The 57,671-nt window shown below is 40.9% G+C and carries 60 protein-coding genes, 1 tRNA gene, 1 pseudogene, 1 riboswitch and 1 other annotated feature (2 of these 64 cut by a window edge); of the genes and pseudogenes, 48 read left to right on the forward strand and 14 right to left on the reverse strand.

The window, feature by feature from the left end:
* A protein-coding gene (locus B5F08_RS01785) for an ABC transporter ATP-binding protein (RefSeq protein WP_087376106.1) crosses the window boundary here: on the reverse strand, positions 1-975 show its 5' portion. 525 nt of this gene lie to the left of the window's left edge; 975 of the gene's 1,500 nt are visible here — the first part of the coding sequence; it begins with the start codon at positions 973-975; the stop codon falls past the left edge of the window.
* Between the two features lie 16 nt (positions 976-991).
* Positions 992-1,699, reverse strand: coding sequence for an energy-coupling factor transporter transmembrane component T family protein (locus tag B5F08_RS01790; RefSeq protein WP_087376107.1), 708 nt, complete (start codon positions 1,697-1,699; stop codon positions 992-994).
* A 182-nt stretch (positions 1,700-1,881) separates the two neighbouring features.
* On the opposite strand from B5F08_RS01790, the gene B5F08_RS01795 reads away from it, so the two are divergent.
* Positions 1,882-2,850 (forward strand): helix-turn-helix domain-containing protein, encoded by a 969-nt coding sequence (locus tag B5F08_RS01795; protein WP_087376108.1) that lies wholly within the window; start codon positions 1,882-1,884, stop codon positions 2,848-2,850.
* A gap of 78 nt (positions 2,851-2,928) precedes the next feature.
* Here the strand turns inward: B5F08_RS01795 and B5F08_RS01800 are convergent, their stop codons facing one another.
* Positions 2,929-3,159, reverse strand: coding sequence for a helix-turn-helix domain-containing protein (locus B5F08_RS01800; RefSeq protein ID WP_087376109.1), 231 nt, complete (start codon positions 3,157-3,159; stop codon positions 2,929-2,931).
* A 627-nt stretch (positions 3,160-3,786) separates the two neighbouring features.
* On the opposite strand from B5F08_RS01800, the gene B5F08_RS01805 reads away from it, so the two are divergent.
* The 11 genes and pseudogenes from B5F08_RS01805 to B5F08_RS01850 all read left to right on the forward strand — a co-directional run bounded on the left by B5F08_RS01805 (position 3,787) and on the right by B5F08_RS01850 (position 12,644).
* Positions 3,787-4,296, forward strand: a complete 510-nt coding sequence (locus B5F08_RS01805; RefSeq protein WP_158096178.1) for a sigma-70 family RNA polymerase sigma factor — start codon at positions 3,787-3,789, stop codon at positions 4,294-4,296.
* A gap of 530 nt (positions 4,297-4,826) precedes the next feature.
* A complete protein-coding gene (locus B5F08_RS01810) occupies positions 4,827-5,261 on the forward strand; it encodes a hypothetical protein (RefSeq protein WP_087376111.1) in 435 nt (144 codons plus the stop codon).
* Positions 5,262-5,263: 2 nt separating this feature from the next.
* The gene (locus B5F08_RS01815; protein WP_242968177.1) at positions 5,264-5,656 is read left to right on the forward strand and encodes a type II toxin-antitoxin system PemK/MazF family toxin; all 393 of its coding nucleotides are present in this window, start codon (positions 5,264-5,266) and stop codon (positions 5,654-5,656) included.
* Positions 5,657-5,711: 55 nt separating this feature from the next.
* Complete coding sequence (locus B5F08_RS13200; protein ID WP_158096179.1) at positions 5,712-5,873, forward strand: hypothetical protein; 162 nt, start codon at positions 5,712-5,714, stop codon at positions 5,871-5,873.
* A gap of 124 nt (positions 5,874-5,997) precedes the next feature.
* Positions 5,998-7,116: a tyrosine-type recombinase/integrase gene (locus B5F08_RS01820; RefSeq protein WP_087376113.1), complete on the forward strand. Its 1,119-nt coding sequence runs from the start codon at positions 5,998-6,000 to the stop codon at positions 7,114-7,116.
* A 15-nt stretch (positions 7,117-7,131) separates the two neighbouring features.
* Positions 7,132-8,889 carry a tyrosine-type recombinase/integrase gene (locus B5F08_RS01825; RefSeq protein WP_087376114.1) on the forward strand — a complete coding sequence of 586 codons (1,758 nt, stop codon included), beginning with the start codon at positions 7,132-7,134 and terminating at the stop codon, positions 8,887-8,889.
* On the forward strand, positions 8,879-10,387 hold the full coding sequence (locus B5F08_RS01830) for a tyrosine-type recombinase/integrase (RefSeq protein ID WP_087376115.1): 1,509 nt from the start codon (positions 8,879-8,881) through the stop codon (positions 10,385-10,387). The genes B5F08_RS01825 and B5F08_RS01830 overlap by 11 nt, the downstream gene beginning before the upstream one ends.
* Positions 10,362-10,745 (forward strand): DUF6262 family protein, encoded by a 384-nt coding sequence (locus B5F08_RS01835; RefSeq protein WP_087376116.1) that lies wholly within the window; start codon positions 10,362-10,364, stop codon positions 10,743-10,745. The genes B5F08_RS01830 and B5F08_RS01835 overlap by 26 nt, the downstream gene beginning before the upstream one ends.
* Positions 10,746-10,993: 248 nt before the next feature.
* Positions 10,994-11,209, forward strand: a pseudogene (locus tag B5F08_RS01840) (flavodoxin); the annotation flags it as partial.
* Positions 11,210-11,221: 12 nt separating this feature from the next.
* A complete protein-coding gene (locus B5F08_RS01845; RefSeq protein WP_087376118.1) occupies positions 11,222-11,629 on the forward strand; it encodes a cupin domain-containing protein in 408 nt (135 codons plus the stop codon).
* A 25-nt stretch (positions 11,630-11,654) separates the two neighbouring features.
* A complete protein-coding gene (locus tag B5F08_RS01850; protein ID WP_087376119.1) occupies positions 11,655-12,644 on the forward strand; it encodes an alpha/beta hydrolase in 990 nt (329 codons plus the stop codon).
* A gap of 61 nt (positions 12,645-12,705) precedes the next feature.
* Here B5F08_RS01850 and B5F08_RS01855 read toward each other — a convergent pair whose 3' ends face one another.
* Positions 12,706-13,203 (reverse strand): prolyl-tRNA synthetase associated domain-containing protein, encoded by a 498-nt coding sequence (locus B5F08_RS01855; protein WP_087376120.1) that lies wholly within the window; start codon positions 13,201-13,203, stop codon positions 12,706-12,708.
* A gap of 69 nt (positions 13,204-13,272) precedes the next feature.
* Positions 13,273-14,667 carry an NAD(P)/FAD-dependent oxidoreductase gene (locus tag B5F08_RS01860; protein ID WP_087376121.1) on the reverse strand — a complete coding sequence of 465 codons (1,395 nt, stop codon included), beginning with the start codon at positions 14,665-14,667 and terminating at the stop codon, positions 13,273-13,275.
* Between the two features lie 64 nt (positions 14,668-14,731).
* Positions 14,732-14,828, reverse strand: a riboswitch (purine riboswitch).
* A gap of 225 nt (positions 14,829-15,053) precedes the next feature.
* Between B5F08_RS01860 and yfmF the strand changes: the two genes are divergently transcribed.
* From yfmF to B5F08_RS01920, 12 genes are all read left to right on the forward strand, one after another.
* A complete protein-coding gene (yfmF, locus tag B5F08_RS01865) occupies positions 15,054-16,331 on the forward strand; it encodes an EF-P 5-aminopentanol modification-associated protein YfmF (protein ID WP_087376122.1) in 1,278 nt (425 codons plus the stop codon).
* 2 nt (positions 16,332-16,333) lie between these two features.
* Positions 16,334-17,608 carry an EF-P 5-aminopentanol modification-associated protein YfmH gene (yfmH, locus tag B5F08_RS01870; RefSeq protein ID WP_087376123.1) on the forward strand — a complete coding sequence of 425 codons (1,275 nt, stop codon included), beginning with the start codon at positions 16,334-16,336 and terminating at the stop codon, positions 17,606-17,608.
* Between the two features lie 38 nt (positions 17,609-17,646).
* Positions 17,647-18,483 (forward strand): prolipoprotein diacylglyceryl transferase, encoded by an 837-nt coding sequence (gene lgt / locus B5F08_RS01875; protein WP_158096180.1) that lies wholly within the window; start codon positions 17,647-17,649, stop codon positions 18,481-18,483.
* Positions 18,471-19,328, forward strand: a complete 858-nt coding sequence (gene folD / locus B5F08_RS01880; RefSeq protein ID WP_087376125.1) for a bifunctional methylenetetrahydrofolate dehydrogenase/methenyltetrahydrofolate cyclohydrolase FolD — start codon at positions 18,471-18,473, stop codon at positions 19,326-19,328. Before lgt ends, folD begins: the two co-directional genes overlap by 13 nt.
* 26 nt (positions 19,329-19,354) lie before the next feature.
* Entirely contained in the window at positions 19,355-21,589 is a 2,235-nt protein-coding gene (locus B5F08_RS01885; protein WP_087376126.1) for a ComEC/Rec2 family competence protein, read from the forward strand.
* Positions 21,590-21,609: 20 nt separating this feature from the next.
* Positions 21,610-21,683 (forward strand) — a sequence feature (ribosomal protein L21 leader region).
* Positions 21,684-21,697: 14 nt separating this feature from the next.
* Positions 21,698-22,006 (forward strand): 50S ribosomal protein L21, encoded by a 309-nt coding sequence (rplU, locus tag B5F08_RS01890; protein WP_087376127.1) that lies wholly within the window; start codon positions 21,698-21,700, stop codon positions 22,004-22,006.
* A gap of 2 nt (positions 22,007-22,008) precedes the next feature.
* A complete protein-coding gene (locus tag B5F08_RS01895; protein WP_087376128.1) occupies positions 22,009-22,329 on the forward strand; it encodes a ribosomal-processing cysteine protease Prp in 321 nt (106 codons plus the stop codon).
* Between the two features lie 4 nt (positions 22,330-22,333).
* Positions 22,334-22,618, forward strand: a complete 285-nt coding sequence (rpmA, locus tag B5F08_RS01900) for a 50S ribosomal protein L27 (RefSeq protein WP_087376129.1) — start codon at positions 22,334-22,336, stop codon at positions 22,616-22,618.
* An 82-nt stretch (positions 22,619-22,700) separates the two neighbouring features.
* Complete coding sequence (locus B5F08_RS01905) at positions 22,701-23,006, forward strand: hypothetical protein (protein ID WP_087376130.1); 306 nt, start codon at positions 22,701-22,703, stop codon at positions 23,004-23,006.
* A gap of 79 nt (positions 23,007-23,085) precedes the next feature.
* Positions 23,086-24,357, forward strand: a complete 1,272-nt coding sequence (obgE, locus tag B5F08_RS01910) for a GTPase ObgE (RefSeq protein WP_087376131.1) — start codon at positions 23,086-23,088, stop codon at positions 24,355-24,357.
* Between the two features lie 29 nt (positions 24,358-24,386).
* The gene (locus tag B5F08_RS01915) at positions 24,387-24,794 is read left to right on the forward strand and encodes a Mini-ribonuclease 3 (RefSeq protein ID WP_087376132.1); all 408 of its coding nucleotides are present in this window, start codon (positions 24,387-24,389) and stop codon (positions 24,792-24,794) included.
* A 15-nt stretch (positions 24,795-24,809) separates the two neighbouring features.
* Positions 24,810-25,670, forward strand: coding sequence for a YitT family protein (locus B5F08_RS01920; protein WP_087376133.1), 861 nt, complete (start codon positions 24,810-24,812; stop codon positions 25,668-25,670).
* Positions 25,671-25,787: 117 nt separating this feature from the next.
* On the opposite strand, the gene B5F08_RS01925 is transcribed toward B5F08_RS01920, so the two are convergent.
* From B5F08_RS01925 to B5F08_RS01935, 3 genes are all read right to left on the reverse strand, one after another.
* Entirely contained in the window at positions 25,788-26,168 is a 381-nt protein-coding gene (locus tag B5F08_RS01925; protein WP_087376134.1) for a BlaI/MecI/CopY family transcriptional regulator, read from the reverse strand.
* A gap of 212 nt (positions 26,169-26,380) precedes the next feature.
* On the reverse strand, positions 26,381-27,781 hold the full coding sequence (locus B5F08_RS01930) for an alanine/glycine:cation symporter family protein (protein ID WP_087376135.1): 1,401 nt from the start codon (positions 27,779-27,781) through the stop codon (positions 26,381-26,383).
* Positions 27,782-27,803: 22 nt separating this feature from the next.
* The gene (locus B5F08_RS01935; protein ID WP_087376136.1) at positions 27,804-28,445 is read right to left on the reverse strand and encodes an HAD family hydrolase; all 642 of its coding nucleotides are present in this window, start codon (positions 28,443-28,445) and stop codon (positions 27,804-27,806) included.
* Positions 28,446-28,678: 233 nt separating this feature from the next.
* On the opposite strand from B5F08_RS01935, the gene B5F08_RS01940 reads away from it, so the two are divergent.
* The 4 genes from B5F08_RS01940 (at position 28,679) to B5F08_RS01955 (ending at position 32,763) form a co-directional block, all read left to right on the forward strand.
* The gene (locus B5F08_RS01940; protein WP_087376137.1) at positions 28,679-29,620 is read left to right on the forward strand and encodes a GDSL-type esterase/lipase family protein; all 942 of its coding nucleotides are present in this window, start codon (positions 28,679-28,681) and stop codon (positions 29,618-29,620) included.
* 32 nt (positions 29,621-29,652) lie between these two features.
* Positions 29,653-30,522, forward strand: coding sequence for a GDSL-type esterase/lipase family protein (locus B5F08_RS01945; RefSeq protein ID WP_087376138.1), 870 nt, complete (start codon positions 29,653-29,655; stop codon positions 30,520-30,522).
* Positions 30,523-30,589: 67 nt separating this feature from the next.
* The gene (locus tag B5F08_RS01950) at positions 30,590-31,060 is read left to right on the forward strand and encodes a DUF4358 domain-containing protein (protein ID WP_087376139.1); all 471 of its coding nucleotides are present in this window, start codon (positions 30,590-30,592) and stop codon (positions 31,058-31,060) included.
* Positions 31,061-31,263: 203 nt separating this feature from the next.
* Positions 31,264-32,763 (forward strand): DUF1846 domain-containing protein, encoded by a 1,500-nt coding sequence (locus B5F08_RS01955; protein WP_242968179.1) that lies wholly within the window; start codon positions 31,264-31,266, stop codon positions 32,761-32,763.
* Between the two features lie 67 nt (positions 32,764-32,830).
* On the opposite strand, the gene B5F08_RS01960 is transcribed toward B5F08_RS01955, so the two are convergent.
* Positions 32,831-34,126: a Na+/H+ antiporter NhaC family protein gene (locus B5F08_RS01960; RefSeq protein ID WP_087376140.1), complete on the reverse strand. Its 1,296-nt coding sequence runs from the start codon at positions 34,124-34,126 to the stop codon at positions 32,831-32,833.
* A gap of 181 nt (positions 34,127-34,307) precedes the next feature.
* On the opposite strand from B5F08_RS01960, the gene B5F08_RS01965 reads away from it, so the two are divergent.
* From B5F08_RS01965 to B5F08_RS01995, 7 genes are all read left to right on the forward strand, one after another.
* A complete protein-coding gene (locus B5F08_RS01965; protein ID WP_087376141.1) occupies positions 34,308-35,837 on the forward strand; it encodes a DUF3794 domain-containing protein in 1,530 nt (509 codons plus the stop codon).
* Between the two features lie 13 nt (positions 35,838-35,850).
* On the forward strand, positions 35,851-37,329 hold the full coding sequence (spoIVA, locus tag B5F08_RS01970; protein WP_087376142.1) for a stage IV sporulation protein A: 1,479 nt from the start codon (positions 35,851-35,853) through the stop codon (positions 37,327-37,329).
* Positions 37,330-37,554: 225 nt separating this feature from the next.
* A complete protein-coding gene (locus B5F08_RS01975; protein ID WP_087376143.1) occupies positions 37,555-37,941 on the forward strand; it encodes an OadG family transporter subunit in 387 nt (128 codons plus the stop codon).
* A gap of 42 nt (positions 37,942-37,983) precedes the next feature.
* A complete protein-coding gene (locus B5F08_RS01980) occupies positions 37,984-39,225 on the forward strand; it encodes a sodium ion-translocating decarboxylase subunit beta (RefSeq protein WP_087376144.1) in 1,242 nt (413 codons plus the stop codon).
* Between the two features lie 287 nt (positions 39,226-39,512).
* The gene (locus B5F08_RS01985) at positions 39,513-40,205 is read left to right on the forward strand and encodes a YveK family protein (protein WP_158096182.1); all 693 of its coding nucleotides are present in this window, start codon (positions 39,513-39,515) and stop codon (positions 40,203-40,205) included.
* Positions 40,202-40,900: a CpsD/CapB family tyrosine-protein kinase gene (locus B5F08_RS01990; RefSeq protein ID WP_087376146.1), complete on the forward strand. Its 699-nt coding sequence runs from the start codon at positions 40,202-40,204 to the stop codon at positions 40,898-40,900. The genes B5F08_RS01985 and B5F08_RS01990 overlap by 4 nt, the downstream gene beginning before the upstream one ends.
* 232 nt (positions 40,901-41,132) lie before the next feature.
* The gene (locus B5F08_RS01995) at positions 41,133-42,416 is read left to right on the forward strand and encodes an aminotransferase class I/II-fold pyridoxal phosphate-dependent enzyme (protein ID WP_087376147.1); all 1,284 of its coding nucleotides are present in this window, start codon (positions 41,133-41,135) and stop codon (positions 42,414-42,416) included.
* Positions 42,417-42,421: 5 nt separating this feature from the next.
* Here the strand turns inward: B5F08_RS01995 and B5F08_RS02000 are convergent, their stop codons facing one another.
* The gene (locus tag B5F08_RS02000; protein ID WP_143256346.1) at positions 42,422-42,694 is read right to left on the reverse strand and encodes a hypothetical protein; all 273 of its coding nucleotides are present in this window, start codon (positions 42,692-42,694) and stop codon (positions 42,422-42,424) included.
* On the opposite strand from B5F08_RS02000, the gene secD reads away from it, so the two are divergent.
* Positions 42,663-44,063 carry a protein translocase subunit SecD gene (gene secD, locus B5F08_RS02005; protein ID WP_087376149.1) on the forward strand — a complete coding sequence of 467 codons (1,401 nt, stop codon included), beginning with the start codon at positions 42,663-42,665 and terminating at the stop codon, positions 44,061-44,063. The two genes, B5F08_RS02000 and secD, sit on opposite strands and share 32 nt — an antisense overlap.
* Positions 44,053-45,003, forward strand: a complete 951-nt coding sequence (secF, locus tag B5F08_RS02010; protein ID WP_087376150.1) for a protein translocase subunit SecF — start codon at positions 44,053-44,055, stop codon at positions 45,001-45,003. Before secD ends, secF begins: the two co-directional genes overlap by 11 nt.
* A gap of 64 nt (positions 45,004-45,067) precedes the next feature.
* Here the strand turns inward: secF and B5F08_RS02015 are convergent, their stop codons facing one another.
* Positions 45,068-45,625: an HAD-IB family phosphatase gene (locus tag B5F08_RS02015; protein WP_087376151.1), complete on the reverse strand. Its 558-nt coding sequence runs from the start codon at positions 45,623-45,625 to the stop codon at positions 45,068-45,070.
* 165 nt (positions 45,626-45,790) lie between these two features.
* Here B5F08_RS02015 and B5F08_RS02020 point away from each other — a divergent pair, with 165 nt between their 5' ends.
* The 9 genes from B5F08_RS02020 (at position 45,791) to B5F08_RS02060 (ending at position 54,367) form a co-directional block, all read left to right on the forward strand.
* A complete protein-coding gene (locus B5F08_RS02020) occupies positions 45,791-46,669 on the forward strand; it encodes a DUF5685 family protein (RefSeq protein ID WP_087376152.1) in 879 nt (292 codons plus the stop codon).
* Positions 46,650-47,285: a DnaJ domain-containing protein gene (locus tag B5F08_RS02025; RefSeq protein WP_330395796.1), complete on the forward strand. Its 636-nt coding sequence runs from the start codon at positions 46,650-46,652 to the stop codon at positions 47,283-47,285. The genes B5F08_RS02020 and B5F08_RS02025 overlap by 20 nt, the downstream gene beginning before the upstream one ends.
* A gap of 50 nt (positions 47,286-47,335) precedes the next feature.
* Positions 47,336-47,872 (forward strand): hypothetical protein, encoded by a 537-nt coding sequence (locus B5F08_RS02030; RefSeq protein WP_087376154.1) that lies wholly within the window; start codon positions 47,336-47,338, stop codon positions 47,870-47,872.
* Positions 47,873-47,896: 24 nt separating this feature from the next.
* Entirely contained in the window at positions 47,897-50,362 is a 2,466-nt protein-coding gene (locus B5F08_RS02035) for an SH3 domain-containing protein (protein ID WP_087376155.1), read from the forward strand.
* A gap of 26 nt (positions 50,363-50,388) precedes the next feature.
* Positions 50,389-51,195 carry a pyrroline-5-carboxylate reductase gene (gene proC, locus B5F08_RS02040; RefSeq protein ID WP_087376156.1) on the forward strand — a complete coding sequence of 269 codons (807 nt, stop codon included), beginning with the start codon at positions 50,389-50,391 and terminating at the stop codon, positions 51,193-51,195.
* 95 nt (positions 51,196-51,290) lie between these two features.
* The gene (locus B5F08_RS02045) at positions 51,291-52,205 is read left to right on the forward strand and encodes a stage II sporulation protein M (protein WP_087376157.1); all 915 of its coding nucleotides are present in this window, start codon (positions 51,291-51,293) and stop codon (positions 52,203-52,205) included.
* A gap of 48 nt (positions 52,206-52,253) precedes the next feature.
* Complete coding sequence (locus tag B5F08_RS02050) at positions 52,254-53,243, forward strand: hypothetical protein (RefSeq protein WP_087376158.1); 990 nt, start codon at positions 52,254-52,256, stop codon at positions 53,241-53,243.
* A complete protein-coding gene (locus tag B5F08_RS02055) occupies positions 53,233-53,832 on the forward strand; it encodes a lipocalin family protein (RefSeq protein ID WP_087376159.1) in 600 nt (199 codons plus the stop codon). The genes B5F08_RS02050 and B5F08_RS02055 overlap by 11 nt, the downstream gene beginning before the upstream one ends.
* A gap of 121 nt (positions 53,833-53,953) precedes the next feature.
* Positions 53,954-54,367 carry a DUF1810 domain-containing protein gene (locus B5F08_RS02060; RefSeq protein ID WP_087376160.1) on the forward strand — a complete coding sequence of 138 codons (414 nt, stop codon included), beginning with the start codon at positions 53,954-53,956 and terminating at the stop codon, positions 54,365-54,367.
* Between the two features lie 46 nt (positions 54,368-54,413).
* On the opposite strand, the gene B5F08_RS02065 is transcribed toward B5F08_RS02060, so the two are convergent.
* Positions 54,414-54,497 (reverse strand) — tRNA-Leu (locus tag B5F08_RS02065).
* 250 nt (positions 54,498-54,747) lie between these two features.
* On the opposite strand from B5F08_RS02065, the gene B5F08_RS02070 reads away from it, so the two are divergent.
* Positions 54,748-55,170, forward strand: coding sequence for a flavodoxin (locus tag B5F08_RS02070; RefSeq protein ID WP_087376161.1), 423 nt, complete (start codon positions 54,748-54,750; stop codon positions 55,168-55,170).
* Positions 55,171-55,224: 54 nt separating this feature from the next.
* Positions 55,225-56,013, forward strand: a complete 789-nt coding sequence (locus B5F08_RS02075) for a ZIP family metal transporter (protein ID WP_087376162.1) — start codon at positions 55,225-55,227, stop codon at positions 56,011-56,013.
* Between the two features lie 75 nt (positions 56,014-56,088).
* Here the strand turns inward: B5F08_RS02075 and nifU are convergent, their stop codons facing one another.
* Both nifU and nifS read right to left on the reverse strand, forming a co-directional pair.
* The gene (gene nifU / locus B5F08_RS02080) at positions 56,089-56,526 is read right to left on the reverse strand and encodes a Fe-S cluster assembly scaffold protein NifU (RefSeq protein WP_087376163.1); all 438 of its coding nucleotides are present in this window, start codon (positions 56,524-56,526) and stop codon (positions 56,089-56,091) included.
* A 9-nt stretch (positions 56,527-56,535) separates the two neighbouring features.
* Positions 56,536-57,671 carry the 3' portion of a cysteine desulfurase NifS gene (gene nifS / locus B5F08_RS02085; RefSeq protein ID WP_087376164.1) on the reverse strand. 55 nt of this gene lie beyond the right edge of the window, so the window shows 1,136 of its 1,191 coding nt (coding positions 56-1,191); its start codon lies off the right edge, out of view; the stop codon is at positions 56,536-56,538.

Consider the following 57,671-nt stretch of genomic DNA (forward strand, 5'->3'; position numbering starts at 1 on the left):
GTTAGGTTTTTCAAGCCCCATTAGAACCCGGATCAAAGTGGATTTTCCCGTTCCATTTTCTCCAACGATGCCAATAATATCGCCACTTTCTGCGGAAAAGGAAACGTCTTTCCACAGAAACGATTCTCGTGGATATTTGAAATACAGATTTTCTGCCCGGATAGATACTGGTGTATGATCGGATTTCGGAATCACAACTGAAGTATGTGCTATCTGTTTCAAGTCAAGGTGTCGAAGGCCGTTAGAAACAAGCCAATCATTTGAGCAATGAATAATCTCGCTACTATCAAGCTCTTTCTGAATTTTTCCATTTTGAAGGATAATCATGCGATCTGCTAAATTCCGCAAATAATACAACTTGTGTTCAGATACAACAATCGTACACCCTTGTTCTTTTAGCTTCTTTAAAAGCTGTCTCAACTGTTCCGTGCCACCCCAGTCGAGATTTGCGGAAGGCTCATCAAGCACATATATATTTACCCCTGCGGTATAAACAGAAGCTACTGCCACTTTTTGCTTTTCTCCACTGGAAAGTTGAAAAATGCTCTTTTGTAAGAGACTTTCGATATGTAGCTCTTTTACTGTTCCATCCAGTCTCTTTTGAATTTGTTCCATTGGAATGCCGAGATTTTCGCTGGGGAATGGTAATTCTGTCTTTACATGGAGAGTAAAAAATTGAGAGCGGGGATCTTGAAAAACACTCCCTACATAAGCTGAATAGTCTCCAGTTTCATGTTCTGAAATATCCATGCCACATATCTGGCAGTTTCCACTTAATTTTCCTTCAAAAAAATCTGGTATTAAGCCATTCATACACCGGGTAAGCGTTGTTTTTCCACATCCGCTTGGCCCGGTTAATACAATAAATTCACCCTCCTGTATGGTAAGGTTGATGTCATGTACGCCGAAATTATCGCTTTCCTTGTAAGTAAAGCTAAACCCATCAAATGAGATTTTCTCTTTCGATTTTTCCATATCATAGCCACCTCCATCATAAAGTCAAATAATTTAGCACAAACAATAGGACAATAACAATTGCCATACCCAAAAGATATAGATAATCTTCTTTTGTAAAACGAACGTTGGTACAACATGTTCGCTTTCTCTCTATGCTAAGCCCTTTGCACAGAGAAGCGGCAGACAATTCTTCTGAAATCCTTTCACTTCGGAAAAGTAAAGGAACCAAATAATTTTCTAAAGTTTTAATCAAATGGCGTATATTAGATAATGAAAGGTTTAATCCTCGCATTTTTAGGTTTTCATTTATGTAATGTAGTTCTCGAATGATTGTAGGGACATATCGATATACAATCATCAACGGGATGGATAAGGACTTTGGAAAATGAATCCGATCCAGCGAATACAACAATTCATCCATTGGAGCTTTATCTACCAGCAGCTTGAGAAGCAGATAAATGGGATACACCTTAATCATCATCATCAAAAATGGCGGAAAAATCACAGATAGAATTGGGATGTTTGTTGTCGTAAATCCCCAAATTATGCCATACATTACTGCATAGGATAATAGGCGCTTTATGAAAACTTTTACCCCATACCAATAAAAAAGCAAAAAATCAATCACGAGAAAAAGTGAGATTACTGCAAATTCACTGTGAAAAGAAAAGCCTAAAATACTGGCAACTATAATCTGTAAAATTAATATACGTGAATCCGGTTTGACCGCCTTGAAAACCATCTTATTTTTCCTCCTTTCTTCCGCCATTGCATAAGGCGGTCAGTTGTGATACAATAGGTTAGAAATGGCTAACCAGCTTTTTTATTATAAGGCTAACCATCGTTAGACACAATCGGATTTGTTAATATAAGACTTTTAGCCGTATTCTTTCGACGAATAGGCGTATTTTGAGAGGCGATCGTATGAGCGGAGTAAAAAAACTCTATGAACAAATGTTGCCAGATGGCGGGTTTATTTTAGATAAGAAACAGTCCAATATTGAGGAAGGACAATACTGCTATACGTTGTTGCCGGATAAGGGAGAAGGCTACTTTTGGAACTATTTTTATGAAAATATGTTTGTAATCGAAAAGCAAGATTTCGTTTTTTATGAAGATTTCTTTTTAGAATCACCGGAGCCCGATTTTATTGCCGTCCAATACTTCTTTTCTGTTTCCGGCGAGGAATTTCATCCATATCGGCAATTATCCCCAAACAGTTTGAGAGTATATGTTGGGGGAAACGATAAAATCTTTCAGGCAGTTTACCACAAGAATATTCCAATTCGTTCCGTAAGTATCAGTATCATGCCGGATTTTTATAATAGCTACTTAAGAGAGAAATTAGGCGGAGAATATGTGGATCCTCGTAATGCTTGTAAAGGAATGATGCTTGGCGTAGACTTCCCTCAACTTGTAACCCTATTAAAACAGATTCGGTCTTATTCCGGCAATGGAATATCTGCAAAACTTTTTTATGAAGGTAAGGTTTTAGAAACGCTTGCTTTAATATTAGAGCAAGCGAAGCAAAACCAAAAACAAAGCAAGAAAATCCTCATCACGAAAAAAGATGAGGAAAACTTAAAAGCTGTCTCAGATTATATTGACCATCATTTTGGATTTTCCATTTCTGTAGAACAGTTATGCAAAATTGCTTATATGGGAAATACAACACTGAAAACAAAATTCAAAGAATACTTTGGATGTAATATTACTGACTATATCATTCAGAGACGTGTCGATCAGGCACAGCACTTGTTGATGGGAACTGAATTAAGTATTGCTGAAATCGCACAAGCAGTTGGATATGACCGGCCCGAAAGTTTTGCGAAACAGTTTCAGCGTATAACAGGTCTGTTACCAAGAGAATATAGGAAAATGATAAAACAATGAACCTATTCTCGTAGCAGATTTACCATAGCATCAAGTAAAAAGACTCGCAGGTTAGAGCATAACTCTTTCCTGCGAGTCTCATTTTGCTTTTTCTCCCGGTGGTACAAACTCCAACAAATCACCGATCTCACAATCCAATACCGTACATAGTCGAGCGAGAACATCTATATCCAATCGAGTGATCTGATTCCTGCAGTAGTTGTTAATCTGCGTCCGCTGCATCTCTGCCCGATGGCTTAACATATTTTTACTGAGGCCGGATTCCTTTAATAGTTCATCCAGCTTGATTCGAATGGTTCCATACTCCACTTGCCAACCCTCCTGCCCAATATTTTTGTTGACAAGTATAGTGTACCCTTGGTAGAATAGAAAAATAAGATGTAGAAAGTCTTGTCAGACTTATTGCACAGATAAAATCAACAAATCAAATATAGAAACAGGTGGATATAGTAAGCGAAATTACATAGTTTTCTTCATTTTGCAATTTCTTGTCAAAATTTGCGGCGGGCCTCGGCAAAAGCTAAGAGAAAGCTACTTAATTCCTAAAAATCCCCTTTTATAATACCCTCATCAAAAATGGATGAGGGGGAAACTATACCTTTCCTGTCAGTTATCCCCGTAAGGGGAGAACATGGCAAAGAGGTACATAGGAACCGGCGAACATCCGCCAGGAAATAAAAAATGTCTTTTACATACCGCAGTCCTCCAGGGGATTGCGGTATTTTTCTATTCGACATCTTTTGCCACATTTCTGCCTTTATTCCCATCTTGTAGTTATTTTTGTTGGCGTTATGCGCTCGTCTTTTGGCGGGCGCATTTTCTATTTGTCGGAAAATGGCGATGGCTGCCTCTTGACAGGCGGCGCCGCCCTTCCTGTAGGGGGCCTCCGTCCGTCTGGATTTTCCCGAAAATTCAGACGAAACGGAGGATCTACAGGTGAAATATGCACCCAAAAAGGTATTTATTATAAAAGCCGGAGGGTATCAGGAGCTTACATATGAAGCGTACTGTGCGCTCTGCGAAAGTGATTCATCCTATAAGGATAAGCGTTTTCTTCCTCTGCACGGGATGCTGATGGAAGTGACGGAGGATGATTTTAAGGAGTTCTACCGGAATCAGCGGCGGCAGAAGTATCTGGAGGAACGGTCAATCAACAATCAGGACATTTCCATTGATATGCTGCCAACGCAGGAGTTCCGTGACCGTGATGTTTTATTCGACTCGGATCAGGATGTGGCTGAGAAAGTTCTAAATAACATCTTTCTGGACAAGCTCAGAGAAGTCCTTCCTCTGCTGGATGCGGAAGACCAGAAGCTGCTCTGGCTTCGACATGGCCAGGAGCTTTCCGAGCAGAAACTCGGTGAGATTTATGGCGTTTCCCAGCAGGCGATCAGCAAGCGGCTCCGGAAACTCTATGACAAAATCAAAAAAATGATGGAAATTTAAAAATTTCCGGTTGTAGGCCCCCTCACTTTTCGGCATGTAAAGTGAGGGGGATTTTCTATCCACCCTCTGGCACCTTGAAAACCGCATATGCAGCATACCGATACTTCCCCTCTGTTGTCGGCAGGAGCTGGCAAGCCACATGATCGGAATCAGGGAAACTTCTTTACACCGCAGAAGAAAGAAGGAAGATTTCCCGGTTCATGGATCAGACGATGCGGGGCATCCGCACCGAAGGCGATGACCGGCAGAGGGTTATAATGGTACTTCCGTCCAGTCACAGGCCGAGCGTTGAAGCGGCTTTTTCTTGTTCTGCCGTGAGCCGTCGCAGCCAATGAGGGCGGCCCCGTGAGATCCACGGGGAGGTGAGATTCCTATGAGGCCAAAGCCATGGCCGTTTGGTGTGTTCCCGTGCCAGGGGAAATCGGGGATAAATACTGGCAAGCACAAAACGATTGATATCACAAGGCGGCAGCCTGCCCAAAACCAGGCTGCCGGTCTTTTACATAGTAAAACAGATTGGAGGGAGGATCATGACAATGGATGAGATCAATCAAGTAGAACGTGCTATGGACGGATTCTATGTGGGATATGCAACTGTCAGCTCTCTGAAAGGAATCCGTACACAGCAATATGTTTTTAATATGACTCCGGAGAACATCACCGGATTCCTCTATACATGGAAAGACCGTGCCGGACAGGTTCTGCTGACGGATATGCTGGATCGCCCACTTCTGAAAATGGAGAGCGGATGTATTACACAGTGCAAAACAAAGGAATTGAAAGATCAGGTGGTTTCTCTGCTGGATGCTATCCGCACAGGTCACATGCCGCCCGCAAAGTTTCCTATGGTGACCAGGGAATTGTTCCAGGCTTATATCGATATGGAAGAAGAAATGGTCGCCCGTGCGGAAGTGGACGCACTTGCAAGAGAGGAACAGAAGGCAGCCTTAGAAATGGGCCTCTGAAAATGTTTGGAGGTGGCATGGAATTGAAAGAAATTAAACGAGGGGATCTGTATTATGCGGATCTCCGGCCAATCATAGGAAGTGAACAGGGCGGCGTCCGGCCTGTTCTGATCATACAGAATGATGTGGGAAATCATTTCAGCCCTACCGTGATCGCGGCGTCCATTACCAGCAGACAAAGAAAACACCGGCTGCCTACCCATGTTTTTCTGCCAATCAGTACAGAGGGCCTGCGGCGTAACTCCATTGTTCTGCTGGAACAGGTACGCACCATTGACCGCAGCAGGCTTGGCGATTACATAGGCCGGTTGGATGAAAACGCAATGGAGGCGGTAAATGAAGCCCTTGCAATCAGCATCGGGATTGAACAGAACAGTGCTTCTGGATTAAGATAATACAGAATATCAGCACAGTTTCTTTGTTTTCAAAGAGAAAGCGGGAGGAAAAAATATGAATATAAAGGAAGAACTGAAACCAACAGATCAGAATCTGCCGATCACTTCTGAATTGTTATCGCAGATAGATCATGCGGTTGCTGTCAGTTTTGGTTTGGACGGGATGCTGAAACCAACAGAAAAAGAGGAAGATCCAGATGGCGCTGCCAGCGGGTAAACAGCCTGTTGGTAGTGCTTCGGTTTTCGGAGAAAAAATCCCGTTTTTGGTTGGATTTTGTGGTAGCTATTTGTGAAACAACACGGTATACTGTGTATTGCGTAGAGGAAAGGAGGCGAACGGTTTGAGACGGTACAAGGTAGAAACCCTTACAGAAGGGCGTACAAAATATTATTACATCCAGGACTGCCAGACGTATGACATTGTTCCGCTGCCATCCAAATATCTGAAATATAAAATTAAGGCCAATCGTTCGCCTAATACGGTGAAACGGTCGGCCTTTTCTATATGCTACTATCTGGAGTACCTGAATGAAATCCATATGGAAATCCCACAGGTTTATGAGCTGGATCTGGAAAGGCAGAATGAACACTTTGTAGATTTCCTGTACTGGCTGAAAGCCGGGAACCATACAGAAAAAAACAATTTAAAAGTAATACACAACGGAACCTGCAACGCATATCTGGAAGATGTGTTCAGGTTCTTTCTTTATATCGAGGGAATGTATGAACAGCTTGGGAGCCTGAAGGTACTGTCCTATAATTACCATTTCGCAGTCAATGCGGTAGGCGTAAAAAAGAGGCTCCGTTTTCAGGCGTTCAAAGGTTACCTGCAGGAAGAAGAACGGAACGTGCGGCCTGCGGAACACGATGAAATTATCACAGTCCTTCAGGCGTGTACCAACTGCCGGGATCAACTCCTCATCCTGCTGCTTGCGGAAACCGGATTCCGAATCGGGGAAATTCTTGGTGTAGACTATGTCCACGACATTGATTACCGGAATCGCATGATTGGCGTCTATTTCCGTGAAGATAACGAAAATGATGCCAGAGCTAAAAACGCAGAATATCGAAAAGCCAGGATCAGCGATGACTCCTTCGATTTCCTGATGTACTATCTGGCTGAGTACAGAAAACTATTGCAGCATCAGAATTATCTGTTCATCAATATCGCGGGAAAGACCGCCGGACAGCCTTTAAAAGTGGACAGCGTCTATGACATGCTGAAACGGATGGAGAAAAAGACAGGGATTGATCTGACTCCGCATATGCTTCGGCGGTACTTTGCCAATATACGCCGGAAAGACGGATGGCGGCTGGAACTGATCCAGCAGGCTTTGGGGCATAAGCATCTGAATACTACCATACGTTATCTGAACATCATGGATGATGAACTGATCGAAGCCAGCCAGGAGTTCTACGCCAAGCATTCCGCTCTGTATGGTGTGAAAGAACTTTTATAGGGGAGGTGATAGAAAATGCCTGCCTACGCAATACGGGAATGGCGACAGGAAGAAAAGCCAAAAGCGTTGCCGGAGCAGATCATTGAAACCATTGATTCCTGCGAAGATGTAGCCAAAACCGCCAAAAGCCGGCTGAAGAAGTTCCTGGCAGAAATGGGGATTCAGGATATTCTGGAGATGGACTATCCACTGCGGAAAGCATACCAGAACTATCTGTTCTCCGCCTGCCAGATCCAATCGGCTGACCGTTATCTCCTTGCGTATGACAGGACAAAACAGGCGGATATCCGCAGACGGATGAAAACCCTGGCGGGAAAGAATCAATGCCGGTGGCGGCTGGAAGAAACAATCCTGTTCCTTCCCTATCATCCGGATCAGGAACTGGCGATGGAACTGGATTCCGTCAGGAACCGGTCTAATATGGTCTGGGATTTCACAAAACCCTGTGCATGGCATGTAAAAGAACAGGTTTTTACGACATTGAATGAAATCCTTTCCATTACGAAAAATTCAATCCAACGGAGACAACGATTGACTGGACTACAGTATCTGTACGATTTCTGTACCGAGCAGGCGATTCAGGATATTGAGGATATGGACTTGGCACAGGAGCAGATGTTCGATGCCTACCTGACCGAACACGCTCCCAGCGAAACTTATAAACACCAGATGCTTGTGATCCTGAATTTATGCCGGAAAATAGTCTTCCTGCATAATGCACAGATTAACTGGCAGGCGAATATCTGGTACCTGGATGGATTGAGAATTGCGGAGCATCGGCTGAATCGGAGCAGTTCAGTGGCCAGTGTGTCCTTCACAGAGATCAGTCACAAGGAAAACCGCAGGTACGCCAAGGAATATATGAAATACCAGATCGGCGTTACCGGTCAGGCCATCAGCACGATAACGACAAGATACTGCCTGTTGGAGCGTTTCCTGGTACGTTTATCGGAACAAGGTCAGGATGCCGCAAGCTGTACGACAAAACAGATTGAAGATTACCTCGGTGAATTGCAGGAAAGCGGGATTTCCGCAAAATCCTTTAATGCATATATATCCGGGCTGAATCATTTCTTCCGGTTCCTCATCGCCCGAAATTATCGGGAAACGATGCCGTTCCAGCCAGAGCTTTATCAAAAAAAGATAATCGTCAAACATCATGACCGGAGCGTTTCACCGGAGGTCTGCGAAGAAGTGTTGGGTAAGCTGCATCTGCTCCCGGATCATCTTCGCTGCATGTATCTCCATCTCTGGTGTCTGGGCTTGCGGATCAGCGAGGTATGTACCCTGAAGGGAAATGCCTATTATCGCCAGAACCATGATACCTGGATTCAGGTGTATCAGGTAAAGATGAAGAATTATAAGCGGATTCCCATAGCAGAGGGCCTGTATAGGATCATGGAAGTTTATATCAAAACCCACCAGATCGGGCCGGATGACTACCTGTTTACGAACAAAAACGGCGGCCCTTACCGGAGCATGACTTTCCGTCATCAGATGAAAAAGTTCTGCGAAGACCATGAGATTGACGGCGGGGATTACCTGTTCCAGTCCCATGATTACCGCCACACAGTGGCGACGATGCTTTATGACAATGGCGTATCCATACAGGGAGTACGGGATTACCTGGGACATGATTATCTGGAAATGACAGAACAGTATATAGACTACATGCCCAAAAAGATTGCAAAAGAGAATATGGGATTTTTCCAAAAGCCGGAACATAATCTGGCGGCTGGTTTGAGAAAGAAAGGAGGCAGAGATGGAAAATAGATTGTACTATTGGGAGCTGGCATGCTATGAAACTTCCGGAAATCTGCCGCAAAGAGCCATCGGAAAAAGTAATTTTATTGACCTTTCCCTTCTTCCCAAAGAAACCATGCGGGAAGAATACAGACGCTACTTCCTGTACAGGGGCGGCCAGGTGTCGCTGAACACCATCTGCCATGAAAAAGCATATTACAAACAGGTGTGCCAAGCCCTTCAATTGCGAAAAAACATACCTGACAGCTTCCTCGGCTGGCAGCCATCCAAATGGATCGAACTGTTAAAGATATGGATGCTGCAGAATGGTATCCCATTTTATAAAGAGAAGGAAACTTTGTATGGAACTATATGCCGGACGGATGCACCTGTGCTTCAGCACCTGAAACGCTTCCTGCGTTTCATTCAGCCGGAGGATATGCGACCGGAGCGGGAAAAGGATATATGGGCTCTGAAAAAACTGGATATCCCTATTAAAGAAAATCCGATTTATAAAACGGAAACTCTGGACTTTACCGGAATCTTGCAGGAAGGTCTAAGGGAGGAAGTGAAACAGGCAATTTTCCTGCATATAAAATATGAAAAAATCGGAACCGTGAAACGGGAGCTGACTTCCATCCGGAAGTTTTCCGGATACCTTATGGAGAAAGGCGTAAAGATCAATTCCTGCGCCGATGTTGACCGGGATCTGCTGGAAGAATATCTTGTCTATATCAACACCAATGGTTCATCCGGCAGAGGAAACAGCGATGACATTCTGAAACTGAGGGCAGTATTGGAAAGTATCGGCAAACTATATGGATACAGACATCTGGAATCCTTATTCATCAACACAGATATCCCGCCGGAAGTGCAGCCGGTATTCCGAGCTTATTCCGATGAGGAACTGAAGCGGCTGAACGCTCATATTACAAAACTGGATATCCAGTTGGCACGATGTATGGTAATCCACCAAATGCTTGGTACAAGAATCTCTGATACGCTGACACTGCATACAGACTGCCTGTCAAAGAGAAATGGGCTGGATATTATCCGGATTGATCAGGTAAAAACACGAACATTCGAAAAGCCTATCAGTGCAGAATTGGCAGCTCTGATCCAGAAAGCTATCGATTGTACTTACAATCAGTATGGTAAAACCGAGTATATCTTCGTGGATGCCAAAGATCCCAGCCGCCCGCTTCAATATACAACCATAAAGCATAAGGTGCTGCGGTTGATAAAAAGTGAGGATCTGCGGGATGATGATGGGAAACTGTTTCAATTCAGTTCCCATATGTTCCGACGGTCTTACGGAGTTAAGTTGACAGAAATGCATCTGGATGACTGGACGATAGCAAAACTTCTGGGGCATAAAAACATAAGCGCAGTAAAGCATTACAGAAAAATGAGCAATCAACTTCTGGCTGAAGAAACCCGAAAAGCACGGGAACAACAGACCAGAATCCTGCTCGCAAATTTAGATGGATGGGGTGAAGAATATGAACAAATACGACAGGATGATTGAAATGAACCGGGAACGAAGTGATGAAAAGATATCCGCAGCGAAACGGGCGATCCGTAAACTGTTGGATCAGGGAGAGAGGGTATCGGTTCCGCAGCTCGTAAAAATGACAGGCGCTTCGAGAGGATTCTTCTATAAGAATCCCATCGTGAGGGCTGAGATTGACCGGGCTATGGAACAGCAGGCCGGAACCATCAATCCCCGCAGAGGCATTTTAGACAAAGCAATGGAAGGACGGATCGATCTCCTTCAAGAAGAAATTTTCCGACTCCGGCAGGAAAATCAGGCACTCCATGCTGAAAATCAGAGATTGCAGAAGATTATCAGCAAGAGAAGCCGGAGTGAATTTCGAAACCTGTAAAAAATAAAATATAGGAAAATACATAGAGACAGCGGATCAACCAACCGCTGTCTCTTATCATTCACAAAACGTATGGAAAAGCATTAAACATAGGTATTTGTATAAACGGGTAAACCAGAGTACAATAAATGGGAAAGGTCGGAGCAATATGCTACTAAAAAAGAACAGAAAACACACTTGTGTAAGCCGTTAAGCCCAGTGTTTTCAAGGGCTGGAGAGGACGGGCTACATTTTAGTATCCAAACTATTGGAGCACTATGCCCATGGCTGTATTTACTTTCCTTGAACATTTTGATTTCAGCGGAAAAACAATAAAGCCTTTCTGCACCCATGAGGGAAGCGGTTTAAGCGGAAGTGTAAAGGACATTAAAAAGCTTTGCCCGAAAGCAAAGGTGGAAGCAGGCCTTGCAATTAACGGGGGAAGAGTGAGCAGAGCAAGAAAAGACATAGAGAACTGGATTTAAGGAGGTTTTAACATGAGTGTTAATGAATTGAGTGTTTTTAAAATGGGAGATAAAAACGACGGCTATGCACAATATTTTATAGGACAGAGCTATCTGAATATGTTGTCTACAGAGCAGGTTCCTGTGGGGAATGTTACCTTTGAGCCTAAGTGCCGCAATAACTGGCATATACATCATGCGGATAAAAACGGCGGACAGATGCTTATTGTAACAGCAGGAGAGGGCTGGTATCAGGAGTGGGGAAAACCCGCATTGAAACTCAAGCCCGGCGACGTTGTAAATATTCCGGCAGGAGTTAAGCACTGGCACGGAGCGTCGGCAAATTCTTGGTTTCAGCATTTAGCGCTGGAAGTTCCGGGCGAAAACTGCAAAACAGAATGGTGCGAACCGGTTTCCGATGAGGAATATGATAAACTCTAATGAGAAAAAAGGAGGATAAACAAAAATGACACTTAATCTGGTAAATGAATGGGATAAAACATTTCCAAAAAGCGATAAAGTAAATCATAGAAAGGTGACCTTTAAAAACCGTTACGGAATTACATTGGCGGCTGACCTTTACGAGCCTAAGGATGCCGAGGGAAAGCTCAGTGCTATTGCAGTCTGCGGCCCGTTCGGAGCGATTAAGGAGCAGGCGTCAGGACTCTATGCCCAGACAATGGCAGAAAGAGGATTTTTAACAATAGCTTTTGACCCGTCCTTTACAGGTGAAAGCGGCGGCGAGCCAAGATACATGGCTTCACCTGATATAAATACAGAGGACTTTCAGGCGGCTGTGGATTTTCTCTCAGTACAGAAAAATGTTGACCCTGAGAAGATTGGAATTATAGGTATATGCGGATGGGGCGGTCTTGCATTGAACACAGCGGCTCTTGATACAAGGGTTAAAGCGACGGTTACATCCACAATGTACGATATGAGCCGTGTAAACTCTAAAGGTTACTTTGACAGTGAAGACAGCGAGCAATCTCGTTTTGAAAAAAGAAAAGCTTTAAATGCTCAGAGAACAGCAGATTTTAAATCAGGAAATTATGCGCTGGGCGGAGGGGTTGTAGACCCGTTGCCTGAGGATGCTCCTTTCTTTGTTAAGGATTATTATGACTATTATAAAACAAACCGTGGCTATCATAAGCGTTCCTTGAACTCCAACAATGGCTGGAATGTGATAGGCTGTATGTCATTTATGAATATGCCTATTTTGAGCTACAGCAATGAAATACGCAGTGCTGTGCTTATGATTCACGGAGAAAAAGCTCATTCCTGCTATTTCAGCAAGGACGCCTACGAAAATATGATGAAAAATAATCCTAATCCCGACAACAAAGAATTGATGATTATTCCCGACACAGTGCATACTGATTTGTACGACGGCGGCGGTAAAAATGCAATTCCTTTTGACAAGATAGAAAAGTTCTTCAAAGAAAATTTAATCTGATATAAAAAAGCCTTTCTACAGTGTTTATAAGCTGTAGAAAGGCTTTTATCTTTTTATGAAATTATCCTGCTTTGGGAATATCTATAAATTTAATTTTGTTTCCGTGGTCCTCGATAATTTTCACCATATCCATAGGGGAAAGCCAAACGCTTGCCTCGTTTGTGTTTGGATGAACGCCCACCTTTTCGTTGTTCATTATGTCGTTGTCGATTATAACCTCAACGCTTCTGTCCTCATCGTTTAAAATTCCAAGAGGAGTAACAGAACCCTTTATTAAATCGAGCTTAATGGCAAGGTCAACTTCTGATGCGAAGCTGAGTTTTCTGGAGCCTATAACGTCCTTGAGCTTTTTCAAATCCGCCGATTTGTCGTGGGTCATAACCACAAGGTAATAATGCTCTTTTTTGTCATCCCTTAAAAATAAATTCTTAGCCACATATTCCATGTATGGTAAATTGCAATTTTCCATTTCCTCAATGGTGAAAACCGCCGGATGGTCTACAGAAAAATAGTTGTAGCCGTTATGGTCAAGCATGTAATAAATCTGTTGTTTGTTCATTGTTTTCTCTTCCTTAAATAATACTTCTGCTACATTATAAGACATTATGGAAAAAAACTCAACAGAAAATTACTTTAATTTTCTTCCCATCAAAACACCCATAACGGAAGCCATCATAAGACCTCTTGTCCAGCCGCTGGAATCGCCCAGACAGTGAAGTCCCTCCACGTTTGTGTTAAAGTCATTGTCAAGCTTTACCTTGTTGCTGTAGAACTTCAGTTCCGGAGAATAGAGAAGTGTTTCGGTAGAAGCAAAGCCGGGAACAACATGGTCAACCGCCTGAATAAAGTTGATTATGTTTATCATAGCTCTGTAAGGCATAGCGGCTGTTATATCGCCTGCTACTGCGTCCGGAAGTGTAGGCTTGATATTTGAACGGGAAAGCTCTTTTTCCCATGTTCTTTTTCCGTCAAGGATATCTCCGAAACGCTGAACAAGTATTTTTCCGTCGCCTAACATGTTGGTAAGCTCGCCAACCTTTTGAGCGTAGGCTATAGGCTGATTGAAAGGCTCAGAGAAGTTGTGAGAACAGAGAATAGCAAGGTTTGTATTCTGGGATTTAAGCTCCTTGTAGGAATGTCCGTTTACAACTGCAAGGTCGTTGTCGTAATTTTCCTGACTTACAAAGCCGCCTGGGTTTTGGCAGAAGGTTCTTACCTTATTTTTGAAAGGAGCAGGGTAGCCGATAAGCTTTGACTCGTACAAAACATTGTTTACGGTTTCCATGATTTCGTTTCTCACTTCAACTCTTACGCCGATGTCAACTGTTCCCGGCTGATGAGCTATCTTGTGTTCATAGCAGATTTTTTCCAGCCAGTCTGCGCCACGTCTGCCCGTTGCCACAACGGTGTGAGGAGCCTTTATTTCCACCTTGCCCTCTTTGGTGTTAAGTCTTACACCGAGACATTTTCCGTCCTCTAAAATTATGTCCTCACATTCTGTGCCAAACATCATGTCAACGCCGTTTTTCAGGAGATGCTGCTCAATGGCGTAGTAGATTTCCTGAGCCTTTTCAGTGCCCAAATGGCGTATAGGACAGTCCACAAGTTTAAGTCCCGCCTGAATGGCTCTTTTTCTTATTCTCTTAACAGCGTCGTCGTTTCCGATACCCTCAATCTTTGTATCTGCTCCGAATTCAAGATAGATTTTATCTGTGTAGGCGATAGTTTCAGCGGCGAGATTTTCTCCGATAAGGTCGGGCAAATCTCCGCCTACTTCAGGACTAAGAGAAAGCTTTCCGTCGGAAAAAGCGCCGGCTCCTGAAAATCCGGTGGTTATGTGGCAGTAAGGCTTGCAGTTCATGCATTTTCCTGTTATGTGTTTCGGACAGCGTCTGTTTTCAATGGCGCTTCCTTTTTCGATAATTAAAATTTTCTTCTGAGAACCGCACTTTAACATTTCAATAGCTGTAAAAATTCCGGCAGGGCCTGCGCCTATAATTATTACGTCATAATTTGATTTCATAAAATATCCTCTCCTTAATAAAAATGAAAATGGCATAAAAAAAGCCTTTCCTGACAATATAATTTACCCGCAAAGGATAGATTATAGTCAGCTGAAAGGCAGCCGGTAGAAACATTCACCCGTCAATGTGAATTTATATAATCAAACTCAAAGATATTATCATATTTGCGTGTAGTTGTCAATAGCTTTTTGTATACTTTTCAGCTTTATTATATAAAATTTCTGCCACTTTTTCAATAGAAATAAGATTTTTTATACCTGAATTACTATATTTTTTCAAACGCTTTTAAAAGCCTGTGAGTTGTGGTATAATAAATAAATTAACAGGTAATATTTTGAAATTATAGTTGGGTTAAATCCCTTAAATTTATTTTGGAGTTGGTAAAATGACAAATATTGAAAGAAAGGAAATCGCCCCAAACGTGTTTTTTAACAGCGTGACGGTGGAAAGATTTAAAACAATGAAATTAAGCTGTACGGCTTATATTCCTCTTACAAGGGAATCAGCCGCAATGTCAGCTATGCTTTCTCAGGTTCTCACTAAATCCTGTGAGGAATATCCGACCCTTATGCAGTTCAGCAGAAAGCTTGGAAGTCTTTACGGAGCAACAGTAAGCGGAGGAGCCAATAAAAGCGGCGACGTAAGAACTTTGAAGCTTGTGGTTTCCGCAATAGACGATAGATTTGCTTTGGGCGGTGAAAGCGTTGCAGAGGAGGTTTCAAAGCTTCTTTGTGAGGTGCTGTTTAAGCCGAAAGTAAAAGACGGAAAATTTGACAGTGAGGATTTGGAGCAGGAGCGCAGACAGCTTATAGAGTATATAGACGCACAGTTTAACGACAAGCAGGTTTACGCCGCTTTGAGATGCACAGAGATAATGTGCGAGGGTGAGCCTTACGGAATTACAAGACACGGCGGCGTTGACACAATAAATAAAATCGACTGTGAAAACCTCTATAATGGATGGCAGGAGCTTTTGAAAACCGCCAGATTTGAAATTTTCTTTGTAGGCGGCAAGGGCGCAGAAGAGGCAAGAAATGTTTTTGAAAAAGCATTTTCAAATGTGGAAAGACAGCCTGCAAAGCTTGAAAATAAAGTGGTTTCCGATGTAAAAGAGGTAAAGAACGTAACCGAGGAAATGGAGCTTTCCCAGTCAAAGCTTATTATAGGAATGAGAACCGGAGTTGACTCACTTGACCCGAGAGCAGACGCCATGAAGCTTATGAGCACAGTTTTAGGAGGCACAGCACATTCAAAGCTTTTTAACAATGTAAGAGAAAAGCTGAGCCTTTGCTATTACTGCTCTTCAAGATACGACGGAAGAAAGGGTATCTTGAGAATAGAAAGCGGCGTTGAAAGCGAAAACATCGAAAAGGCAAAGGAAGCCATATTTGCAGAAATAGAGGAAATGAAAAAGGGCAACATTTCAGACTTTGAAATGGAGTCTGCAAAGCTCAGTCTTTGCGATTCATTCAGAACACTTGACGACTCTGTAGACGGCATAGAAGCATGGTACAGCTCTCAGGTGTTTGAAAACAGCTTTAAAAACCTTGACGAAAAGCTGGAAGGTATTATGAAGGTTACAAAGGAACAGGTTGTAGAGGCTGCAAACCTTTTGAAAACCGATACAATTTATGTTCTTAAAGGAAACCAGAAAGAAGGATGAAAATGAAAATAGAAGAAATAGTGTCACCGGCGCTGTCCGAAAAATACTATAAAACAACCCATAAATCGGGACTTGATATATATGTGTTCCCTAAAGAGGGATACAGAAGCACCTATGCCATATTCGGCACAAAGTATGGAAGCGTCAATAGATGCTTCAGCGTTGACGGAGGAGAAAAGGTAACCGTTCCCGACGGTATAGCCCATTATCTTGAGCATAAGCTTTTTGAAAGCGAGGATGGAGACGCTTTTGCAAGATACGCAAAAACAGGCGCAAACGCCAACGCCTATACAAGCTTTAGTAAGACCTGTTATCTTTTCTCATGCTCCGATAATTTTGAGGACAGCCTGAGAATACTTTTGGATTTTGTAACATCACCTTACTTTACACCTCAGACAGTTCAGAAAGAGCAGGGCATAATCGGACAGGAAATAAAAATGTACGACGACAGCCCGGACTGGCGTGTAATGTTCAATATGCTTGAGGCTATGTACGAAAAGCACCCGGTAAAAATTGATATAGCCGGAACAGTGGAGTCAATTTCCCACATAACAGCGGATTTACTTTATCAGTGCTACAACACTTTCTATAATCTCAGCAACATGGCTCTTTGCGTTGCAGGAAACGCAGACATGGAAACAGTTTTGAAAATCGCCGACGAGGTTTTAAAGGAGCAGAAGCCTAAAAAGGTTGAATCCTTCTTTGAGCCTGAAAGCGAGGGAGTTTCCAAAGATTATGTGGAGCAGGAATTCCCTGTAGCAGTCCCACTCTTTAATTTGGGATTTAAGGAAAACGGAAGCAAAAAGCTTTCAGATGAAGAAGCGGCTTTAAATGAAATTGTAATGACAATGCTTTTTTCCTCTACCGGCAAGCTTTACACCCGGCTTCTTGACGCCGGACTTATAAACTCCTCATTCTGCTATGAATTCAGCGAGGGTCCTGGATATGCGGTTTCAATTCTTTCCGGAGAATCCCGTGAGCCTGAAAAAGTGGCAAAGATGATTAAAGACTATATTGAAAAGGTCAAGAGAGATGGTTTTGAAGAGGAAGATTTTGAAATAGCAAAGAAAACCGTTTACGGTGATTTAATAGGTTCCTTTAATTCACCTTCATTTATAGGAAACGCCCTTATGGACTGTGCATTGTTCGGAGGAAACCTCTTTAACTATGCCAACGCTGTGGCCAATGCCGATATGGACGGAGCTAAAAAACGCCTTGACAATATGCTTATGACAGACAGAAGCGTGCTGTCAGTGATTGTGCCTCAGAAGCAGTAATTTTAAAGGGTTGAATTAAGGGAATGGACGGTGACTCTATGTACAATGTTAGTTTTCCGGGTTTTGGATGGGAATTTACAATAAATCCGGTTGCCTTTCAGATAGGCGATTATAAAATATACTGGTATGGAATTATAATTGCAGTAGGAATGGTTCTTGCAATGCTGTATGCCTTTAAGACGGCGGACAGATTTGAAATAAACAAAGACAAGCTTTTTAACTGCGTAATAGTTGGACTTGTTTTCGGTGTAATCGGAGCAAGACTTTACTATGTGTTTTTTGAATGGGACAGATACGCAGGAGACCTGCTGAAAATTATTCAGATACACGACGGAGGCTTGGCAATATACGGGGGCATAATCGGAGCACTTGCCTCGGGATGCCTGGTTGCAAAACTTCAAAAACAAAAAATAATGAATATATTGGATTTAGTGGCTTTAGGTTTTCTCATAGGACAGGGAATAGGCCGCTGGGGTAACTTTATGAATCAGGAAGCTTTCGGAACTCCTACAGACCTGCCTTGGAGAATGGTAAGCGAGAACACCGGAGGAGTGGGAGTTCATCCATGTTTCCTGTACGAGTCAATCTGGTGCTTGCTGGGATTTGTGATTTTGCATTTTGTCAGCAAAAAATTCTACAAATATCACGGACAGATTTTCTTCATGTATATGGTTTGGTACGGATTTGAAAGAATGATTGTAGAGGGCTTGAGAACAGACAGCCTTTACATGCATTTTTCAATTTTCGGATACACACCAAGAGTTTCACAGGTGTTGTCCTTTGCAATAATGGTTTTGGGAATTATCCTGTTGATTGTATTTGGTTTAAGAAATAAGAACAAACTGAAAGGAGCGCATTTAAAATGTCAAGAATAATAGACGGCAAGCTGGTTTCTGCAAAGGTAAGAGCCAATGTTGCCAAAGAAACAGAAGAACTCAAGGAAAAGGGTGTAAGCGTAGGACTTGCGGTTGTAATTGTGGGAAATGACCCTGCTTCCAGAGTTTATGTAAACAATAAGAAAAAGGCCTGTGCAGAGGTTGGCTTTATTTCAAGAGAATATGCGCTTCCTGAGGAAACAACACAGCAGGAGCTTTTAGACCTTGTAAATGAGCTTAACAACGACAAGGAAATAAACGGAATTTTGGTTCAGCTTCCTTTGCCGAAGCATTTGGATGAAAAGCAGGTTATAGAGGCTATAAGTCCGTTAAAAGACGTTGACGCCTTTAATGCGGTAAACGTGGGTAAAATTATGATAGGCGATTACGATTTTCTCCCATGTACTCCGGCAGGCGTTATGGAAATGCTCAAGGAATACGACATCGACCCGAAATCTAAAAACTGTGTGGTTATCGGAAGAAGCAATATTGTGGGCAAGCCTATGGCAATGCTTTTGCTCCATAAGCACGGAACAGTTACAATCTGCCACAGCAGAACAGTAAACCTCAAGGAAATCTGCGCAAAGGCTGACATTCTCGTTGCAGCTATAGGAAAGGCTAAATTTGTAACAGCGGATATGGTAAAAGAGGGAGCTGTAGTAATCGATGTTGGCATGAACCGTGACGAAAACGGCAAGCTCTGCGGAGATGTAGACTTTGAAAATGTAAAGGATAAAGCGGAAGCTATTACACCTGTTCCGGGCGGAGTAGGTCCTATGACAATAGCTATGCTTATGAAAAATACTCTGAAAGCCGCAAAGCTTCAGAACGGAATTGAAGAATAAAAAATATTAAAAAATGAGGGCTTGAAATGAAAAGACCGTTGGCGTGTTTGGGAATAACCTATCTTGCTGTTATAGCCACGGCTTTTTATGTCAAGTCCTCTTTGTTTTTGTGGGCGGTTTTGATTTTCGCCATTTGTTTTGCAATCGCCCTGACAGTCAAACTCCTTTTGAAGAAAAGGGTTAAAGTGCCTTTTGATAAATTTATGGTGTGCCTTGCCATGCTTTTGGGCGTTATCTCCTATACAGTGCATACGGATTGTTATTTTGTTCCTTTAAGGGAGAAGTACGGCGATACAGATTGTTATGTAACCGCAAGGGTATGTGAAAAGCCGGAATACAAATATGAAAGATATTATTACACCCTGGAAACTTTGACAATCGATGATGAAGAGGTCAGCGCAGGAGTGATTTTAAGCTGTCCCCTTTACATAGACGCAGACATCGGAGATATAATATCAACGGATATGACCCTTTTAAACACTGACAACAGCTACTATATCTCAAATGGAATAAATTTCACAGTTAAGGCTGAAACAAATTTCGGAATAGAAGTTGAAAAGTTTACAGGCTTTTCCCTTTACAAGCTTTCGTCACAGATAAGGGAAAGTATTTCCCATATTTTCGACAATGGAATGACCGAGGAAAATTCCTCTTTTTTCAAAGCTCTTGTTTTAGGGGATAAATCACAGATGCCGGAATACACAATAGAAAGCTTCAGAAAATCCGGTGTTTCCCATTTTATTGTTGTGTCCGGTCTTCATATGTCTGTGGTGGGAATGTGTTTTCTCTTTATACTGAGAAAGCTTTTGAAAAATAAGTTCCTGTATGTGTTCGGTTCATGCGCGGTGATAGTCCTTTACATGGGAATTACGGGATTTTCACCGTCGGTAGTCCGTGCAGGCGTTATGTTTATAGTTTACGTAATCGGTATGCTGTTTAACCGTAAACCGGACTCTTTTTCGTCTTTGGGTTTGGCGGTTCTCATACTGACAGCTGCAAACCCATATGCCGGAGGAAATATAGGACTTCTTTTGTCGGTTACGGCGACCTTGGGTATTTTGCTTTGGAACGGAAGAATAAACGCTTTTCTAAAAGGCGGTTGGTTTGAGGTTATAAAGGAAAAGAAATTTATCGGAAGTTTTACAGATATAGTTTTGTCCTGTGTTTCCGTATCTCTAAGCGCCACAATAGGCGTACTGCCTTTGCAGGTTTGGTTCTTTCAGGAGATATCATTGGTGGGAATTGTTACAAACCTTTTGATAGTTCCTCTTTCTTCACCTATCATAATCTGCGCTTTGCTTTTTGTCTTGTTTGCGGTGCTTTCGGGATTTGCCGGATTTTTTGTATACATTTCAGCAGCTTTCGGATTTATAAGTCAGATACTTTCCGGCTATGTGCTGAATACAGTTAAATTCCTGGGCGAGCTTCCTTTCAGCAAGATAGACGTTAAAGATAATTTTTATATCTTCTGGGTAATAATAACTGTGGCTATGTTTGCAGTCGGCGGACGCTTCAAGAAAAAATTTGGCTCGGTTTTGCCCATTGTGACCGCAAGCTTTACAATTTTGGTTGCGTGTATTCTTGCAGGAAACCTGTGGGGTATTGGAACCATGAAGCTCCACGTTTTAAGAAACGGGGGAGGAAACACAGTACTGCTTACCATAGACAACAAAAGTGCCATGCTTTCCACTGCCGGAAAATACAACTTCGATGACGAGGTTATCAGCTATATAGAAAGCACGGTAAAGGGAAAACTCAGCTTTCTGGCGGTAACTGAGAACTATAAAAATTCCGGCATATATGCAGATGAACTTTTGCAGGAGATAGGCGCAGAAAACGTGCTTTTCTATCACAACGAAAAGACCGACGAGGAAACAATAAACGCAATAGATGAAAACGGAAATGTGACCTATTTACAGCAGGATACAGGAGAAGCGACTCTCTGGAACAAAGCAATTATCAAATACATAAAAGAGGGCAACGGTTTCTATCAGTATGTGAGGATTTCCGAGGGCTACAGCCTTTTGATAATTCCCAAAATGGCAGATATTGAAAATCTTCCTGAGGAATACAGATATGCCGACATCATTGTGGGCGGCGGAAATATTAAAAATTCTCAGCTTTTAAGCTGTATGATTTTTGTGGACACAAGCGACGATGACTATAAAGGAACAAACCTGATAAACTACGATTTTACGGCGAAAACAAAGGATGAAAACGTGGTTTTAAATATGTCCAGGAAAAATGAAAAAAGCCATTGACAATCAGCCTTTTGTTATGGTATAGTATATAAGCCGCATATTGTGGGCTTAGAAGAGGTATGCCCCGCCCACGGTAGCGAGTCTGAATAAAGGAATGGTACTTAAATTATGTACGCAGTTATCGAAACAGGCGGCAAGCAGTACAAAGTAGAGAACGGCAGCGTTATCTTCGTTGAAAAGCTTGCAGCAGAGGAAAATGCAACAGTTGATTTCAAAGTTGTAGCTCTTGGTTCTGACGACGGTATTAAGGTTGGCGCTCCTTATGTTGAGGGTGCAACAGTTACAGGCACAGTTCTCAAGAACGGTAAGGGCAAGAAAATCAATGTTATGACCTACAAGCCAAAGAAGGGCGAGAAGAGAAAAATGGGTCACAGACAGCCTTACACAAAGGTTGAGATTAACTCAATCAACGGCTGATTATGATTGCAGCGGAGTTTAAACAAAGAAAAGGCACGGGCATTGTGGAGTTTTCCATAAAAGGTCATTCCGGCTACAGTGAAAGCGGAAGCGACATTGTCTGCGCAGCGGTGAGTTCAGCGGCTTATATGGCTGCAAACACTATAACCGATGTAATCGGCGCAAAGCCTGAGATTGATTTGTCCGATGGTTTTCTTGTTTTAAAACTGAGTTTGCAGGACGCTTTAAAGTGTTCGGTGATAACCGAGGGTTTAAAGCTCCATGTGCTGGCTCTTTCAGAGCAGTATCAAAATTTCATTAAAGTTAAAATTTCGGAGGTGTAAGGTAATGTTGAAGATAAATATCCAGTTGTTCGCTCATAAAAAAGGTATGGGTTCTACAAAGAACGGCCGTGACAGTGAGTCAAAGCGTCTTGGCGTTAAGCGTGCAGACGGTCAGCACGTTCTTGCAGGAAATATCCTTGTTAAGCAGAGAGGCACACACATTCACCCGGGTGTGAATGTTGGCAGAGGTTCTGACGATTCTCTCTTTGCTAAGGTTGACGGCGTTGTTCGTTTCGAGCGTGTAGGCAAGGACAGAAAGCGTGCAAGCGTTTATCCTGTTGAGCAGTAATTTATTAACACAAAACCTTTGGGGCGGATATAATTTATCCGCCCTTATTGTTTAACCTTTTATCCCTTTAATAAGTGATAAGATGAAAGAATTTAATAACAGAAATAAAAAAGACAATAATAAAAAGTATTGGTACTTTCCTTTTTTCAGCGCAAAGTTCCCCACACAGAAAGTCAAAGCCTCGGTTGGCAACATTTGGTGGTCACTTTCCGTTATAGCCGTGGTTTTTGTCTGGTGTTTCCATGCGGTGAAAGAGCAAAACTGGCTTTTTCTTGTACTTGGAATATGCGGAGGAGCTGCAGCTGAATTTTTCCTCATAAGAGATTTTGTGAGAACACGTAAATCCGAAAAGGAAGATAAAAACCCTGACAAAAAAGAAATAAAATAGAGTTTATATAAATGATTTAGAAATATTTTGCATGTAAGCAAGATAATATTAAAGGATTTTTTGCCTTTGGGAGGTATATATGTTTGTAGATGTAGCAAAAATTAAAATTAAGGCAGGCGACGGCGGAGACGGCGCTGTGTCTTTTCACAGAGAAAAATATATTGCTTCCGGCGGCCCTGACGGCGGAGACGGCGGCAAGGGCGGCAATATAGTTTTTGTAGCCGACAGCAACCTTTCCACCCTAGCTGATTTCAGATACAAAAGAAAATATCTGGCACAAAAGGGTGAAAACGGAAAAGCGGCACGCAGAAACGGAAAAAATGCACCGGACCTTATTATACATGTGCCTATAGGAACGCTTGTTAAGGATGCGGAAACAGGCAGACTTATGGCTGACGTTTCCACAAAAGAGCCTGTAGTTGTGGCAAGAGGCGGAAAAGGCGGCTGGGGAAATACCCATTTCGCAACTCCGACAAGACAAACTCCACGTTTTGCAAAGCCTGGACTTCCGGGCGAAGAGTTCGACGTTCAGCTTGAGCTGAAGCTTTTGGCTGACGTTGGCTTGGTCGGTTTTCCAAATGTAGGAAAATCAACACTTGTTTCCGTTGTTTCTCAGGCAAAGCCGGTTATAGCCAACTACCACTTTACCACAATAACACCTGTTCTGGGAGTTGTTTCAATGGGCGAGGGAAGCTCATTTGTAATGGCTGATATTCCGGGTCTTATCGAAGGCGCATGGGAAGGCACAGGACTGGGACACCAGTTTTTAAGACATGTTGAAAGATGCAGACTGCTTGTTCATATTGTGGATATTTCCGGCAGTGAGGGAAGAGACCCTATTGAGGATTTTGAAATAATAAACAGAGAGCTTGAAAAGTTTAACCCGGAGCTTGCCAAACGTCCAATGCTTGTAGCCGGAAACAAATGCGACCTTGCAACAGATGAACAAATAGAGAATTTTAAAAACTACGTCGAGGAAAAAGGTTACATGTTCTTTCCAATTATGGCGGCTATCAGATATGATGTTGATCCTCTTCTCAATAAAATTCAGGAGATGCTCTCAAAGCTTCCGCCTATAGCGGTTTACGAGGCAGAGCCTGTGCCGGTTGTTGCGGCAGAAAATGTCGGCAGACACGATGTTAAAATCACCGTACACGACGGTATTTATTTTGTTGAGGGTAAATGGCTTCTCAATGTCATTAAGTCCGTAAACTTTGACGATTACGAAAGCCTTAACTATTTCCAGAAAGTTCTCATAAACAGCGGCGTTATCGACGCTCTCCGTGAGGCTGGAATAAACGAAGGCGATACGGTTTCAATCTATGATTTGGAATTTGATTTCGTTGAGTAATAGGGATTTAGACGCAAAGAGGAGAAAAGATGGAGAAGTTTATAGATAAGGAATGTCGTGCAAAGTCTGTATCTCCTTTGACCCTTGCTTTTTTGGGTGACGGGGTTTACGACTTGCTTATTCGTGATTTTCTTGTTACACAGGCAAACAGACCGGTTGGAGAGCTTAACAGGCTTAAAATTTCGGTGGTATGCTGTCAGGCTCAGTCAAAGGCTATGAAAAAGCTTTTGGATGCGGATTTCCTGACGGAAGAGGAAATGTCAGTGTACAAGCGTGGAAGAAATTCCACAGTGAATAATGTTCCGAAAAATTCCAGCGCTGCCGATTATCACAGCGCAACAGGCTTTGAAGCCTTGCTTGGATTTTTGTATCTTCAAAATAAAATAGACAGGATAACTGAAATATTCGATTTTGCCGTAAAGGAAGAACTTCTTTAAAAGGAGGTTTGTTTTATGACAAAGAAAAGGTTTTTTCACGATATTACAGATTGGACAACCATAATTTTCGGAAGTCTTATTTATGCGGTGGCAGTAAGTTGTTTTACAGCTCCAAATAATATAGCCCAGGGCGGACTGACCGGTGTGTCGATTATGCTTAATTTCGTATTCAACACACCTATAGGTATAACAACAATGATTATGAATATACCTCTGCTTATATGGGGACTTGTCGAAAACGGTAAAAGCTACCTTGCAAAAACTGTGGTGGCCATAGTGGTGTCATCTGTGGCGATTGATGTTATTTCATCATTTACTACAGGTTATCACGGCGAAAAGCTGCTGGCGGCCATGTTCGGAGGAATATTAAGCGGCTGTGGTTTGGGTCTGATTTTCTATCGTGGCGGTTCAACCGGCGGTGTGGATATTGTAGCTCAGAATATTCACAAGCATCTTCCTTTTCTTTCTGTAGGCAAACTGATATTACTGGCAGACGCTCTTATAATTTTTGCCACAATACCTGTTTACGGCGGAATAGAGAGCGCAATGTACACATCAATTTCTATTTTCCTTAGCGTTAAGGTTATAGATACGGTTACAAAGGGTTTTGCCAGGGACAACGGAAAGCTTATGTTTATCATAACCTCAAAGTATGCTGAGATAACCAAAGAGATAATCGAAAATGTAGAGAGAAGTGTAACTGTTATTGACGGTAAGGGAGGATATACAGGGGACGATAAAAAGGTTGTTTTGTGCGCATTAAGACCACGTCAGGTTTATAAGGTGAGAAGAATAGCCGAAAACATCGACCGCATGTCCTTTATAGTTGTAACCGATGCGGAAAATATAATGGGCAAAGGTTTCAGAAACAGATAATTAAAATACTAAACGGGAATGTACTTTTAAATACATTCCCGTTTTTATATGTATATTAAAAAATGTATGCAAAGCATATTTCCCCCAAAAAAGCATTGCATACAAGTGAGAAGAATATCAGCATTTGAGTTCCTGTTTTTTTCGCTCAAGCATCTTTTCCAATTTATCAATAACCTGTGGGTCATCTGTATTTTCTATAAGAGCCGCAAAAAGATTTTCTTTTGAGCCTTTATTAAACTCGCTGCTGTCTGTAAATTGCTTAACCGCATATTCTTCTCTTGTGAACACAGGTACAAAAGTTCTGGCATAGTTTTTTGTGGTTTTTACAAATCCCTCAACTTTGATTACTTCCTTCTTTAACAGGGAGTTGATCAAAAGATGAATATAGCTTTTTTTCCAAGTTCTGTTTACTGATAAATTGACAATTTCAGTACTTGTCATGGGTCTATTTTCTGTCCAAAGTAAGTCCAAGATTTCCTCTTCACTTTTTGTCAACATATTTATTAACTCCTTCTCATTTTTATAGTAGAACACAATTCACCAAATAAAAATATATCACTATTATTATATAATTATAATGTCATATTGTCAATTGAAATACAGGTTTTTTTAAACGAATATGTATATTTTTAGTATAATTATGTATATAATATTGTTTTTTATAAATGTTTTAGCTCCTATATCAGGACTAATTTTAACACTTATATAAGTTATATTTGGTTATTTTTAATATCATTGGATAATAAAAATACTGCTACTATATTAGGAATTGTCATAAGTCCGTTAAATAAATCGGAAAGACACCATATAAAAATCATGGGGACAAAAGGAGAAATAATTGAAGCAATAACCCATAAATAGCGAAATTTTCCTACTGACTTTTCTCCAAATAGAAAGATACAGCATTTTTCCCCGTAACAGCTCCATCCCAACAATGTGGTAAAAGCAAAAAATAAAATACATGTAACGATTATTAGCTTTCCTGCGTAAGGAATTTTTGAAAAAACAAAGTACATAAGAGCTTCTCCGTCAACAGAGGAGATGTCTATTCCCGTGGCGATTGCGGTGGTCACAGCGGTAAGGCCAGTTAGAAAACACAAAACACCTGTGTCCCAAAATGTTCCCGTAGAGGTTATGAGAGCTATAGTGTCCGGAGAGTCTGTCTGAGCTTCAACAGATATCAAAGGCGCTGAGCCCATTCCAGACTCTCCGGAAAAAAGTCCTTTGGAAATTCCGTAGCGGCAGGCATTTATAAATAAAGCTCCGGTAAACCCTCCGGCAATACTTTTAAAACCGAAAGCTTCACTGAGAATAGAGGCAAATGCGTCGGGAAGATAATGTCTGTTTGCAAAAAGTAAAAACAGACATCCTCCTGTATAAAGCAAAGCCATAGCGGGAACAAGAATTTCTGATATTTTTGAAACAGATTTTACACCGCCGATAATTGAAACCGAGCACAGTAAGCCTGCGGCAATTCCTGTGAAAAGCTCCACGGCGGTTATGTTTATTTCTGAAACGGACAGCAAAACAGTGTCTGAAAAACAGTTTTTTAACGTCTGAGAAATAGCACCAGTCTGTACTGCACAGCCTATTCCAAAGGAAGCGGCAAGTCCGAAAACCGAGAACAAAACAGCGCTTATGGGCATGTTAAGCTGGTTTTTTAAAAGATACATTGCGCCGCCTCGGTAAGAGCCGTCTTTGGTCTTTGTTCTGTATTTTACCGCAAGATAGGTTTCGGCGTATTTGGTGGCAATTCCCAGTAAACCTCCAATCCAGCACCAGAAAACAGCTCCCGGCCCGCCCAAAACAATTGCTGTGCCAACACCTATGATATTTCCTGTGCCTATTGTTGAAGCCAGGGTGCAGGTAAGTGCTTTAAAAGGGCTTATGCCGTCGCCTGAATCTGTCCGTTTCATTGAAAGCCGTATTCCTTTAAAAAGTCTTTTTTGTACAAATCCGGTTTTTACCGTATTATAAATATGTATTGCGGGAAGCAGAATAATAAGAAAGTTATTCCATAAGAAATCATTTATGTATGTAAAGAATTGCAGAAACATAAAAAGCCTCCGGACATATAAACGCTTTAAAACATTTATATGTGACGAAGGCATTTTTTATTTCAGTTAAAATTAGTTACAGCAGAGGGATAACACAGGAAAGGTCATCGCATACGCTGTAAAGGAGAGGTATTAAATCCTCGGTTGGCTTGTCCAAATCAGGTACCATTATTGTGGCGCAGCCGGCAGTGCTTGCAGAAATCACACCGTTGGGAGAATCCTCAAGAGCAATACATTCTTCAGGTTTAAGGTTTAACTTTTCGCAGGCAAGCAGATATATGTCAGGCTTTGGCTTGCTGTTTTTTACCATAGAGCCGCAGGCAAACTCATCGAAATACTTGAAAAGTCCCACGCTTTCCAGATGTTCCTTAGCTCTTTCAAAAGGGGAGGAGGTGGCAAGAGCAATTTTAACTCCGTTTTGTTTTGCAAATTCCAAAAGCTCCTTTGCGCCTTTTTTAGCTTCCACACCGTGTTCCTTTATGTAAGCGTCCATAAGCTCAACACGCTTGTCATGAACAGGAACATAGTCAAAGCTTCCGAAATAACCGGCAAGCTTTTCAGTTGTAAACTGCCTGTTAAGACTTCTTATGCTTAAAGCGTGTTCAAATTCCATTGGATATCCGTAAAACCTTGCGGCTTCCGTCCAGAATCTTACATAAAGCTTTTCGGTATCCAGAAGAAGTCCGTCCATATCAAAAATTAGTCCCTTAAATTTCATAAAAATCACCCTTTTAATTTTACCATAGTTTTTATTATTTCACAATCTTTTTTTCTTTAGGGGAAAAAGTAGCCAAAAATGATATTGTAGATTTAAAATATTCTTACTTTTTTATTATGGCAATAATTTGTCACATATGATATAATTTATTCCAATGAAATTTGAAAATGTCTTATTATGTTATTGTAAGTAACTTTTATTATAATTTTAGATGAAATTTGAGGAAGAATTAGATGAAAAACAAAGAAAATAAAGATAAAAAAGATTCATTCTTTAAGAATATAGTTAAATATAAAAGATTAAACGGAGCAACAACCGGCAAAATGAAGGGTAAAAAGACCGCATTTTGGCTGGTTGTGACTGCTTTGGTGACCGTTGTTTTCGGAACCTGCGTTTTTGCTCTTGGAAATTATAACAGAGAAAGCATGATGCTTCCTACAGAGCCTGGAATGTTCGGAACAGACGATATCAGCGAATCTTCGGAAAGCTCTTCAGAGGAAACAACAGAAAATCCAAATGTTCCGGGAGAAGAGGTTGAGTTTAAAACTGTTGAGGACGACTATTTCAACAATTCAGTTTTTATAGGCGACAGTATTTCTTACGGACTTACGCTGTATGTAACCGAAAAGAGAGCCGAAGGTGAAAACGTGCTGGGTACAGCTCAGTTTTTAACAAGCGGAAGCCTGAGCTTCGGAAATTCCCTTTGGGATGTCAGCGACGAGTCTGTACACCCAACATACAACGGTGAAAAAATGAAGCTTGAGGATGCTGTCGGTCAGATTCAGCCTGACAAGATTTACATTCTCTTGGGAACAAATGATGTGGCTTTGTACGGCGTTGAAGCCACAATAGCCAATGCAGATGAAGCAATCAACAGAATGCTTGAAGCAAGCCCGAACTCAAGAATAATCATCCAGTCTGTTACACCTAAATATATTTCGGAAAGCAATGCAGACGACGATTTGAACAACGATAAAATCAACGCAATGAACGAAGCTCTAAAGACATTTGCGGAGGAAAAGGGATATGTATATCTTGATATAGCTTCACAGTTTAAGGACAGCAATGGGGGACTTGCGTCTGAATACTGCGGAGACCAGGAAGGTATGGGTATTCATTTCTCAAATGCCGCATATGAAATGTGGATTGATTATTTGTACAGTCACGGGGTATGATTGACTAAACATTTACATGAGGAGGGTATGGTTTGAAAAGGGGTTTAATTATTGTCTGTGCTTGTTTGCTTATAGTTTCATCATTCTTTAGCGGCTGCGGAACTTCTGATACACAAAGTACAACCGAAGAAGTGACACAGGCAACAGAAGAGCAGACAACAGAAGCTACAAGCGAAGAAGTGACCGAGACACAGGAAGAAACTACGGAAGAAGCTGAGGAAGCTTCAGCTTCAGAGGAATCGCCTGTTACATATGAATATACTCAGGTTGATGATTCGTATTTTAACGACGCTGTATTTATCGGCGACAGCATTTCATATGGCTTTGAGCTTTATGTTACAGAGAAACGTGCCAACGGGGAAACCGTTCTGGGAGAAGCGAAGTTCTTAACAAGCGGAAGCTTAAGTTACGGAAATTCCCTTTGGGATGTCAGCGATGAATCTGTACATCCAACATATAACGGTGTAAAGATGAAGCTGGAAGACGCCATAGCTCAGATAAAGCCGGGAAAGATTTACATACTTTTGGGAACAAACGATGTTGCTTTGTACGGTGTTGAACAGACAATTGCAAATGCCGATACAGAGATAAGCAGGATGCTTGAGGCGTCTCCGGGAGCAGAGATATTCATAATGTCTACAACTCCCAAGTATTCACCTGCGGAAAGTGATGTTGACGGTGCCCTTAACAATGCAGATATTGATGCGCTTAATGTGGCAATGAGGCAATTTGCTGTTGAAAAGGGATATAATTTCATGAACATTGCACCTCTGTTTAAAGACGAAACAGGAGGTCTTGCCGCCGACTATTGCAGTGACAAAGAGGGAATGGGAATACATTTTACATCTGCCGCTTATGATATTTGGCTTAACTTTCTTTACAGCTACGGAAAACAGCAGTGATGTTAAAGTATAGTTGAGTTAATATAATAAATGAATTTGAGTACAGTAGAGTGAAAGGAGTTTAAAAATGAAAAGGGTATTGTGTTTTATTATGATGATTGTCACAGGTGTGGTTTTTGCAGGCTGCTCAAATGCAGAGGATGCAAAAAAATACGACATTCAGAAAGCAGGGGAGGAAATCGTATCTCAGATTGAGAGCGCTTCTCAGATGACAAAAGTAAACGACGATATACTTACAAGCTTTTATGGTATTGATACAGCTGATGTAAATGATTACTTTGCACTTATCAGCACCGACTCAACAAAGCAGGATGAAGTGATCATGGTTGAAGCAAAGGACGCAGACGCTCTGAAAAGAGTACAGGAGAAAATCCAGACCAGATACGACTCAAAATATGCCCAGACAAAGGATTATCTTCCGGAAGAGGCAAAGCTTATTGAAGCAAGCAAGGTTGAAACCGACGGAAATTATGTATGGATGTTCATATCAGCAGACGCAGATAAAATGAACGAAATTTTCCAGGGAACAGCGGCATAAAATTTTTATAAATGCAGGAATACGGGATGGCAATAGCTGTCCCGTTTTTATGTGAGTTTTTATTTTATCAAAATAATTGATTAGATAAAATACAGTGGAAATACCGTGGCTATGTGTTGACTTTTCAATCTTTTGATAATATAATTACTAAGATAATGTTAAAAACGAATAATAAAATACTACAGGGTAAGAGAGGAATTCATATGTGTACAGATAAGATTAAAATTGGTTTTGATAATGACAAATATCTCCGTATGCAGTCAAAGCATATCAGAGAAAGAATTTCTCAGTTTGACAATAAACTTTACCTTGAGCTTGGCGGAAAGCTTTTTGACGATTATCATGCGTCAAGAGTTCTTCCGGGATTTCAGCCGGACAGCAAAATAAAAATGCTTTTGAACATGGCTGACGAAGCAGAGGTAGTTATTGTAATCAACGCTGACGATATAGTTAAGAATAAGGTCAGAGGTGATTTGGGCATTACTTATGATGCCGATGTTCTCAGACTTATCGACGCTTTCAGAGAAGCAGGACTTTATGTTGGCAGTGTTGTAATTACCCAGTACGCAGGACAGACAGCGGCAGATATTTTCCGCAAAAGACTTGAAAGCCTGGGAATGAAAGCATATCTCCACTATCATATTGAGGGATATCCAAACAATGTGCCGTTTATTATAAGCGAAGAGGGCTTCGGTAAAAACGAGTATGTGGAAACAACACGTCCTTTGGTAATTGTAACTGCTCCGGGCCCTGGAAGCGGAAAGATGGCAACCTGTCTTTCTCAGCTCTATCATGAGCATAAGAGAAATATCAATGCGGGCTATGCAAAGTTTGAGACTTTTCCGGTTTGGAATTTGCCGTTAAAACATCCGGTAAACTTGGCATATGAAGCAGCTACAGCCGATTTAAACGACGTAAACATGATTGACCCGTTCCACCTTGACGCTTACGGAACAAAGGCAGTAAACTACAACCGTGATGTTGAAGTTTTCCCTGTACTCAATTCAATCTTTGAAAAGATTTCCGGAAAGAGCCCATACAATTCACCTACAGACATGGGCGTTAATATGGCAGGCTTGTGTATCATAGATGATGAGGTCTGCGCCGAAGCTTCAAGACAGGAGATTATAAGAAGATATTTCAACACCCTCTGCGATGAGAAAATGGGAAAAATAAGCAGTGAAGCTGTTTATAAAATAGAGCTTCTCATGGCAAAGGCAGGAATAGAAGCCAATGACAGACTTGTTGCAGTAAAGGCAAGAGAGGTTGCAGAGCTTACAGATAATCCTGCTGCGGCAATTCAGCTTCATGACGGCAGAATCGTTACAGGTAAAACCTCAGCCCTGCTTGGCTCATCATCAGCAGTGCTTTTGAACGCTTTGAAAACTCTCGGAGATATAGATGATGAAATCCTTCTCATTTCACCGAGCGTTATTGAGCCTATCCAGAAGCTTAAAATTCAGAATTTGGGAAATAAAAACCCAAGACTTCACTCAGATGAAATTCTTATAGCTTTGAGTATCTGTGCTGCTACAGACCCAACTGCACGTAAGGCAATGGAACAGCTTCCAAGACTTAAAGGCTGTGAAGTTCATTCATCAGTTATTCTTACTCAGGTTGACTCATCAATTTTCAGAAAGCTTGGAATGAACCTTACATGTGAGCCTTCCTATCAGTCAAAGCGTCTTTATCATAAACAATAATTGTATACATATAAAAAATTACACCTCAATGCAGTTTATAATTGCATTGAGGTGTTTTTGGTTTTTATCAGCCTTTTTTAGGCTTCGGGGAATTTTTTGAAAACGCTATAAACAGCAGTGCGCTTATTCCCATAAGGATAGGATAATAAAGATATGGTGTAATTTCAACTGATGTTATTCCAACAAGTCCGGCGGCTGTGAGAAGCTGTGCGCCGTATGGGATAATTCCCTGGAAAATAGAGGTGAATATATCAAGAAGGGAAGCGCTCTGTTTTGGCTCGATTCCGTATTCGTCACTGATATCCTTTGCGATTTCACCGGAAAGAACGATTGCTATTGTATTATTGGCTGTTGCAATATCCACGCAGGAGGCGAGAGCAGCAATTCCGAACTGTGCGCCTTTCTTTGTCTTTATTCTTGAACGAACAATATGGAGTATTGCCTGTATGCCGCCGTATTCCTTTATAAGTGCGCTGATACATGCAACAACTATTGAAATTACTGTTATGTCGTACATCTTAGTAACGCCGTCACCGATAGCTGTAAACATATCGCCTACTGCCAATGCGCCTGTAGCTATGCCGGCGATGAGAGATGTTACAGTTCCTGTTATAAGTACAAGAAATACGTTAAAGCCCAGCAATGCACCAATAAGAACTATCAGATACGGGATAACCTGGAAAATATTGTAGGAAAGGTCGTCTGTAAGTTCAAAGGTAGAATTAAATGTGAGAGCAAAGAATATTATAGCTGTAATAATCGCCGCAGGCAGTACAATTTTAAAGTTGGTTTTGAACTTGTCGTTCATGTTACAGCCCTGAGTTTTAACAGCGGCGATGGTTGTATCGGAAATCATTGAAAGGTTGTCGCCGAACATTGCACCGGAAACAACAGCTCCTGTACAGAGAGCCACATTAAGTCCTGTCTGTTCGCTTATACCCAAAGCGATAGGGGCGAGAGCAGTTACAGTTCCCACAGATGTACCCATAGATATGGAAATAAAGCATCCAATTATAAAAAGACCAATTACTGCAAAATTGGGAGGCAGAAAAGAAAGACCGAGATTAACGGTGCTTTTTACTCCGCCGGATGCGCTTACCGCTCCGGAAAAAGCTCCTGCGGCAAGGAAGATAAGACACATTGTTATAATGTTTTCGTCGGCAACGCCTTTTGCTATTACTTTAAGCTTGTCGTTAAACTTTAATTTTCTGTTTTGCAGAAAAGCCACAAACAAAGCGATTAAAAACGCCACTATAGCAGGCATTGAGTCAAAGTCATTGAAAATAATTCCGCTTCCGATAAAAATTACCAGAAAAACAGCGATGGGGAGCAGTGCGGAGATTCTGCCCTTATTGTTTTCCATCGGTATCACTCCTTTTAAATTTTAGATATACGGCTATTATACTTTATATGATAAGTTTTTGCAAGGAAAAGAATTTTTTGTTTAAGTTTTCTATTTTGGCTTCAATAAGTATATTTTGAACTCCGCCATAATATATTTTTTATATCTCAAGAAAATACAGACTAAAAAAGGAGAGATAAAAATGGAATATACTTTAAAGCCACAGGAAATCGGATGTCTGCAAACAATTCTTGACACTGTAAGCGAGCAGGGAGTGGATATGGACATAACCCTTCCCGATTATTGTCCCGATATTGAGAAAGTGCTCAACTGCACATTTTCTCCGAAAATATTTACACAGAACCTTTCGGGAGGTCAGCTTAGAGTAGAAGGCGCAGTGACAGTCAGGGTGCTCTACTGTGACAGCGTTAAGAAAAACGTCAGATGCTTTGAACAGACCTCGCCTTTTTCCGCAGGTTTTAATGTTAAGGACTTGACCGACCAGTACGGAGTTATCACAAGCACCAAAAACGAATACATAAACTGCCGTGCGCTCAGCCCGAGAAAACTGACTGTACACGGTGCTTTTTCACTGTATGCAAAAATTATCGGCAAAGGCTGTCTTACTGCATACGGTCCGGGAGAAGACAAAACCCTTTGTACCAAAACCAGAAAAATAAGCTGTATGGAGCTTTCAGCTTTTTGTCAGGAGCAGTTTACAGTGACCGATGAGGTTTCCCTTGAGGGCAGACCGCCTGTTGAATCACTGCTGAAATCAGAGGTGAGAATACTTTCCAGCCAGTGCAAGGCGGTAAACGGAAAGATTATGCTCAACGGCGAAATCAATATGCGACTTATGTATCTCTCAAATTTTGAAACGGGAGATATTGAGATTGTGGACTATGTGACTCCTTACAGTCAGATAATCAACTGTGAAGGGGTTACGGAAACAACTGTAAACCATATAAATGTAAATCTTATGTCCGGAGAAGTAAGGCTCAAGGGTGACGCTTTTTCAGACAATCCTCTGATAGTCCTGGATGCAAGAATTTGCTTTACAGAAATGGGATATGTTCCGGTGGATATAACAGTGATTGAGGATTCCTATTCCACAAAGTTTGCTTCTTCACAGCAGTTCACAAGTATGGAGGTTTTGAAGTCCACAATTCCGTTCAGGGATACTTTCATGCACAAGTCAACGGTAAAAACTGACGGTGCATCCATTACAAAAATAATCGACATGGAATGTACACCGGCAAGCTCATCTTTCTCTGTGTCAGAGGGAATAAAAGCGGAGGGGAAATTCAACTGTTGTATAACCGCCGTAGGAGATGACGGATATCCTGTTTATATAGAAAGAATAGTGGATTTGCAGCGTGACCTTTCCGTTGAAGCGGGAGCGGACAATATTGAAAATCTTGATTTCTTTATAAACTCCATGAGCTACAGAATTGCCGAGGATGACAGCATTGAGCTGAGATGCGAAATAGTTATGACCGGATGCGCCCAGCTGAGAGAAACAATAAGCGGCGTAAACTATATAGAAATATCCGAGGGTAAACCAATAGAAGAGGACGGATGTTCCTTGACCTTGTATTACTGCGACTGCGGGGAAAAGATTTGGGACATTGCGAAAAAATATAACACCTCTGAGGATTTGATAATTTCCGAAAATCTTCTTGAGGGCGACAGAATTGACGAAGCCAAGATGCTTTTGATAACAAGAATATAGGGAGGAAAAACGTATGGAAGAGAGAAGCATTTACCAGGACATTGCCAAAAGAACCGACGGAAACATTTATATAGGTGTTGTAGGCCCTGTGAGAACAGGTAAATCCACCTTTATAAAAAGGTTTATGGACACCATCGTTTTGCCCAATATTGAAAATGAGGATAAAAGAAAAAGAGCAAATGACGAGCTTCCCCAGTCTGCGGCAGGCAGAACAATAATGACCACAGAGCCGAAATTTATCCCCGAAGAGGCTGTGGAGATAGAGCTTTCCGACAATGCGGTTTTCCGTGTAAGGATGATAGACTGTGTTGGATACATTGTGGACAGTGCGCTGGGTTACATAGAGGGCGACTCTCCGAGAATGGTAAAAACTCCCTGGTACGATGAGGAGATACCATTTAACACAGCGGCAGAGGTGGGAACAAGAAAGGTTATCACCGACCACAGCACAATAGGCCTTGTTATCACCACAGACGGAAGTATCAGCGATATACCAAGAAGCGATTATGTGGAAAGCGAAACAAGGGTTATAAATGAATTAAAAGAGATAAATAAACCTTTTATTATCCTTTTAAACTCTGTAGAGCCAAAGGCAAAAAGCACCGTGGCGCTGGCAGAGGAGCTTAGCCGCAAGCATCAGGTTCCGGTAATTCCAGTAAGCTGTGTTGACCTTGACGAAAATGAGATAAAGAGAATTCTTGTTCAGGTGCTTTTTGAATTCCCGATAAAGGAAATAAAGGTAAACATACCGGGCTGGATGGTAGCCCTTGAAAGCGATAACCAGTACAAGAGAGATATTTTCACCACAATTAAAACCACGGCGGAAAAAATAACAAAAATAAGGGAGATACAGTACGCCGCCGCTGAGATGGAAAAAAATCCCCTTATCACCAATACAAATATTTCGTCGCTGGATTTGGGAATAGGCAGAGGCTCAATAAATATTACCATAGACAGCGGACTGTTCTTTAAAACCATGTCCGAGAAAACGGGAATGGATATCCCAGATGAAAAATCATTGCTTGACTGTGTCTGCAAGCTTTGCGCAAAGCAAAGGGAATTTGATAAAATCGCTCAGGCGTATAAGCAGGTTCAGGATACCGGCTATGGAATAGTTATGCCAACAATGGAGGAGCTGACTCTGGAAGAACCTCAGATTATAAAGCAAAGCGGAAAATACGGAATAAGGCTGAAAGCCTCAGCACCGTCCATTCACATGATGAAAATTCATACAAACGCAGAGGTAACCCCAATAGTTGGCTCAGAACAGCAGTCGGAGGAGCTTGTTTCCTATATGCTCAAGGAGTTTGAAGAAAATCCTGTTAAAATCTGGGAGTCAAATATATTCGGAAAATCCGTCCACGAGCTTGTAAACGAGGGCTTGCACAACAAGCTTTACCGAATGCCGGAGGACGCAAGAATGAAGGTTGCCCAGACTATAGAGAAAATAATAAACGACGGCTGCAACGGACTTCTGTGTATAATATTGTAACTTAGAACCAATATATTTAATTTGTTTTCAGGCACTTTTGTCTTTTTTTAAAGTTAAAAAAGCAAGAGTGCCTTTTTATATACAAAAACACGGTCATAGAATGGTATAAACTGTGAAAATTGGTAAATTTGACAGAAAAACAGAAAGTCGTATTTAGTTATTGAAAAAAAAATACTGCTATAGTATAATAAATTCGTATGCTGAATTATTTACGGGGGTAAAATTATGGATATTACTGAAAAACTGATTACCTCTCTGACCGTATTGCTCACGGGTTTGGTGGTTGTTTTTGCCGTATTGTTTATACTCATAGGTATAATCAAGGGTTGCGGTATTATCGTCACAAAGTTCGAGAACATGGTTAAAGAGAAAAAAGCCCAAAAAGAAACTGCTTCGGCAAAACCAGTGGCTCCTGTGCAGCAGAAACCGGTGCAGGTGACCGAAACTGCCGAAAGCGGAATTTCCGATGAGATTGTTGCTGTTATCGCCGCTGCCGTTGACGCTATGTACGGCTCTTCCGGTAAAGCAAGAATCAAAAGCATCAAAAAATCCGACAACAGCCGCTCTGCATGGAGTAAGGCAGGTATCTTGGATAACACAAGACCATTCTAATTTGTTCGGGTTTAAATTTTATCGGAAAGGAATTTGCGTTTTATGGAAATAATAAACGGTTTTGTTGACTCTATTGTGGGTCTTTTTCATGATTCTGGCCTGATGGTTCTCGGATGGCAGAATTACGTTATGATACTTGTGGCTATTGTCCTCATTTATCTGGCAATCAAAAAGCAGTACGAGCCTTTGCTTTTGCTGCCGATAGCATTCGGTATGCTTCTTGTAAACCTTTATCCGAGCATTATGGCTGCTCCTACAACAACTCTCCAGCCAGTAACAGAATACATGGCTGAACACGGAGGACAAGCGGGAAGCTATGCAATAACTGTTTTAAACGGTGTTGAATATTACAATGTTCCCGAATACGGCGGACTTTTGTACTACCTCTATCAGGGCGTTAAGCTTGGTATTTATCCTCCGCTTATCTTCTTGGGTATCGGCGCTATGACAGACTTCGGTCCTCTTATCGCTAATCCAAAGAGCTTTATTCTCGGAGCTGCTGCTCAGCTTGGTATTTTTATCACATTTATCGGCGCAATTTTCCTTGGATTTACAAGCAAGGAAGCAGGCGCTATCGCAATCATAGGCGGTGCGGACGGTCCTACAGCGATTTATGTTGCCACACGTCTTGCATCACACCTTTTGGGACCTATCGCTGTTGCAGCATATTCCTACATGGCATTGGTTCCGATTATTCAGCCTCCGATTATGAAAGCTTTGACAACAAAGAAGGAAAGAGCTGTAAAGATGACACAGCTTCGTACAGTTTCAAAGCTGGAAAAGATTATCTTCCCAATTGTTGTAATCATCGTTGTTGCTTTGTTCCTTCCAAGTGCAGCTCCTCTTGTTGGTATGCTCATGCTTGGTAATATCTTCAAGGAAAGCGGAGTTGTTGACAGAATCTGCAAAGCAGCTCAGAACGAGCTTATGAACATAATCACAATCTTCCTGGGCGTTACTGTTGGTGCAACAGCTACAGGTGAGGTATTCCTCACAGCTCAGACTCTGGGAATTGTTGTTCTCGGATTGCTTGCATTCTGCATGGGTACAGCAGGCGGCGTTCTCTTCGGAAAGATTATGTACAAACTTACCGGAGGAAAGGTAAATCCTCTCATCGGTTCAGCCGGTGTTTCAGCTGTTCCGATGGCAGCCCGTGTATCACAGAAGGTTGGACAGGAAGAAAATCCTTCAAACTTCCTTCTCATGCACGCTATGGGACCAAATGTTGCCGGCGTTATAGGCTCAGCAGTTGCAGCCGGTGTTCTTCTTAGTGTATTGCAATAATTTCGGTTGTTATGGGCTTTTTACCGAAAAGTAAGAAACACTTTTAAGACAAACTTTTACAAAAATCAATTTTTTGAAAAGGAGACAGGTAATCTTGTCTCCTTTTCTGTTGCTCTGTAATGTAATGTTGCTAAAGAAACAAGGTAAGAAACTATTGATTTAATGCAAAGTATAGAAAGACTTTGAATAGATTTTTTAATTCTTTTATGCAATTAAAAAATCTTATAGCTACATTATAATATTCATGTTGATAAATGTGCTTTCTAAATAACGCAAGGAGATGTATTATGAAAAAAGAATTTTCGTTGATGGACTTTTTAAATATGTTGAAAAAGCACTTGAAGATGGTTATTATACTTCCGATAATCGGTTGTATATTGGCGCTTTCATATTCATTTTTATTGGTAACTCCACAGTATACCGCTTCTTCTTTAATTCTAATACAAAACTATGAGGTTGTAAACAATAATGGTGACGAAGCATCAACCGATGAATACAGAGTTTACAGCAGTGACCTTCAGGCTTCTGCAACACTTGCAAAAAACTGTTCAATACTTTTTTCCGCCGACCCTGATATGAGAGCTGTTTTGGGTTCTTCAAAAATGAGCGTTTCAAGTATGGATGAATCAAACTTTTTGAAAATTACAATCACATCAGATAATCCTCAGGTTGCAGCAGATACAGCAAATAAAATTGCAGATATGGCATATGACGTTTATCTTGAGGTGTTCAAGGCAGGTAATGTAACAACAATTTCCAATGCAGAAGCTCCTACAAAGCCATCATCTCCAAATGTTGTTAAAAACGGACTTTTTGGTATCGTAGGCGGTTTGGTAGTTGCATTTGTAATTGCATTTCTTATTGAAATTTCCGACAATACAATCAAAAAGGACGATGACCTTTATAAGATTTACAATATTCCGGTATTTGCCGAGATTATTGACTTTACATCATCTGAAGGCAGGGGGAATAAACGATGAGCAAAAACAAACAGGGAAAAGCTTACGGTTCTATTGGCATTGAAAACGGAAAATTTGCTATCGTAGAAGGCTACAAGCTTGCCAGAACAAACATTGTATTTACTCTTTCTGCCGGACGCAGCAACTGCTTTGCAGTTACAAGCTGGTCAAAGGGAGAGGGTAAAAGTACAGCGACTACAAACCTTGCTATTTCATTTTCAAAGATGGATAAAAAGGTTATTCTTATTGACGCCGACTTGAGACGTCCTAATGTTGCAAACCTTTTGAATATTGAGAAAAGACAGGGACTTACAGATTATCTTTCAGGACTTGCAAGTTATGAGGATATTATAGCAGAGGATGTTCTTCCTAATCTGGATGTAATCACCTGCGGTACAATACCTCCTAATCCTTCAGAGCTTTTGGGTTCAGAAGAGATGACACGTTTTGTTGAGAAGGTAAAGGATAGTTACGACTATGTTATTTTCGATACACCTCCTGTAGGAGTTGTGGCTGATGCCTTGCTTTTGAATCAGCATATTCTTGGATTTGTAGCTGTTGTAAGAGAAAATTCTACAACACACAGGGATATCGAAAACCTTGTTCAGAATATAAACCTGGCTCATTCAAAGGTTATCGGATTTATAAAAGTCGGATGTTCACTTCAGGATGAGAAGTACACAAAGAGCGGAAAGTATTACAGGTACGGATATTGATAAAATCTGTAAGAAAAGTTTATGATAATCTTGTTTTAAAGATTTATACAGGTTGACTTACAGTTTTATTTGTACACAACACCCATTACCCGTTGCAGGGTAGTGGGTTTTTTTGTGTATTGTTCTAAAAATGCAGGAATTTAGAAAATAACTTGCATTTTTTCTTGTTATATAATAAAATATAAAAGGTTCACGAATGAATAATGCAATTTTTTTACGAGGTGACGGCAAAATGTTTTATAAAGAGATGAACAAGGAAGAGCTGTTGAAGGAAAAGGACTCCTTGCAGAAGGAATTTGACGGATATAAGGCAATGGGACTCAAGCTGGATATGTCCAGAGGTAAGCCGGGAAAAGAGCAGCTTGATATCTCCGAGAGAATGCTTGACATCGTAAACAGCGGTACAGAATGTAAAACAAGAGACGGTCTTGATTGCAGAAACTACGGACTTCTTGATGGTATTCCATCATGTAAAGAGCTTTTTGCACAGCTTCTTGGTGTAGAGCCTGAAAATGTTATGGTAGGCGGCAACTCAAGCCTTAACATGATGTTTGATACAATAGCATGTATGATGACAGCTCCTATTGTTGAGGGATGCAAGCCATGGTATGAGGTAAAAGACAGAAAATTCCTTTGTCCTGTTCCTGGATACGACAGACATTTTGCTGTTACAGAGTACTTTGGTTTTGAAATGATAAACATTCCAATGCTTCCTACAGGTCCTGATATGGATATGGTTGAAAAGCTGGTTGCAGAGGATGAGTCAATAAAGGGTATCTGGTGTGTTCCTAAATATTCAAACCCACAGGGCATCACATATTCCGACGAAACAGTCAGAAGATTTGCAAACCTCAAGCCAAAGGCAAAGGATTTCAGAATTATGTGGGATAATGCATACTGCATCCACGATGTAACAGATACACCCGACAATCTTTTGAACATCTATGAGGAATGTAAGAAGAACGGAACAGAGGACAGTGTTATTCTTTTCTGCTCCACATCAAAAATCACATTCCCGGGTTCCGGTGTTGCAGCAATGGCTTCAAGCCCTGCAAACATGAAGGTTTTCAAAAACAGATATTCATGGCAGACAATCGGCTATGATAAGATAAACATGCTCAGACATATGCTCTTCTTTAAGGATTTGGACGGAGTGAAGAAGCATATGGATAAGCACAAGGCTATCTTGAAGCCAAGATTTGACACAGTTATTGAAAAGCTTGATACAAAGCTTAAAGATACAGGAATTGCTTCATGGACCAATCCAAACGGCGGATATTTTGTAAGCGTTGATGTTTTGGAGGGAACAGCTAAAAAGGTTGTTGCTCTTTGCAAGGAAGCAGGAGTTGTGCTCACAGGCGCAGGCGCAACATATCCTTATGGTAAGGACCCAAAAGACAGCAATATCAGAATAGCACCTACATTCCCACCTGTTTCAGAGCTTGAAACAGCAATGGATATTTTCTGTGTTTGCGCAAAGCTTGCCGCAGTAGAAAAATTGCTTGAAAATAAATAATTTAATCATTTAAAGGTCAAATGCGAAATGCAGGATTTTTTCTGTGTTTCGCATTTTTCTTGTTTAAGCTGGGTAAAAAATACTATTTTGATAAAAAAATGACGGTTTTTGGAGATAAAGTTGTCTAATCTATTGACTTTTAATAAAAAAAACTCTATAATAATTTTTGTTACGTCTGCAAGTGTGTTTGCTGGCCGTTTAAGCAAAGACGTTTGCAGATAATTATTTTTACTGGAGGTTTCAGGCATGAAAAGAGTTCCAAAGCCGGTATTCTTCATCGTTGCCCTCCTTATACTTGCTTTTGCAAGCACAGCAATATTCGGTGTATCTTATTACAATGGAGATAATAAGGTAACGGTTATTAAAGGAGTCAATGACATAAGATGGGGAATCGACATCCGTGGCGGCGTTGAGGCTACATTTAAGCCGGCGGGAGATATTGACGCAACGGAAACAGATCTTGATTCTGCGAAAACAATCATCGAAACAAGAATGGTTTCACAGGGCATTACAGACTATGAGCTGTACGCTGACTATGGTACAGACAGAATTATCGTACGTTTCCCTTGGAAAGAGGATGAAACAAGCTACGATCCAAAAGAAGCAATTGACGAAATTTCAGCAACTGCACAGCTTACTTTCCGTCCGGGAAATTCCTACGAAAGTGTTGATCTTGACGGCGAGGGAGATATAGTTTACAAAACTCCTACAGGCGACACAGAGGAAATCCTTATGGATGGTTCAATGATCGAAACAGCTGTTCCTAATTTTGATACAAGCACAAATAAGTACGTTGTATCCCTTGAATTTACCAGTGACGGTGCGGCTAAATTTGAAGAGATTACCACAGAGTATAACGGCAAAGTGGTTTCCATCTGGATGGATGATATAATGCTTTCAGCACCAACTGTACAGAACGTTATATCAGATGGTAAGGCAGTTATTACAGGTGACTTTACAGCAGAAGAGGCAACAAGCCTTGCAAACAAAATTCAGGCAGGTGCTTTGCCATTCCAGCTTGAGACTGCTTCATACGGTTCAGTAAGCCCAACTCTCGGCTTAAACTCACTGAACGCAATGGCATATGCAGGTGTGATTGCAATTATTATAATCGGATTGTTCATGATTATTATGTACAGAATTCCTGGTTTTGTTGCATTCATCGCACTTTTGGGACAGGTTGGACTTTCAATCGCAGTTATCTCAGGATATTTCACAGTATTCAATTCATTTACAATGACACTCCCTGGTATTGCGGGTATCATACTGTCGATAGGTATGGGCGTTGACGCCAACATCATCACAGCAGAGCGTATCAAGGATGAATTCAGAAGCGGAAAATCTTTGGAACTTGCTATAGACAGAGGAACAAAGAACAGCTTGTCTGCTATCATCGACGGAAACATGACAGTTGTAATTGTATCCCTTATTCTTCTCTTTGTTTTCGGTCCGACACAGATACTTTCCGGTATTTTCGGTCCGTCAACTACAGGTACGGTTTACGCTTTCGGTTACACACTCCTCACAGGTGTTATTGCAAACTTCATCATGGGCGTTGGTCTCTCACGTTTGATGCTCAAGAGTATTGCAAGACTTAAATTCCTGCGCAAAAAGACTTTCTTTGGAGGTGCTAAAAATGAAGAATAAGAGAATTTTCGATTTTGTCGGTCACAAAAAGATATTCTTCGGCATTTCCCTTACAATAATAGCAATAGGTATTATTTGCAATTTTATTTTCGGAACACAGCTGGACATTCAGTTCAAGGGCGGTTCAATCGTTAAGTATTCTTACACAGGAACAGTTGATGAAACAGAGCTTAAGGATACACTCCAGAATGCAACTGAGACTCAGGTATCATTTGCAATTTCAAAAGACCTTTTGGGAACAGACGGACAGGAATCCTATGTTATTTCCGTTCAGTTTGCAGGCAACGAGGTAATCAACGCAGATGTTCAGGATACAATGACAAAGGCATTGGAGGAGAAATTCCCGGACAACAACTTTGCATATCTTGAGTCTAACTCCGTTGAAGCTTCCATGGGTGCTAAATTCCTTTGGAAATGTCTTGCAGCTATTGCAATAGCCGGTGTTCTTATGGTTCTTTATGTTACAATAAGATTTAAGAAAATCGGCGGTCTTTCCGCAGGTGTTATGGCTTTGATTGCTCTTGTACATGACGTAGCTATGATTTACTTCATGTATGTAATATTCAGAATGCCTATAGACAGTAACTTCATCGCTGTTGTACTTATGATTATCGGTTATTCTCTTAACGATACAATCGTTATTTACGACAGAGTCCGTGAGGAAAAGAAACTCCTCGGAAATACTGTTAATGCTGCAGAGCTCTTTAACATAAGCGCATCAGGCGTTATGAAGAGAACAATCTGCACATCAGTAACAACACTTGCCGCTATCGGCACAGTTTATGTTGTTGCTTTGGTATTCAACATTCCTTCAGTTCAGAGCTTTGCTCTTCCGATGATAATCGGTGTTATCTCCGGTTGCTTCTCATCACTCTGCATTGCCGGTGAACTTTGGGTTATGTGGCAGAACCACAAGCAGTCAGCAACAGTTAAGAGATAATAATTCTTATACTTATATAAAAAAGCGTCATCCTTTATGGGTGACGCTTTTGATATTATTAGATTTATTTCCAATCACTTATGATATTTCCTTTTACAAGATATGCCTTTTTTGCAATAAGAGCTAAAGGGGTATCGCTTTTGCTGTCGGAGTAAAACTCATCAATTTTGCCGTTGGGAAATTCCTCGTAAAATCTTCTGACCTTTTCTTCTCCGTGACAGTTAAGACCATTATATTTTCCGGTTTTTTTGTCAACAGGTGAGGCGATAAGATATTTTATTCCAAGCTTTTGACAGATAGGGGTGAGCAGAAAAACAGATGACGCCGAGATGATAACATCGTCAGGCTTTTGCTGTTTTAAGTACCAGCCTTTTACATTTGAAATGTGCTTATCCCAGAAATCATTTACATCCTTCTCAAGGTCAATGCATTTTAAAAATCTGTACATCTTTTCCTTAAAGTGGGTTTTGTCGCCCTTTTTAAAGATATAATATCCGGCAAATCCTGCGGCAAGAGAGGGGATATATTTTATCATTGAGGGATGTCTTTTTAAGCAGAAAAAATAGAAATGAGCGGTGGAGTCTCCTTTATAAATTGTATTGTCAAAATCGTATACATTCATATAAAAACAACCTTTTTAGAATATTTTAGTAAAATTATACGTTTTTAACCAGAGTTCGTCAATAGATTATTTATTTTATCTTTATTTTCGTAAAAGGTTGCGTAAATAAATTTGTTATAGTATAATAAGCGTGATATATTATTTTCTATTTAGGATGTGTAACGTGTGTTTGGTTATGTACAGATAGAAAAAAGCGAATTGCTTGTAAAAGAATACGAAACATACAAGAGTATATACTGCGCCCTTTGTAAAACACTGGGAAAGGAATACTCTGTTTTTGCGAGATTTATTTTAAGTTATGATTTTACATTCTTTGCAGCTCTCAGCATGGGTGTTCATGACCAAAAGGTTTGTTTCAATAAGGGAAGGTGTACTTTTAATCCCCTGAAAAAATGTGTTTTTTGCGGCACAGGTAATGACAATATGAAAAAAGCGGCGGCTTTGTCAGTTATAACCGCTTTTTATAAACTGAAAGATGATATCAGGGACGGGAGAATAGGTAAAAAAATTCGTTCTTATCTTGTTTATCCTTTTTTCTCAAGATGGAGAAAGAAAGCTGCGCAGAAATATCCTGAATATGAAGAAGCAGTATCAGCAATGTCACAGATGCAGGAACAGGTGGAAGAGGATCAGATGTGCCATATAGATATGGCGGCTGAGCCAACAGCCAAAATGCTTGCCTCGGTTATGGAGATGCAGGCTAAAAACGAAATGGAAAAAAGAATATTTTCCGAGCTTGGTTACCACTTGGGAAGATGGATTTATTTCATCGATGCGGTTGATGACTTGGAGAAAGATAAAAAAGACGGCAACTTTAATCCCTTTCTTAAATATATAAAAGATGAGGGAGATAATGAGAATTTAAAAAAATATTGCAATGAGGTATTGAATCAGTCAATGTGTTTGAGCTATAACGCTTACAACCTTGCGGATATCAAAAGATTTAAAGGAATTTTAGACAACATTTACCTCAAAGGGCTTCCTTTTGTTCAGAGGAAGGTTTTATTTGGAAAAGGAGAATTTAATGATGAAGAATCCCTATGAAGTTTTGGGAGTGTCAGAAAACGCAACAGACGAGGAAATAAAAGCAGCTTATAAAGCTCTTGCAAAAAAATATCATCCTGACAACTATGTTGATAGCCCTCTTGCTGATTTGGCAAACGAGAAAATGAAGGAAATCAACGAGGCGTATGACACAATAACCGACATGAGAAAAAAAGGCGGCTCAGCCAACAGCGGTTATTCCGGATATTCCGGCGGAAATTCAAACAGTTATACAGGTTATGGATATTCCGGCAGCAGCCAGTTCCAGAACATCAGAATGATGATAAATTCCGGAAGAATTGCCGAGGCGGAGCAGGCGCTCAACAGCATACCTCAGGCTCAGAGAAATGCCGAATGGTATTTCCTTAACGGTATGGTTATGATGAATAAGGGATGGAGTGAACAGGCTTACAGCTGTTTCAGACAGGCATACACAATGGACCCAAATAACCCAGAATACAGGGCTGCATTTAACAGAATGAACAGCCAGAGAGCTTACGGCGCAGGCGGATACGACCCAAGAGGCGGCGCAGCCGGATGTTCATGCTGTGATATATGCGTAGGTCTGTGGTGTGCAGATACCTGCTGTAGCTGTATGGGAGGAAACTGCTGCTGATTGCGGCAGTTTATCTTTTAATTAGGAATTTTAAAAGAAGGTTTTGAACAATGAAATCTACATTTAAAATTGCTCTCGGCGGTGTAATGGCGGCGTTTTGTATTGTGCTTATGCTTCTTACCGCCATAGTGCCCATAGGTTCTTTTGCTTTGCCCTGCATTGCAGGACTTATTCTGCTTATGGTTTCCTATGAAGTTGGCATAAGCTGGGCAATTCTTATTTATGCTGCGGTTGCTATTATGTCATTGCTGTTTGTAGCGGATAAAGAGGCCGCACTGCTTTTTACAATGTTTTTAGGATATTATCCTATTTTAAAGGAATTCCTTGATAAAAAAATCAGAAACAAAGCGATTAACTATATAGTTAAATTTGCGGTATTTAATGTATGCGCAGTTTCCGGATTTTTTATAGGCGTTTACTTGCTTGGAATTCCAAAAGAGGGATTTGAAATAAACGGAATTTACCTTCCATGGTTATTTCTCATAATAGGAGAGGTGGCATTCTTTATATATGAAATATGTCTTTCACGAATAAGGGTAATTTACCTTACCGGATTCAGAGACAGAATATTTCATAGGATAAAGTAAGTTTTTTATGGCAGGTGATAAAATTTGAGAAATTTAAGATACAGGCTTCCCATAAGCTTGATATCATTTTTGTTGGCGGTGACTGTGCTTTTTAGTTCATTGCCTTATTCAGTTTCGGCGGAGGAGAGCTTTCAAATTTACTGCACAGGTTCATCGGTGCGTGTGCGTGATGCGGCTTCCCTCAGCTCCAATGTGCTTGGATATTTAGATAATGACCAAGCTGTTACTCTTTTAGAGGACAGCTATAACAGCTGGGCGTATATAGAAACCTCAAGCGGATTGAAAGGATATACAAGCACCAGATATCTCAATAAATCTGAGGGTTCTCAGGTTTCAATGAGTGGATATGCCACAGAGAATATAAATGTTTACAGTGATAAAAGCTCAGGTTCTCAAAGCGTTGGCAGTATTAAGTCAGGGGAAAGTGTTACGGTTACAGATAACTCTGACTGTGACTGGGCGAAAGTTCAGCTTTCCGACGGAACTTCCGGATATGTAAATCAGGATTTGTTTATTGTTGAACTCAAAAAATATGAAGCTCCATCCTTTACTCCGGAGGAAACACCTAATATCAATTCACAGATAACATCTAATATGTATGCCGGCGACTTTGTTTTACTTGAAAACAGTGTGACATTGAAAGAGGGAGAAACATATTTGATTTCACCGACTCTGTCTACAAACTATGGAGCCAGCGGACTTATGTATTACAACAGCTCTGACAATGATGTTGCGTCTGTTTCTTCTGTGGGAAGAATAACTGCAAATAGTGAGGGACAGGCTGTAATAACCGTAACATCTCCCTTTTCCGAAAAAAGCCAGTCGATGAGTATCACTGTTGAAAAAGATGAAAGCAATACAGAGCCTACTCCTGAGCCTACTGAGGAAACCACAGAATCCGGAAGCTCAGGCGGAGATTTTGAAATATTGGAAACAGCGGTTTCCGTATATGTTGGGGAAAGCTATTCGGTTAAGGTTTTCGGTGATACAGATTTAAGCTGGAAAAGCTCAAACGAAAGCGTGGCTACAGTTTCAGGGGGAACAATTTACGGAAAGTCCTCAGGAGAAGCCACAATAACAGCCTATAACGGTTCTTATGAGAAGAGCTTTAAAGTGACAGTTACAACACCGTCCTCAGGCGGAAGTATTTCACATACATATATAGAAATTCCGGCAGGAAAATCCTATATGGTGTCCTGTTCAGGTTCCGACGCAGTTTGGTCATCGGACAATACAAGCATTGCACAGGTTGACTGGGACCCGGTGGGAACATCATCCTATGTTTATATAGAGGGACAGAACCCTGGTACAACAGTCATAAGGGGAAAATCCTCTAAAGGAAATGTTTCATGTATGGTAAAGGTTACAGAGGCGGCACCTCAGAGATTTGCCTATACTTCTCCGAACTCCGGATATTCCGGCGGAGTTATGACCTTTATTGCAATAACAGGAAAAGAACAGCAGGCTGTAAAATTTGAAGTGTCAATGGGCGGTGAAAACTTCACTGTTTACGCAAATGAGAAAACCGAAAACGGCGGAACAATTATCTGGAAAGGCACAAAGACCCTTTACTCACCGGGAAAATACTCTGTAGTTACCTATTCTCAGAATAAAAGGGGAGAATGGGAGACATGCAGTGACGGTGTTACAGATGCTTTTGTGACAAGTGTAGACGACCCAAAGACAACTGTCTGTGAAGAACACAGAACAAGCGATGAGGTTATAGCTCTGATATCAAATTATGAAGGCTTTTTAAGCGAAGTGACAATAGATTCCATAACCGGAAAAGACCCAACTTTGGGATACGGAAAGGTTGTGGGAGTTGGTTCAAGCTTCTATAATCATATAACAAAGCAGGAAGGTTTGGCTTATCTTTATCAGACCGTAAACCTTGGATATTACTCAAAAGCAGTCAATAACTATCTGATTTCAAACGGTGTAAAGTTTAACCAACAGCAGTATGACGCTTTGGTAAGTATGGTTTATAATTTGGGTTCCGGCGTTCTGTATGACAGCGACGTTATGGACGTGCTGATATACGGAAGCGGCTCCTCAGGAACAGGTACTCCGTCCGTTGGCGATACAGGAACAATTAACGGCACATATGTTGCCTTTAGAGAGGGCCCGTCCACCAATTACAATAAAATGAGAGAGTTTGAGCTTGGAGAAAAAGTCACACTTATTTCAGGAAGCACTGACGATTGGTACCATGTAAGGGATTCATATGGTACAGAGGGATATGTATATGCAAGCTATGTGACATTTGCCGTCGCAACAGGCAGAGACCTCAACAACGTGGATGAAGAAGCCATGAAAGAGGTAACCCTTGTTTATCACCATGCGGGAACAACCTGCTATTGGGGACTGCTTTACAGAAGAATAGACGAAATGGAGATATTCTTCCACGGCGACTATATCCTTGACGGAAGAAATAATAAATATGGTTACCATTATTACTGTCATTTGGACAGCAGTTTTGGTGTGGGATAAAATAATATCAGAGAGAAGGATATAAAATGGATTATGTTTTTGGTTTCATAGGCGCAGGAAATATGGCTACAGCCATAATAAAAGGTCTTGTAGGAAACAGTGTTGTAGAGCCTGATAAAATCTGCGTATGCGATGTGGACATGGACAAAGCTCAGCACTTGTCAACTGAAATCGGTATTGAGGTTGTTTCAGAAGCAGAAAAGCTTGCTGAAATGTGCCATATAATCGTTTTGGCAGTAAAGCCTCAGAATTACGCTGAGGTGCTTGAGCAGATTAAGGGAACAATGACAGAGGAGAAGGTAATTGTTTCAATAGCCGCAGGTATTTCAATAAATTATGTCAGAGAACAGCTTGGCATGAAATGTCCTGTAGTGCGTGTTATGCCAAACACACCATTGCTTTTGGGAAAGGGTGCAACAGCAATTTGCCCTTCTGAAAATGTTTCAACCAGAGATTTCGGAATTGTAAAGAGCATGTTCTCCCTTAACGGAACAGCGGAAGTTGTTGAAGAAAAGCACATGAATAGCATAATTTCCGTAAACGGAAGCAGTCCTGCTTATATCTATATGTTTGCAAAGGCTGTTGTTGAGTATGCAAAGTCACAGGGAATAGACGAGAACACAGCTTTAAAGCTTTTCTGTGCAACCTTGGAGGGAAGCGCTGCAATGCTTATGGAAAGCGGAGACGACCCTGACACACTTATCGGAAAGGTTTGCTCAAAGGGCGGTACAACTATCGAGGCTGTAAATAAGCTCAACGAGAATAATTTCTGCGAAACCATAAAAGAGGCAATGGACGCCTGCACAAAGAGAGCAGAAGAGCTTGGAAAATAATTTTAAAAGTCAAGCAGGCATAAAATTTTAATGGGTATAAAATACATAGGTCAAGCATAATATCCAGTAAAAGGACAAACCAAAAGGAGGATATTATGAAAGGTCTGGTATTATCATTAAAACCCTTTAAACAAAAAGACAGGAATGTTTTGCTGAAAAATCCTGAATATGAGGAAAGCGGAAAAGCCGAACCCCAGCGCAGAACAGCTTCGGGAAGAGGCTTTTTCCGAGATTCCCAGGGAAACCTATCCGGTCATCAGCCGTCTGGAGAAGTCTTTTACAGAGAGCCTAATACAGAATATACGGCGGAAATGTTGGAAAGACCCGATGTACGAAAGCCGGAAAGACAAGTTTATAATCCAAAAGAAAAATATGATATAGGGGAAATCCCGGTACCATTAAACGCAGTAAAAGGGAAAGACAGCGAAAATCTGAAAAAGTACGGAATGTCCGTGCTCTTTGCGTTTGTAGTTTTGCTGGGCGTAATAGCCGGAACAGCGGCAGCCGCCGGCATTGATATGGATATAGTGAAAAGTCTTGAGTTTCTGATGTTTACAAATGCAGGAGAGGGGACAAACAGCAGTCTACAGGTTTTTTCCTCTGCTTTTGCAGTAAACTTCATTTATCTTACAGTGATTTTTCTTGTTGGACTTTCACCCTGGGGAATGGGAGTTATACCATTTGTGTGTCTTTTCAAAGGCTTTGAAACAGGACTTGTAGCCTCTTATTTAGGCGTTACATATGAATGGGGAATGAATTATTATTTTCTGATTATAGCTCCCGGTATATTTGTGTTTGCTTTTTCAATGATTATACAAAGCGGATATGCGGTTAGAATGTCATCTGCTTTGGGAAAATTTATGTTTACAGTACAGCAGGACAGCGGATGGATCAAGGATAATATAAAGGACTACATGTATAAAAGCGGTTCTATGATGATACTTGCCACCGCCGCATCTTTAGTGAATACGGTTATGTGGACATTATGTTCCAACATGTTTGATTTATAATCGGCAATATATTTGAATAAGGAATTTTAAAATAAGGGAAGTTTGGTTATGGCGAAAAAATTAAAGACCACCAAGGGTAAAAAGCAATACAGCTTTGAACAGCGCCCCGGAATGATAAAGCTTTGCAAAAGCTATGGCAGTAACTTTAAAAAGCTGTTTTGCGCAAACCTGTTGTTTTTAATACCCTCGGGAATAATCGCAGGAGTGCTCACATGGCTTAGTATAATAACCGGAGATAATCTCATGCTCCTGGCTTTTTTATCAATTATCTTTTGTATGCCATTTTTCGGAGGACTTACAAAGGTAACTGCTGAACTGGCGAGAGGAAACCGTGATATAAATGTATTTGAAACATTTAAGGAAGCTTTGATTGGCAAGGGCCTGCGATTTCTTCTTATAGGTGTTATTCTGTATCCTTTTACAATAGTATCCCTTTATTCTTTTTTGCTGTATTACTACATGTCAAAAGAAATGATTACAATGTACCTGTTTATGGGATTGTGCGGAATATTTATTGTAATAATACTTTTCATAGTTTTTTATCTCTGTTCCCTTGCCGCAAGCACTGATAAGGGCATGAAGTATGTTTTTAAAAACAGTTTTTATCTCAGCTTCTATAAGGCAAGATATAACTACAGAACACTTTTAAGACTTGTTTTGGTTATAGCCATTGTAGCTCTCGGCGAGTATTTAACCAGCTTTAATCTTGTGGGAAATATAGTTTATTGGTGTGTAATACTTTTGTTTTTGCCTGCTCTTGTTTCCTTTGTTATAAACTTCGGTGTCATAGATTTTATCGACAGAAAGATAAACTACGATTCAGGAATTAAACGTGGCTTGGAGAAAATGGCCCAAAGCCCAGAGGAGATAGAAAAGCAGAGAACGCCGGAAGAAACTCAGCGTGTAGCAGAGAATCTTCAGAGAATTGCAGAAAGCGGAAACGACGACGACTATATTTTCCATAACGGAAAGATGGTTAAGAGAAGCGTTTTGATTAAAGAACTGGAAAGACAGGAGAATTTAGAGGATGGAAAGTAAAAAGGTATTCGGCGGATTGGTGCTGGGAATTGTTTCCGTCATCGTTTTAGGTATAATTCTGACTTTCGTGGTTTTTGATAATGGAAGTACGGAAGCTACAACGGAAAATACAACGGGTGAAACTCAGACGGTTGAGACTGAAGAATCTACAGCAGAGGAAAGCAGTTCATCCACAGAAGAGATAACAGAAGCCACTGAAACAGAAGCCGTAACCGAAGCTGAACCGATTTCCGAGACACAGCAGGAAACAGCAGACAGAACCTCTTGCTACGGAACATGGAAACCCTCTAAAGTTGAAGACGGCTTGACAGGTGAAGAGATAAGCTTCAATGAGGCTTTCGGAAATGATTTCTATGAGATTGAAAACGGACTTACATTGTCAGAGGACGGAAGCTTTGAGCTTGTGTTGGGAACAATGAAAAGCGAAGACGAAGGACATGGAACATTTACAATAAATGATGACAGTCTTGAAGTTACATATGCCAACGGCAAAAGTGATATTTTTAATCTTACTAAAGACGGCGACGGAAATATAATTTATATTCTTGTTCCGAGATACAATTTCACAGTTTATTTTGAAAGAGCTTAAAAGTAAAGCACACAGTTTTTAAAGGCTGTGTGCTTTTGTGGTTGCTAAAATAATTAAAACTATAGACATAATTTTAAAGAAATGGTAGAATAAAACTTAATAAATAGCAGGAGGGATAGAAATGGCAGATTTGGAAAGATTTCTTAAAGCACAGGAGTACTCTTACGACACTGCGCTGAAAGAAATAAAAAACGGCAAGAAGGTTTCGCACTGGATGTGGTACATATTTCCTCAGATTGAGGGACTTGGAACCAGCTCCACAGCAATGTATTATGCAATTAAAGATAAAAAAGAGGCGGAAGAATATATAAGTAATCCGGTACTTTGGAACAGAATTTTGGAAATTTCCTCGGCGTTGCTTTCCATTGACAGCAGCGACCCATATGAGGTTATGGGATATCCCGATAACAGAAAGTTAAAGTCATCAATGACTTTATTTTACGAAGTAAGCGGAAATGAAATTTTCAAAAAAGTTTTGGATAAGTTCTATAACGGAGAAGAAGACGGATTTACTCTGGAAAAGCTTAATAAGTAATTTATAAAAAAACAAAAACACCGAGTTCTTAGAACTCGGTGTTGATTGGTGCGAGTGACGAGACTTGAACTCGTACGTCATGGACACACGCCCCTCAAACGTGCCTGTCTGCCTATTCCAGCACACTCGCATTTATTAACTTTGTCGGTCAACGATGATTATTATATCAGATAGCTGAGTGTTTGTCAACACTTTTTTACAAAAAATATTTTTATATTTCTTAAAACTGCCCGATCTCCTATTATTTCAAATTATTAAAAAACAGCTTGACAAAACAGAGTTATTGTAGTATAACTAAATAAAGGTTAGTTACAGCTAACTTTTATTTTTAGAAATAAGTTAGTTTAATCTAACTAAATACAAAGAAAAGAGGTTTTTATATGAGTAAAGTAGCAATAGTTTATTGGAGCGGTACAGGAAACACCGAGGCCATGGCTAATTTTGTTGCAGAGGGCGCAAAAGAGGCGGGAGCTGAGGTTACATTGTTTACAGCAATGGAATTTGACGGCGGACTTATGGATAACTTTGACGCAGTAGCTTTCGGATGCCCATCAATGGGAGCAGAGCAGCTGGAGGAAGATGAGTTTGAACCAATGTTTATAGGCTGTGAATCAAAGCTTTCCGGAAAGAAAATAGGACTCTTTGGTTCTTACGGCTGGGGCGACGGTGAATGGATGAGAAATTGGGAAGAAACCTGCAGGGGAGACGGAGCTCAGCTTGTTATGGATGGCGTAATATGCAATGAAGCCCCTGACCGTGATGCTGAAAACGACTGCAAAAATCTCGGAAAAGCACTTGCCTGATTTGTCATTTTTTAATATAATAGAACTATATTATATTAGAATATGGGATGTGCTATGAAAGGTTTGCTGTATGCGTCTTTAGGAACCGGTTTTACATTTTTGATGACAACTTTGGGTTCGGCTTTGGTTTATTTATTTAAAAAAGAACCTGATACCAAGACACAACGTGTGTTTTTAGGATTTGCAGCAGGTGTCATGATTTCTGCTTCTTTTTGGAGTTTACTTTTGCCGGCTATTGAAGAATCTGAGAAAATGGGAGTACCAGGGTGGATTCCGTCTGCATTTGGATTTGCTCTGGGTGTTGTGTTTCTTATGACGCTGAACCTTTTATTGCCTCATCTTCATATAGACCAAAATAAACCCTCGGAAAAGTATATACATAAAAAGCGAACAACTCTTTTGGTGACGGCAGTGACGCTGCACAATATACCTGAGGGAATGGCAGTTGGCCTTGCGTTTGCTTTGGCTATGCAAGAGGGAAATATGGGAAATCTGTCAGCCGCCATGGCTCTTGCCTTGGGAATAGGAATACAGAATTTTCCTGAAGGAGCGGCAATATCCCTTCCGTTAAGAAAAGAGGGACTAAGCCGCACACGTTCATTTTTATATGGAAGTATGTCGGGAATAGTGGAACCTATTTTCGGAATAAGTGTGGTACTGCTGGCAGGAACAGTAAGCTCAATAATGCCTTGGCTTTTGTCATTTGCCGCAGGCGCCATGATATATGTAACAGTTGAAGAGCTTATCCCCGAATCACAGATGGGTGAACATTCAAACCTGGGAACTATTAGTATAATGGTTGGTTTCCTGATAATGATGATACTTGATACAGCTCTTGGCTGATAATGTAAAAATTTTAATACTGCAAAAAATTATGCCGTCCCATATAGGACGGCATTTTATATGTTAAATGTTATCTCAATGTTTACCACAGCAGTAACCGCAGGTTTCGCAGTTTGGGAATTCTTCGGTATTGTAGTCAATTCCTATTTTATTGTAGTAGTCCTGTACAGCCGCTTTTATTGCTTCCTCGGCCAAAACCGAGCAGTGCATTTTGTGAGCCGGCAAACCGTCCAGAGCTTCCGCAACCGCTTTGTTTGAAAGCTTTAAAGCTTCATCTATAGACTTTCCTTTAATCATTTCTGTCGCCATAGAGCTTGAAGCGATGGCGGAACCACATCCGAAAGTCTCAAACTTTACATCGGTAATTATATTTTTATCTACTTTCAAGTATATTTTCATAATGTCGCCGCATTTAGCGTTTCCAACTTCGCCTATTCCGTCGGCGTTCTCAATTTCGCCCAGATTTCTTGGGTTCATAAAATGGTCCATTACTTTTTCACTGTATAATGCCATAAAGCCACCTCATTTCAAAATATATTCTTTTCTGCCCTTTTCTTTGTCTTTCCAAAGAGGGGAGATGTTTCTCAGATAATTTACCACCTGTGGAACAGTTTCAATCATGTAGTCGATTTCCTCTTCTGTGTTGTATTCACAGAGGGAAAGTCTTAAAGAGCCGTGAGCGATTTCGTGTGGTCTGCCTATTGATAAAAGCACATGGCTTGGGTCAAGGGAACCCGAGGTACAGGCAGAGCCGGAGGAAGCGGAAACACCTTTTGCATCAAGTAAAAGCAGTAAACTTTCACCCTCTATGCCCTCAAAACAAATGCTTACATTGCCAGGCAGACGATTTTCTTTGTCACCGTTTAAAGCGGAGTGAGGGACTTTTAAAAGTCCGTCGATAAGCTTGTTGCGGAGAGGAATAAGGTAATCCGAATTGCTGTCGATTTTTTCACAGACTTCCTCAAAGGCTGACGCCATAGACATAATGGCGGGAATATTTTCAGTTCCGGCACGCTTGCCTCGCTCCTGAGCACCGCCGTCAATTAAATTTGTAAGGGGAACGCTTTTTCTTGCGTAAAGAACGCCGATGCCCTTAGGACCGTGGAACTTGTGGGCGGAGAGGGAAAGCAAATCAATGTTTTCCTTTTCAACATCTATGTGAAGATGTCCGGCAGCCTGAACTGCGTCGGTGTGGAAAATAACGCAGTTTTCACGGCAGATTTTTCCAATCTCAGATATGGGAAGTATAGTTCCTATTTCGTTGTTTGCGTACATTATTGTCACAAGACATGTATCTTCTCTTATGGCGTCTGCAACCTGCTCAGGCTTTATCATTCCGTTTTCATCTACCGGTAAAAGCTCAATTTCAAAGCCTTTCTTTGACAATCGGTCAAGTGTGTGCAGAACTGCGTGATGTTCAAAGGCTGTTGAGATAATATGCTTTTTGCCTTTTCTTAATCCTATTTCTGCGGCGGAGATAATAGCCTGGTTGTCGGCTTCGCTTCCGCCTGAGGTGAAGTAAATCTCTTTTGGTGAACAGCCGAGATATTTTGCAATAGTTTCTCTCGCCTGGGATAAAGCTTCGGCGGCCTCTTGACCTACTGAATGTAGGCTTGAGGGGTTTCCGTATACATTTTCCATATATTTAACCATTGTTT

The sequence above is a fragment of the Anaeromassilibacillus sp. An172 genome (assembly GCF_002160515.1).
In the GTDB taxonomy this organism is placed as follows: domain Bacteria; phylum Bacillota; class Clostridia; order Oscillospirales; family Acutalibacteraceae; genus Limousia; species Limousia pullorum.

Coding starts and splice junctions, on each gene's coding strand:
- B5F08_RS01790 (WP_087376107.1), bottom strand. CDS start 1,699: ATGGTTTTCAAGGCGGTCAAACCGGATTCACGTATATTAATTTTACAG.
- B5F08_RS01795 (WP_087376108.1), top strand. CDS start 1,882: ATGAGCGGAGTAAAAAAACTCTATGAACAAATGTTGCCAGATGGCGGG.
- B5F08_RS01810 (WP_087376111.1), top strand. CDS start 4,827: ATGACAATGGATGAGATCAATCAAGTAGAACGTGCTATGGACGGATTC.
- B5F08_RS01815 (WP_242968177.1), top strand. CDS start 5,264: ATGTTTGGAGGTGGCATGGAATTGAAAGAAATTAAACGAGGGGATCTG.
- B5F08_RS13200 (WP_158096179.1), top strand. CDS start 5,712: ATGAATATAAAGGAAGAACTGAAACCAACAGATCAGAATCTGCCGATC.
- B5F08_RS01825 (WP_087376114.1), top strand. CDS start 7,132: ATGCCTGCCTACGCAATACGGGAATGGCGACAGGAAGAAAAGCCAAAA.
- B5F08_RS01830 (WP_087376115.1), top strand. CDS start 8,879: ATGGAAAATAGATTGTACTATTGGGAGCTGGCATGCTATGAAACTTCC.
- B5F08_RS01835 (WP_087376116.1), top strand. CDS start 10,362: ATGAACAAATACGACAGGATGATTGAAATGAACCGGGAACGAAGTGAT.
- B5F08_RS01845 (WP_087376118.1), top strand. CDS start 11,222: ATGAGTGTTAATGAATTGAGTGTTTTTAAAATGGGAGATAAAAACGAC.
- B5F08_RS01850 (WP_087376119.1), top strand. CDS start 11,655: ATGACACTTAATCTGGTAAATGAATGGGATAAAACATTTCCAAAAAGC.
- B5F08_RS01855 (WP_087376120.1), bottom strand. CDS start 13,203: ATGAACAAACAACAGATTTATTACATGCTTGACCATAACGGCTACAAC.
- B5F08_RS01860 (WP_087376121.1), bottom strand. CDS start 14,667: ATGAAATCAAATTATGACGTAATAATTATAGGCGCAGGCCCTGCCGGA.
- yfmF (WP_087376122.1), top strand. CDS start 15,054: ATGACAAATATTGAAAGAAAGGAAATCGCCCCAAACGTGTTTTTTAAC.
- yfmH (WP_087376123.1), top strand. CDS start 16,334: ATGAAAATAGAAGAAATAGTGTCACCGGCGCTGTCCGAAAAATACTAT.
- lgt (WP_158096180.1), top strand. CDS start 17,647: ATGTACAATGTTAGTTTTCCGGGTTTTGGATGGGAATTTACAATAAAT.
- folD (WP_087376125.1), top strand. CDS start 18,471: ATGTCAAGAATAATAGACGGCAAGCTGGTTTCTGCAAAGGTAAGAGCC.
- B5F08_RS01885 (WP_087376126.1), top strand. CDS start 19,355: ATGAAAAGACCGTTGGCGTGTTTGGGAATAACCTATCTTGCTGTTATA.
- rplU (WP_087376127.1), top strand. CDS start 21,698: ATGTACGCAGTTATCGAAACAGGCGGCAAGCAGTACAAAGTAGAGAAC.
- B5F08_RS01895 (WP_087376128.1), top strand. CDS start 22,009: ATGATTGCAGCGGAGTTTAAACAAAGAAAAGGCACGGGCATTGTGGAG.
- rpmA (WP_087376129.1), top strand. CDS start 22,334: ATGTTGAAGATAAATATCCAGTTGTTCGCTCATAAAAAAGGTATGGGT.
- B5F08_RS01905 (WP_087376130.1), top strand. CDS start 22,701: ATGAAAGAATTTAATAACAGAAATAAAAAAGACAATAATAAAAAGTAT.
- obgE (WP_087376131.1), top strand. CDS start 23,086: ATGTTTGTAGATGTAGCAAAAATTAAAATTAAGGCAGGCGACGGCGGA.
- B5F08_RS01915 (WP_087376132.1), top strand. CDS start 24,387: ATGGAGAAGTTTATAGATAAGGAATGTCGTGCAAAGTCTGTATCTCCT.
- B5F08_RS01920 (WP_087376133.1), top strand. CDS start 24,810: ATGACAAAGAAAAGGTTTTTTCACGATATTACAGATTGGACAACCATA.
- B5F08_RS01925 (WP_087376134.1), bottom strand. CDS start 26,168: ATGTTGACAAAAAGTGAAGAGGAAATCTTGGACTTACTTTGGACAGAA.
- B5F08_RS01930 (WP_087376135.1), bottom strand. CDS start 27,781: ATGCCTTCGTCACATATAAATGTTTTAAAGCGTTTATATGTCCGGAGG.
- B5F08_RS01935 (WP_087376136.1), bottom strand. CDS start 28,445: ATGAAATTTAAGGGACTAATTTTTGATATGGACGGACTTCTTCTGGAT.
- B5F08_RS01940 (WP_087376137.1), top strand. CDS start 28,679: ATGAAAAACAAAGAAAATAAAGATAAAAAAGATTCATTCTTTAAGAAT.
- B5F08_RS01950 (WP_087376139.1), top strand. CDS start 30,590: ATGAAAAGGGTATTGTGTTTTATTATGATGATTGTCACAGGTGTGGTT.
- B5F08_RS01955 (WP_242968179.1), top strand. CDS start 31,264: ATGTGTACAGATAAGATTAAAATTGGTTTTGATAATGACAAATATCTC.
- B5F08_RS01960 (WP_087376140.1), bottom strand. CDS start 34,126: ATGGAAAACAATAAGGGCAGAATCTCCGCACTGCTCCCCATCGCTGTT.
- B5F08_RS01965 (WP_087376141.1), top strand. CDS start 34,308: ATGGAATATACTTTAAAGCCACAGGAAATCGGATGTCTGCAAACAATT.
- spoIVA (WP_087376142.1), top strand. CDS start 35,851: ATGGAAGAGAGAAGCATTTACCAGGACATTGCCAAAAGAACCGACGGA.
- B5F08_RS01975 (WP_087376143.1), top strand. CDS start 37,555: ATGGATATTACTGAAAAACTGATTACCTCTCTGACCGTATTGCTCACG.
- B5F08_RS01980 (WP_087376144.1), top strand. CDS start 37,984: ATGGAAATAATAAACGGTTTTGTTGACTCTATTGTGGGTCTTTTTCAT.
- B5F08_RS01985 (WP_158096182.1), top strand. CDS start 39,513: ATGAAAAAAGAATTTTCGTTGATGGACTTTTTAAATATGTTGAAAAAG.
- B5F08_RS01990 (WP_087376146.1), top strand. CDS start 40,202: ATGAGCAAAAACAAACAGGGAAAAGCTTACGGTTCTATTGGCATTGAA.
- B5F08_RS01995 (WP_087376147.1), top strand. CDS start 41,133: ATGTTTTATAAAGAGATGAACAAGGAAGAGCTGTTGAAGGAAAAGGAC.
- secD (WP_087376149.1), top strand. CDS start 42,663: ATGAAAAGAGTTCCAAAGCCGGTATTCTTCATCGTTGCCCTCCTTATA.
- B5F08_RS02000 (WP_143256346.1), bottom strand. CDS start 42,694: ATGAAGAATACCGGCTTTGGAACTCTTTTCATGCCTGAAACCTCCAGT.
- secF (WP_087376150.1), top strand. CDS start 44,053: ATGAAGAATAAGAGAATTTTCGATTTTGTCGGTCACAAAAAGATATTC.
- B5F08_RS02015 (WP_087376151.1), bottom strand. CDS start 45,625: ATGAATGTATACGATTTTGACAATACAATTTATAAAGGAGACTCCACC.
- B5F08_RS02025 (WP_330395796.1), top strand. CDS start 46,650: ATGATGAAGAATCCCTATGAAGTTTTGGGAGTGTCAGAAAACGCAACA.
- B5F08_RS02030 (WP_087376154.1), top strand. CDS start 47,336: ATGAAATCTACATTTAAAATTGCTCTCGGCGGTGTAATGGCGGCGTTT.
- proC (WP_087376156.1), top strand. CDS start 50,389: ATGGATTATGTTTTTGGTTTCATAGGCGCAGGAAATATGGCTACAGCC.
- B5F08_RS02045 (WP_087376157.1), top strand. CDS start 51,291: ATGAAAGGTCTGGTATTATCATTAAAACCCTTTAAACAAAAAGACAGG.
- B5F08_RS02050 (WP_087376158.1), top strand. CDS start 52,254: ATGGCGAAAAAATTAAAGACCACCAAGGGTAAAAAGCAATACAGCTTT.
- B5F08_RS02055 (WP_087376159.1), top strand. CDS start 53,233: ATGGAAAGTAAAAAGGTATTCGGCGGATTGGTGCTGGGAATTGTTTCC.
- B5F08_RS02060 (WP_087376160.1), top strand. CDS start 53,954: ATGGCAGATTTGGAAAGATTTCTTAAAGCACAGGAGTACTCTTACGAC.
- B5F08_RS02070 (WP_087376161.1), top strand. CDS start 54,748: ATGAGTAAAGTAGCAATAGTTTATTGGAGCGGTACAGGAAACACCGAG.
- B5F08_RS02075 (WP_087376162.1), top strand. CDS start 55,225: ATGAAAGGTTTGCTGTATGCGTCTTTAGGAACCGGTTTTACATTTTTG.
- nifU (WP_087376163.1), bottom strand. CDS start 56,526: ATGGCATTATACAGTGAAAAAGTAATGGACCATTTTATGAACCCAAGA.